We start from the raw sequence: 57671 nt of genomic DNA on the forward strand, positions 1-57671 counted from the left end.
TACTGTCCGATGCGAGCATTATTTTCCAGGAACCTCAGGAAAGCCTGAGGTGGGATCGCTAGAAAGATAACGTCAGCTATTAAAGGAGTTGGTAGTTCTTCCAGCGTTGAAATACCTGCATTTTTGATATCGTTTCGGCGAGTAGCGTCGGGCTCGACGACAGTTATCAGCATGTCTGCACTGGATCGCTTTAAACCAAATGGATCGCACTGCCCATATGCCCGCCACCGATGATCATGATATTCATTGCTGCTGACATAACTATCCCCTCCGGCGCTATTAAACTGCTGGGTTGGCTAAATATCAGCTTCGTATGGAGTCGGAGTTATATCAAATCATTGGCTTCCTAAAATGGTGTAGGGCGTTTCTGGTGGTTACTGGTTCAGCGAGCCGAGCCGACATCCCCTTTATTCCCGCAGCGTGCTCATGCACTCATCCATCGAACGCTGCTGCGTCTCGCCATACAACTGCAACTCATCGACTGTCCCGCGGCCCAGCGCCTGCTCGAATTCGGCCCGGTTCGAATTGGCTGCATAGTGACTCTGCGCCGCATCGCCAAGGTTCGACTGAAAAATCCCCGCCGCGCTCACCGGCAGGAAATCCTCGTACACCAGCGGTTCAACCTCCACATGCCCCGCGCTGATCAGTCCCTCCAGTGTGCGCGGTTGGTCGGACTTGCCGCGGGCCGCCAGGCCTTTTTCAGTGGGGAAATAGCGGAAGTACGCCAAGCCTTGTTCACGCATTTGCGCGTGGTCGTCCGGGAATGCCTGGAAGTGCTGCGCCATTAATTGCTCATAACGTGCGGCGTTGGATTCGTTGGGGAAGGCGCCGAGTTCATCGCGAGCGGCATTCAGCAGTTGGTCGTACAGGGCGCGCCCCTTGGGCGTGAGCGCAACGCCGCGTTGTTCGATTTCGCCGAAGCGTGCGCTGTGGCTGCCCTGGGCATCGGTAAAGCCAATGGGCTCGTCAAGGGCCTTGGAGCTGGTCTGGCGCAGCAGGATCGGGCACTTGCGTCGAGGTGGGCCTTCGATCACGGCTTTGGGGGTAATGCCGTGGCCGGGCATGGCCGCCTGCACCAGGTCGATGTCCAGGGTGCGCGGGGTGAGGTGATTGATGTGCGGGCCTCTGAAGGCCACCACGTCGGCGATCAGGCGATGCTGGTCGCTGAGTTGCCGATACTGCGCGGCCGTGACGGTGGCGGTGGGGTGCCAGCGAAACGTCTCCAGCGCCTGGCGAATGAATGCCTCGGCGTCGGTGGCATCAAGGCCGCCGTGTTTTTCCGCCTGTTCGATCAGCGCCAGGGCGCCGGGGGTGAAGATCGAGCGCTTGGCCAGGGCGGTTTCGGCAAAGCTGCGCAGCGCCGGGCTTTCGATCAGCTCCAGGCGCAGCAGCGAGGTGAATACGCGAAACGGGCTGGTTTGCAGCGACTGTTCGTGGACGGCGCGAAAGGCCGTGGAATGGACCGGCACGCCAGCCGGGGTCAGATCGTAATAGCCCACCGGTTGCATGCCCATGACCGCGAACAGACGGTTGATGGTCGCCAGTTCCGCAGCGGTGCCCAGGCGGATCGCACCGTGGCGCTCCATGTCCAGACGCTGGGTCTCGCCGGTACGGCGCAGGTGCTCGGCCAGGCCCGGGTTGCTCTCCAGCACCTGTGCGTTGGTCTGGGCCACCAGGGTCATCAGCGCGCCGTACAACGGCACTTCATCCCTGTACATATCGGACATCGCCCGGGAAAAGCCCTTACGGATCTCGTCGGGGCTGACATGTGCGGTACCTGGCATAGAAAAATTCCTGAAGGCTGAGGCGAGGTGTGTGGCTTTCCCTGGATTTTGTTGGGCCCAAGAGGCGCGTGCAAACGAAGTTTCCTCTGGACTTCATTCTGCAAATGAATGAGGTGACGCCCCTATGCAGTCTTCATGTGCATCCGGGCGGCATTGGGTTCTACACTGCTGCTCATCCGGCAGGCGATGGAGCACTCAATGACGGCCACACCCACACACCGAATGCTCAACACCCTCGAAGGTCAACGCCTGGCGACGGAGCATGCAGAAAGCTGGCGCGAATGGGGGCCGTACCTGAGTGAACGCCAATGGGGCACCGTACGCGAGGACTACAGCGCCGACGGCGACGCCTGGGCCTATTTTCCCCATGAACATGCCCGCAGCCGCGCCTACCGGTGGGGCGAGGATGGCTTGGCCGGTTTCAGCGACAAGGCGCAACGCTGGTGCCTGGGCCTGGCGCTGTGGAACGAACGTGACGCGATCCTCAAGGAGCGCCTGTTCGGCCTCGATAACGCCGAGGGCAACCACGGTGAAGACGTCAAGGAACTGTACTTTTTCGTCGATGGCGTGCCGAGCCATGCCTACATGCGCATGCTCTACAAATACCCCCATGCAGCGTTTCCCTACGCCGACCTGATCGCCGAAAACGCCCGCCGTGGGCTGGCTGACGCTGAGTATGAAATCCTCGATACCGGCGTGTTTGACGATAACCGCTACTGCGACGTCAGCGTTGAGTACGCCAAGCATCAACCCGACGATATTTTCATGCGCATCACTGTGCACAACCGTGCCGAGCAACCCACGCGTCTGCAGGTATTGCCCCAGCTGTGGGCGCGCAATGACTGGAGCTGGACCTTCGGCGCCCCCAAGCCCGGCTTGACCCTGGACGGTGACCGCGTGCGAGCGCGTCATCATGAGCTGGGCGACCGCCATCTCAGCGCCTGGGGCCAGGACGGCGTGGAATGGTTGTTTTGTGAAAACCAGACCAACCTCCCCAGGCTGGGTGGGCCGGCGGCGCCGGGGCCGTTCAAGGACGGTATCAACGATTACGTGGTCGGCGGTGTGCAAGGCGCGATTCGCCGATATACGGGCACCAAGGTGGCGGCGCGGTTCGTCCTGGAGCTGGCGGGCGATGAACGCAAAGTCCTGTACCTGCGCTTTGCGCCGGTGGACGCGCCCGAGGTCAACGCGCGCAAGCTGTTCGAACAGCGTCGCCAGGAGGCCGACGACTTCTACGCGGCGCTGCAACAGGGGATCGCCGACGACGATGCACGCAATGTGCAGCGTCAGGCCCTGGCCGGGTTGTTGTGGTCCAAGCAGTTGTACTATTTCGACGTGAACCAGTGGCTCGACGGCGACCCGGCCCAGCCCGCGCCGCCGCCCGAGCGCCTGCATTTGCGCAATACCCATTGGCGGCACCTGTCCAATTTCGACATTCTCTCCATGCCCGACACCTGGGAGTACCCTTGGTATGCCTCGTGGGACCAGGGCTTCCAGGCGGTGGCGATGGCGCTGATCGATCCCGGCTACGCCAAGCAACAACTGCTATTGCTGGTGAAGGACCGCTTCATGCACCCCAATGGCCAACTGCCGGCTTATGAGTGGCGCTTCGACGATGCCAACCCACCCGTGCATGCCTGGGCCAGCTGGCGCGTGTATCAGCAGGACAAGGCGTTGACCGGTGTAGGCGACCTGGACTTCCTGGAGCGGATTTTCCACAAACTGCTGCTGAATTTTTCCTGGTGGGTCAACCGCAAGGACGCCGAGGGCCGCAACCTGTTCCAGGGCGGCTTTCTCGGGCTGGACAATATCGCCCTGTTCGACCGCTCTGCCGCGCTGCCACCGGGCTATCAGCTGGACCAGGCGGACGGTACGGCGTGGGTGGCCGCCTATGCGCTGGACCTGATGCGCATCGCCCTGGAGCTGGCCAAGCGCAATGGCGTGTACGTGGATATCGCGGTGAAATTCTTCGAGCACTTCCTGTATATCGCCGGCGCCATCAACCGCGTCGACGACAGCGCCGATGGGCTGTGGGATGAGCAGGATCTGTTTTTCTACGACGTGCTGCATCGACCCGATGGCGAGAGCGAACCGGTGCGCCTGCGCTCTATTGTCGGGCTGATGCCGTTGTTCGCGGTGCTGGTGCTGGAGCAGCGCGAGCATGAAGGCCTGGCGGGCTTGCGCGAGCGGCTGTTGGGCTTCATGCACCACCGGCCGGACCTGGCCAGGCTGGTATCGCGCTGGAACGAACCGGGGCAGGGCAATCGGCTGCTACTGGCATTGCTGCGCGGCGAGCGCACCAAGGATTTGCTGCGGCGCATGCTGGATGACGATGAGTTCTTGTCGGCGTTTGGCGTGCGCTCCTTGTCCAAGGCCTTCGCCGAGCAGCCCCTGGCCCTGAAGATGAATGGCGACACTCTGTGCGCCAGTTACCAGCCCGGCGAATCCGATTCACGTTTGTACGGTGGCAACTCCAATTGGCGCGGGCCGTTGTGGATGCCGGTCAACTACATGCTGATTGAGTCGCTGCGCGAATTTCATCGCTATTACGCGGATAACTTTTCGGTGGAATACCCCAAGGGCAGCGGTTATCTGTCATCCCTGGAGGAAGTGGCCGACAGCCTCAGTCAGCGCCTGACCGGGTTGTTTCTAAGGGACGAAAATGGCCTGCGCCCGTCGATGGCGGCGTATGCGCAGTTGGAGGCGGACCCGCTCAGCCGTGACCTGGTGTTGTTCCATGAGTATTTTCATGGGGAGACCGGCAGGGGGTTGGGGGCGTCGCACCAGACGGGGTGGAGTGCGCTGGTGGCGTTGTTGCTGCAACCTAAAAACTAAATGTGGGAGGGGGCTTGCTCCCGATAGCGGTGTCTCAGCCAGCTTACCTGTTACTGATACACCGCTATCGGGAGCAAGCCCCCTCCCACATTGGATCTTCATCAAATTCAGGTTGTGCCTGAATCAGGAAGGAAACAGCTCGCTCAGCTTCATGGCCAGCATCATGTCGCCTTCGGTGCGCAGTTTGCCGCCCATGAAGGCCTGCATGCCGTCGGTAGAGCCGTCGACGATGCCTTCCAGGGTTTCGCTGTCCATTACCAGGGTCACCTGGGCGTCCGGGTTTTCACCTTCCTGCAGTTCGCAGGTCTTGTCTTTGACCACCAGCGAAAAGTTCTTGGTGTCGTCGATACGGAAACCGAATACCAGGTCCAGGCCTTCAGCAGCGGCTGGGTTGAATTTGGCTTTCATTGCTTCTACGGCTTTAGCTACGTCAGTCATGGTTTCGATCCTTTAGGGTAGAGTCCAGTGACCTTTGGGTCACGGTTGGCCGCACTTCATCGGAAAGTGATGAACTGCGGCGCCTTCAACAGGTGCAAGTGGGTATGACTGTTGAAGGAAGCCAGTGCCACCTCGCGACCACGGAATTTCAGTTGATTGAGCGAGGTGTTGACAATTTGCCAGTTCAGTTCGAATGCCTGGGCGGCCGGCATACGGGTAATCAGGTGGAGCAGGGCGGTGATGGTGCCGCCGGAGGTGAATACCGCGATCTTGTGCGAGTTGTCGGCCGCTTCAAGGATGCGCTGCAAGCCGCCCTGGACACGTTCGACAAACCCCAGCCAGCTTTCCAGCCCCGGTGGGTCGTAGGTGCCGGCCAGCCATCGCTCGATGATCAGGGCGAAGATGCGCTGGAACTCGCTGCGGTTCTGCGCACCATTGCGCAGGATGTGCACGGCGTCGGGTTCGGCGCCTAGCAGGTCGGGGAGCAGGCCGCGAATAATCGCCTCGCCGTCGAATTCGTTGAACGCGCTGTCGATTTCCAGCGGCGGAACGGGCAGGCCGAGGGCGCTGTATTGATCGAATGTGGCGGTGGCGGTGTGCTGCTGGCGGCGCAGGTCACCCGACAGGCAGCGATCGAACGTCAGCCCCAGGTCGGCCAGGTGGCGACCGAGTACCTGGGCTTGTTCCACGCCGACGGGCGACAAGACGTCATAGTCGTCTGCACCGAAGGAGGCCTGGCCATGTCGAATCAGATAGATGCTGCCCACGTCCGTTTTCCCGGTACGTTGAAAGTCTGGCGAGGTTATGAGGATGCCCGCGAGCTGTCAATGAAAAAACATACGCTTGTTTTAAAAGCCTGTTAGAGGTGCGCTGGTGGCGGTTTGGGCACTGGTCCGCGGGCATTGGCGCCGGTATGCTGGGCCATCCGCGCCTGGCGCAGTGCATTCTTAAGGAGACATATGGATTTTTTGGCCGAATATGCGAGCTTTCTGGCGAAGACCGTCACCCTGGTGGTCGCTATTCTGGTGGTGCTGATCAGCTTCGCGGCGCTGCGCAGCAAAGGGCGTCGCAAATCCGCTGGCCAGTTGCAGGTCAGCAAGCTGAACGATTTCTACAAGGGCTTGCGCGAGCGCCTGGAATCGAGCCTGCTCGACAAGGACCAGCTCAAGGCCCTGCGCAAATCCGAAAGCAAAGCCGAAAAAAAGCACGGCAAGAAGAAGCCCGAGCCTAAAGCGCGGGTATTCGTGCTGGATTTCGACGGTGACATCAAGGCCTCCGCCACTGAAAGCCTGCGCCACGAAATCACCGCACTGCTGAGCCTGGCCACGCCCAAGGACGAAGTGGTGCTGCGCCTGGAAAGCGGCGGCGGCATGGTGCACAGCTACGGCCTGGCCTCTTCCCAACTGGCGCGTATTCGTCAAGCGGGCGTGCCATTGACCGTGTGCATCGACAAGGTCGCGGCCAGCGGCGGCTATATGATGGCGTGCATCGGCGAGAAGATCATCAGCGCCCCGTTCGCGATCCTCGGTTCCATCGGCGTGGTCGCCCAGTTGCCCAACGTCAACCGCCTGCTGAAAAAGCATGATATCGACTTCGAAGTGCTCACCGCCGGCGAATACAAACGCACGCTGACGGTGTTTGGCGAAAACACCGAGAAAGGGCGCGAGAAATTTCAGGAAGACCTGGACATCACGCACCAATTGTTCAAGAACTTCGTCTCGCGTTATCGCCCGCAGTTGGCAATTGACGAGGTAGCCACCGGAGAAGTGTGGCTGGGTGTTGCTGCCCTCGACAAGCAACTGGTCGACGAGCTGCAGACCAGCGACGAATACCTGGCCACCAAGGCCAAGACCGCCGAGGTGTTCCATCTGCACTACGCCGAGCGTAAAAGCCTGCAGGAGCGGGTAGGGCTGGCGGCCAGTGGTTCGGTGGACCGGGTGTTGCTGACTTGGTGGAGCCGGCTGACCCAGCAGCGGTTCTGGTAACCCACTACCAACTCGATCGCTCCCACGCTCTGCGTGGGCGCGCATCCTGTGACGCTCTGCGTCACCCTCGCGCAGGCGGGACGCGGAGCGTCCAGGGCTGTATTCCCACGCGGAGCGTGGGAACGATCACCGGTCAGTTCAAGCGGAGCTGGATGGAATCCGCCAGCCGCGTGAGGATCAGGCAGCACGACACCGCCCCAGCATCCAGCGCCCCGAGCGAGCGTTCACCCAGGCGGCTGGCCCTGCCGATCTTCGCCACCAGGTCCCTGGTCGAATCACGCCCCTGGGAAGCAGCGCTTTTCATTGCTTCCAGCGCCGTGTTGAACGAGGCCCCATCGGCATGCGCTCGCTCAAAGGCTTGCACCGCCGGAATCAGGGTGTCCATCAAACACTTGTCACCCACACCCGCCTCGGTAATGTCCTGCAACGACGTCAGGCCGCCGCGCAGCAAACGGGCGAAGGTGGCGGCGTCGATGTCTTCACTGCCGCGCACTTCGTCGGCCATGCCGATAAACAGGCTGCCATACAACGGGCCCATCGAACCGCCGATGCCCTCCATCAGGCTCAGGGTCAGTTCGTCCAGGGCTTCGGCCAGGGTCAGTTGGCGACCTTCAAGCGCGCGCCCGCAGTGGGCAAAACCCTTGGCCATGTTGATGCCGTGGTCACCGTCGCCAATCGCACCGTCGATTTCGCTGAGGTAGTCACGGTTGGCCACGATCACGCTGACCAGGTCGGCGACGATGGCGCTGCCGTCGTGGCTGGAAAAATGCTCACTCATGGTTCACTCCGCCTGGGTCATGCCGATGGAACGGCAGGGTTGGTCGATCAGGGTTTTCAGCTCCGCGTCCAGGCCGAGCAGGGTCAGGGTCACGCCCATCATTTCCAGGGAGGTGAAGTAGTTGCCGACATAGCAGCGGTGAATCTTCAAACCCTTGGCCGTGAGCTGGCGTTCCACCTCGGCATAGAACACGTACAGCTCCATCACCGGCGTGGCGCCGAGACCGGAGACCAGCACCACCACGCTGTCGTCCTGGCTGAAGTCGCGGTCTGCGAGGATGGGGGTGAGCATGCGCTCGGCCATGGCGGCGGCGGACTCGATGGGGATCACTTCGATGCCCGGTTCGCCGTGATGGCCGATGCCCAGTTCCATCTGGCCGTCGGGGATCTGGAAGTTCGGCTTGCCCACTGCAGCGATGGTGCAAGGCGTGAGGCCGATGCCGATCGAGCGACAGTGGTTGACGGCTTTTTGCGCGACGCGAATCACACCGTCCAGGTCGTAATGCTGGGCGGCGGCGGCACCGCCGATCTTCCACATGAAGATTTCCCCGGCCACGCCGCGCCGCTTGGCGATATCCGCCTGGGGCGCGGAGGCGACGTCGTCGTTGGCGACCACGGTGCGAATACGCATGTCTTTACTGGCGGCCATTTTCATCGCCAGCTTCACATTCATGTTGTCACCCGCGTAGTTGCCGTACAGGCAGGCCACGCCCGCGCCATGGTCGGCGGCGCGGAAGGCGTCGAAAAAGCTCTTGGCGGTGGGCGAGGAGAAAATCTCACCGACCGCCACCGCATCCACCAGGCCCGGGCCGACGTAGCCGAGAAAGGCCGGTTCATGCCCGGAACCACCGCCGGTGACGATGCCGACACGGCCCTGGGCCGAGGGTTTGGCCTTGACGATGACCCGTGGGTTGGCTTCGTACTGGCGCAGTTCAGGGTGCGCGACCAGGACGCCGCGCAGCATGTCTTCGACCACTTGGTCCGGATCGTTGATGACTCGATTCATAACGCGGGTTCCTGTTTTTGTTCTGTTGGTTCGCAGTTGTTCAGTGTGGGAGGGGCGGTGCGACGATTCGACTTGCTCCCGATAGCGGTGTGTCAGCCAACTAATTTGTCACTGTTGCACAGCCATCGGGGGCAAGCCCCCTCCCACATTTGGATTTGTGGTGTGCTTAGGGTTGCAGTACCACCTTCAGCGATTTGTCACCACGCTCCATCACCGCAAACGCTTCCTTGAAATCCGCCAGCGCAAACTTGTGGGTTACCACATCGCGCATGTCGATCTTGCGGCTGCCGATAAAGTCGATGGCGCGCGGGTACATATACGGCCCCAGGTGCGAGCCGAGAATATCCAGCTCCTTGCGGTCGCCGATGATCGACCAATCCACCGTGGCTTCATCATTGAACACGCTGAATTCAACGAAACGTCCCAATTTGCGCAGCATCGCCAGGCCCTGGTTCACTGCCTTGTGGTGCCCGGTGGCTTCGATATAGATGTCGCAGCCGTAGCCATCGGTGATCGCGCGGATTTTCGCCAGCACGTCGACTTCGGCCGGGTTCCACACTTCGTCGGCGCCCATGCGCAGGGCCAGGGCGGCGCGTTCGGGTTTCATGTCCAGCACGATGAGTTTTTTCGGGTTGCGCAGACGCACCGCGCCGATGATGCCCAGGCCCAGGGTACCGGCGCCGGCGACCACTACAATGTCGTCGTGGTCGACATCGGCGCGTTCCGCCGCGTGCAGCGAGCAGGCCAGGGGTTCGATCAGGATCGCTTCATCCGGGGCGATGGATTCCGGCACCTTATGGATGATGCCTTCCTTGGTGAAAATCATGTACTGGGCCATGGCGCCCTGCACATTGTTCTGGAAGCCGTAGAGGTCATGCTTCTGGCACATCCAGTATTGGCCGTGGTTGCAGAACCGGCAGCCCCAGCACGGCACGATCTGCTCGGAAATCACCCGCTCACCGACTGCCACGCCGCGTTTTTCCGCGCCAGGGCCAAGGGCAACCACGCGGCACACGAACTCATGCCCGGGGATCATCGGCGGTTTCACGTAGCGCGGTTGCTCGGCATCGCCCCAGAACGACGGCGCGCCGCGATAGGTCTTGATGTCGCCCATGCAGATGCCGCACAGCTCGACCTTGGTGAGAATTTCATCAGGCCCCGGTGTGGGCACGTCGACGGTTTCCAGGCGATAGTCTTCCGGGCCATGGCACACCACGGCCTGCATGGTTTTCGGGATGACCGGGGCCAAGTGTTCAGCGCTGCGTTCGGTAATGGTGGACATGACAAAACCTCACATAAAGATGAATTACTGAATGCTGTAGCCGCCGTCGATCAGCATGTTCGCGCCAGTGATCATCTGCGCGGCATCGCTGAGCAGGTAGAGCGCCAGCGCGGCGATCTCCTCGGGCTGGGCGAAACGTCCCGCCGGGATCTGCGCCTTGGCCCGTTCGCCCACTGCGCCGGCCCAGGCTTGCTTGCCCAGGGCGGTCTCGACGATGGTGGGGGAGATGGCGTTGACGTTGATCTGCGGCGCCCATTCCATGGCCAATACCTTGGTCATGCCGACTATGGCGGCCTTGCTCGCGCAGTAGGCGACGTGGCGGTCCAGGCCGATTACGGCAGCCTGGGAGGCGAGATTGACGATGCGCCCGCTGCCCTGGGCCAGCATGTGGCGGGCGCAGGCCTGGGCCACGAAAAAGCTGGCCTTGAGGTTGATATCCAGGGTGGTGTCCCAGGCGCTTTCGCTGACCTCGACGGCCTTGTCCAGCAACACCACGCCGGCGCTGTTGACCAGGTAATCCAGGCGTTGGAACTGTTCGAAAACCTGATCGATGGTGGGTTGTATCTGGCCCATCTGGCTGAGGTCGACGGCAATGCCCAGATGCCCGGCACCGAGGCGGGCGGCCACCTCGACCACTGCCGGGTCGCGGTCCAGCAGCGCCACGCGTGCACCACGTTCGGCCAGCAGGGTGGCGCAGGCCAGGCCGATGCCGGCGGCGCCCCCGGTGATCACGGCGCAACGGCCGCTGAGGTCGAAGGCTTGATTCCAGAAACCTGACATGAATGACTCCTCTTTCAATAACGCTCGATCATTCCCACGCTCTGCGTGGGAATGCCGCCTGGGACGCTCTGCGTCCTGATGATGGATGACGCGGAGCGTCATGGGATGCATTCCCGCGCGGAGCGTGGGAACGATCTATAACTACTTACCGCCACTGACCTGCTTGTACAGCGCATCGGCATTGGCATTCGTCACGGGCACCCACGGCAGGATGTAGTTCTTGGCCGTGCCATCCCCCCATTTCACGTCGTTGCCGTAGCGCGCCCAGATCACCGATTGCGGCTTGTAGTCCTTGCCGGCCAATGCGCGCAACGCCACGTCCAGCGCACCCTGGGACTGGGCCTGGGCATCCTGGAGAAAGGTGGTGACTTCGTCTTTTTTCGCCGCCTGGATCGCATCCGGCATGCCGTCGATGGAGGTGACGGGCACGTCCTTGGAGGTCAGCCCATGGGACTTCAACGCCTGTACCGCACCGAGGGCCATGTCGTCGTTCTGGGCGATGACGCCATTGATGCCTTTGGGGTGAGCGTTCAGCCAGTCTTCGGTAAGGGTCAGCGCCTGGGCGCGGTCCCAGTTGGCGGTTTTTTTCTCGATGATCTTGATGTCCGGATGTTTGCCCAGCACTTCCAGTTCGCCCTTTTCCCGGTCGATCTGTGCCGACTGGCCAATCGGACCCTGGATGATCACCACGTTGCCCTTGCCATTGAGCTTGTCGACCATGGCCTGGGCCTGCAGGCGGCCGCCTTCGACATCGTCGTTACCCACATACGGCACGTTGGCATCGGCTACTTTCGTATTGGAGGCGATGACCACCACGTCGTTGCTCATAGCGGCTTTCACCGTGCCGACGCCGGCCTTGGTATCAATGGGTACGAACAGGATGGCGTCGTAGCGCTGGGTCACCATGTTTTCGATCTGGTTGTTCTGCGTCAGCGCGTCGTAGTTGCCGTCGAACACGGTCAATTGCACGGTGCCGTCCTTGACCGCAGGGTGTTCCTTGAGCTCGCGGACCCAGTTCTGCATGAACTGGCCCTTGAGGCCGTAGACGGCGGCGCCGATCTTGTAGGTCTTGCCATCGGCGGCCAGGGCGATACTGCTGGCCAGCAGGGTAAAGGTCGCCGCAGCGGCCAAGGTTGTACCCAGTTTCATAAGTAGAACTCCGGTTATTGTTGTGGGTCGTTCTCTAGCGTTTTTTCTTGCGCCACACGTCGATCAGTACTGCAAACACGATGATCAGGCCCTTGGCGACCTGCTGGTAATAGGAGGACACGCCGAGCAGGTTCAGCCCGTTGTTGATCACGCCGATCAACAGCGCGCCGAACAATGTGCCGACGATGCTGCCGGTGCCGCCCGACAGGCTGGTACCCCCGATCACCACGGCGGCAATCGCATCCAGCTCATAGGAAACCCCGGCCTGGGGCAGGGCGGAGGTGGTGCGCGCCGACAGCACCACGCCGGCCAGTCCCGCCAGCAGGCCCGACACCACGTACACCGAGAACATCACCTTGCGCACACCGATACCGGAGGTGCGCGCGCTTTTTTCATTGCCGCCCACCGCGTACACATAGCGCCCGTACGTGGTGTAGCGCAGCACCATCCAGAAGATCAGTGCGACCACTGCGAAGATGATGATCGGCACGCCAATCGGGCCGATCTTGCCGATGCCCAGCGCCAGGTAGGCGTCGGGCAGGTCGGTGATCGGGCTGCCGTCGTTGAGGATGAAGGTCATGCCGCGGGCAATGCTGAGCATGCCGAGGGTGGCCACGAACGGCGGGATCGACAGGTTGGCAACCATGAAGCCGTTGACCACGCCGAGCATCGCCCCAGCGAACATCCCCGCGCTGACCGCCGCCAGCAGGCCATAGCCCTGGGTCGCGACCATGGCGCTGCACAGCCCGGCAAACGCCAGGATCGAGCCCACCGAGAGGTCAATGCCTTTGGTCAGGATCACATAGGTCATGCCCACGGCAAGGATGCCGTTGATGGAGGTCTGGCGCAGGATGTCCATCCAATTGCGCCAGGTCATGAAGTACTCGCTGGAAAACGCCATCACCACGCACAGTAAGATAAACACCAGCGGCAGGCCGAAGCGGTCGAGGGACAGGCGCAGGCGGTTGCGCGGTGCGGCGGTAACGGGCGCAACAATCGTTTTGGCATTCATGAGGCAAGACTCAACAAGGCTTCCTGGGAAAGGGCGGTGTCGCTGCTGATGGTCACCAGCCGGCCGCCCTTGAATACAGCGATGCGATCGCTCAGGTGCAGCAGCTCGGGGGCTTCCGACGACACCACAATGGCCGCGCCCCCGGCGCGTACGAACTGGTCGAGCAAGTGGTAGATCTCTTGCTTGGCGCCTTCGTCGATGCCCCGGGTCGGTTCATCGCAGAGCAGGCAGATCGGTTCGGTGGACAAGCATTTGGCGAGCACCACTTTCTGCTGGTTGCCGCCGCTCATGGAGGCCACCGGCAAGTCCAGGGAGCTGGTCTTGATCTGCAGGCGCTTGACCATGTTTTCAGCCAATTGGGTTTCCTTGCGTGCGTTGATCAGCGACCAGCTCGACAAGCGCTTGTAGGCCGACAGCGCAATGTTGGAAAGAATGCTGCCGGTCAATACCAGGCCGCTGTCCTTGCGGTCTTCGGTGATCAGCGACATGCCGGCGTTGATGGTCGCCTTGGGCAGCCCGACAGGCATGGGCTTGCCTTGCAGGGTGACGCTGCCGGAGTCCGGTGTGGTCAGGCCGTAGATGCAATTGAGGAATTCGCTGCGCCCCGAACCCATCAGGCCGTAGATGCCGAGGATTTCGCCCTGGCGCAGTTGCAGGCTGATGTCGTGAAATTCGCCGTTGCGGCTCAGGTTGTCGACTTGCAGGCAGGTGGCGGCGGCGCACTCACGGCCGACCTTGTGGTCGATCCGCGTCAGCTCCTGGCCGACGATGCCGCGCACCAGGTGGTTGCGGTCGATATCGGCCATGCGCCCGCTTTCCACAAAGGCGCCATCGCGAAAGATGCTGTAGTCGTCGGCGATCTGCGCCAGCTCGCTCAGGCGATGCGACACGTACACAATGCCGGCGCCGCGTGCAGTGAGGCGGCGAATCGCCTTGAACAGGGTTTCTGCCTCGCGCTCGCCGATGGCCGAGGTGGGTTCGTCCATGATCATCACCTGGCAGTCATGGCTGAACGCCTTGGCGATTTCCACCAGTTGGATCTGCGCCACGCTCAAGCGGTGCATGGGGCTGGTGGGGTCGACGTCGAACTCCAGGCCTTCGAGCAGCTCGCGGGTGCGGCGGTTGAGGGCCTTGCTGTCGACAATGCAGCCGGCGCGGCGCGGTTCGCGGCCCAGCCAGATATTTTCGGCGACGCTCATGTAGGGAATGGGTTCCAGCTCCTGGGTGATCATCGCGATCCCCGCCGCCAAGGCTTCGCTCGGACGGTTGAACTGCACCGCAACACCCTTGAGCCGGATGCTGCCGGCGTCGCGCGGGGTGATGCCCATCAGGATGCTCAGAAAGGTCGACTTGCCGGCGCCGTTGCCGCCACACAGGGCATGCACGCTGCCGGCCCGCAGAGAGAGGCGCCCGTCACGCAGGGCAGGGACCCCGGCGTAAGCCTTGGCGACGTGTTCAGCCTGGAGCAGTAATGGCGTGGCCATCGGCGTGTCCTCGTGCTGTGAATTCTTATTAGGTCGCACAGTCATGTTTCGCTGTGAGCATATGTGTATCAAATGAAATTCTGATCAGTCAATCTCTTTCACTTGAAAGCGATCATTCTCATCTGTCGTGGCGGTATTGGCTTTTAATGCCGCATTAGCGGGAGCTCTGATGAAAACGAGCTTGACAGATCAGCCCATATGCCCGAGAAATGCCTGAGCGAAATTTCACTGAGTGATCACATGATCAGTCGTAAGTACGATGACGGCAGCGGAGCCAGACGCCATGAACACACCTTTCCCGGTGGCTATCGGATGCGATGAAGCGGGCTTTGAGCTCAAGGAATTGTTGAAGCGGCATATCGAAGCGCTGGGTTACCCGGTGACCGATTTCGGCACGCATTCCACCGCGCCGGTGCTGTACCCGGACATTGCCCTGGCCGTAGCCAATGCCATCACCGCCGGGCAGCAGCGTCTCGGCGTGCTGGTTTGTGGCACCGGGATCGGCATGGCCATTTCCGCCAACAAAGTGTTCGGCATTCGTGCGGCCCAGGCCCACGACACCTACTCGGCCGAGCGTGCGCGCAAGAGCAACGATGCGCAGATCCTATCCATCGGCGCGCGGGTCATCGGCATTGAACTGGCCAAGAGCGTCGTCACCGCGTTCCTGGCCTCGGAGTTCGAGGCTGCGCGCTCGGGGGCCAAGGTCGCGCGCATCAATGCGATCGAGCGCGATGGGCATCAATAGTGGACGGCGCGGGGCAAGAGTCGGGAGAATGCGCCTTTGACGCCGAAACGGAAGCCCGTCCCCATGAGTGACAGTAGCCAGCGCATGGCCAGCGATATCGATCAGATGACCGAAGTGGCGATGCTCTATTACCTCGAGAACGTCACTCAGGAGGCCATCGCCAAGCGCTTCGACCTGTCGCGGGCCAAGGTCAGCCGCTTGCTCAAGCGTGCGCGCGATGAAGGCATTGTCGAGGTGCGGGTGTTGCAGCACCCGGCGATGAACAACGAGCTGGAGCGGGCGCTGGTCGAGCGCTTCAAGCTGGATCGCGCGTTGATCGCGGTCGATCACAGCGACCCGGACACCCAGCGCTCGGCCGTCGCCAGCCTGGTGGCCAATTACCTGAATAAAACCTTGGGCGACGGCATGATCGTCGCGGTGGGCATGGGGCGTAACGTCGGCGCGGTGGCCGATAACGTCTTTCTGCCGGTGACGCGCAACTGCACGTTTGTCTGCGCCATCGGCGGTTCGCTCAAGGCCGGCGAGTACATGAACCCCGACCATATCTGCCGGCGCCTGGCCCTGCGCTTTGGTGGCGAAAGTGAAAGCCTGTACGCCCCGGCGCTGGTGGCCAACCCGGAACTGCGCGGTGTGTTGATCAACAACGACACGGTGCGCTCCACCCTGGACCGCGCGCGCCGCGCCGATATTGCCCTGATCGGCATCGGCGACATGAGTGAAAACAGCAACATGGTGCGCATGGGCTGGTTCTCGCCCCAGGAAATCGCCCAGGCACGCTTGTCCGGCACGGTGGGCGACATGATGGGTTACGACTTTATCGATATCCACGGCCAGCCGGCGGTCAACGCCATCCAGGGGCGGGTCATCGGCCTGACGGTGCAGGAACTGTTCCGCATCCCGGACGTGGTGGCGATTGCCAGTGAGAACACCAAGGCGGCGGCGACCTTGGGGGCGTTGCGGTCGGGGGTGATCAATACCCTGGCAACGACCGTCACCAATGCCCACACCATCCTCGCGCTGGACGACGCCACCCGAAAATCCTGACACACCACCGGTCAAAATGTGGGAGGGGGCTTGCCCCCGATTGATCGTTCCCACGCTCCGCGTGGTAACGCCGCTCGGGACGCTCCGCGTCCCGCCAACGTCCGGTGACGCAGAGCGTCACGGGCTGCATTCCCACGCGGGAGCGTGGGCACGATCTTGACAGATGACACCGCCATCGGGAGCAAGCCCCCTCCCACATGGGTTTTGTGTGGGTTCAGAAGACAGGTTTTGTAATAGTTTTGCGTTGTAGGCAAATCGTATTTGGGCTGTAGGATTCAAGTCCTTTCGTTACCTCAGGACTTGCATGAACACCCTCTCGGAGCCTCCCAGTCGTCTTTCCCCAAGACTCCCGCACAAGCACCCCATATTGCATCGACTAACCTTGTCCCGGTCCCATGACCGCGCTTTGCCGTGCCCGGCATTCTTGAATACAGAGACTCTATAAATGGAATGGTTAGCGGATCCAACGGCCTGGCTCGGCCTGGCGACCTTGATTGTGCTGGAACTGGTGCTGGGTATCGACAACCTGGTGTTTATCGCGATCCTGGCGGACAAGCTGCCGCCGGAGCAGCGCGACCGTGCGCGGCTGATCGGTTTGTCCCTGGCCTTGCTGATGCGCCTGGGCCTGCTGGCAAGTATTTCCTGGTTGGTCACGCTGACCCAGCCGCTGTTCGAGGTATTCGACAAAAGCTTCTCCGGCCGTGACCTGATCATGCTGTTCGGCGGTGTGTTCCTGTTGTTCAAGGCCACCATGGAATTGCATGAGCGTCTGGAAGGGCATGTGGCCCAGCATAAGGGCAATGTGGCTTACGCGATGTTCTGGCCGATCGTGGCGCAGATCGTGGTGCTCGACGCGGTGTTCTCCCTCGATGCGGTGATTACCGCCGTGGGCATGGTCGATGAGCTGGCGGTGATGATGATCGCGGTGATCGTGTCCATCGGCCTGATGATCGTGGCGAGCAAGCCGCTGACCCGCTTCGTCAACGCACACCCGACCGTGATCATGCTCTGCCTGGGCTTTTTGATGATGATCGGCTTCGCGCTGACTGCCGAAGGCCTGGGCTTTCATATTCCCAAAGGCTACCTGTACGCGGCGATCGGCTTCTCGATCCTGATTGAAGTGTTCAACCAGATCGCCCGTTCGCGGCGCAAGAAATCGGCGCAAGGCGTGTTGCCGGTGCGTGAGCGTACTGCCCACGCGGTGATGCGCTTGCTCGGCGGTCGCAGCCTGGCGGTGGAAGAGGTGGGTGAAGAGGTCGCCGACATGCTGGGCGAGGTGGATGCTGCGCAGGGGCCGTTGTTCGATCGCCGCGAGCGCGTGATGATCAGCGGTGTGCTGCAACTGGCCGAACGCCCGATCCGCACGATAATGACCCCGCGGGCCAAGGTCGACTGCATCGACCTGGCGGATGATCCCGAGAGTATTCGCCTGAAGCTGATGCATTCGTCCTATTCGCGTTTGCCGTTGATCCGCAACGGCGCGGTCGATGAGCCCTTGGGTTTCGTGCACAAAAAGGAGTTGCTCAAGGAGTATCTTTCCGGCAACGAGCCGAACCTTGAGCATCTGGCGCGTCGGGCGATCAACCTGCTAGACAGCTTTTCGATCCTCAATGCCCTGGAGCAGATGCGTCAGGAATCCACCCACATCGCCTTTGTGATCAACGAATTCGGCGACTTCATGGGGGTTTTGAGCATGACCGACATCCTCGAGTCCATCGCCGGTGAGTTGCCGGACGCCAGTGAAATCGAGGGGCCGGATATCGTCGCGGAGGGTGACGGATTTCGCGCCAGTGGCGCCTTGAACTTGAGCCAGGTCGGTCAGCGCACGGGCTTCAAGGCGGCGGCTACCGAGGATTATCAAACGCTGGCTGGCCTGTTGATGAGCCTGCTCGATCGTCTGCCTGTGGTGGGCGATAGCCTGGAATATGAGGGCTGGCGATTAACGGTGGCTGCGGTTGAAGAGCGGCGGGTGACCCAGGTGGTTTTGCAGCCTTGCTCCGGTCAAAGCGCATGAATAGCGCGTGCACGAACTGCTGTTGCTCCTCCACGGGGCCGAAACCCTTGTGCAGTTCCACCCTGTTGCCGCGCTCGTAGACCAGCAGCGTTGGCGTGCCGGTAACGTCAGGGTGCCTTGGGGTGTGCGCGCAATCGAGCACCATGCACACGATCCACGGATGTTGCCAGGCAACCTGTTCGAATAAGGGCACTGCGCTGACGCAGGCGTGGCATTGCTCTGAAACGAACAGGATGAAGACGGGGCGCGGTGTGTTCAGCACGCGCTGGAAGTCCTTGGCGCTGGAAATTGTTCGCGTGGCTGCGCCCATGGTGATCTCCTGCCGGTAGCGTGGGTGTGGACCAACGCTAAGCCGCTGGCTCACCCGCGTCTACTGTCAACCTTCACAGGTCCGGCCCACGCTCCAGCCGTTCCCGTGCCTTGCGCGCCTGGCTTGCGCACTTGCGGTATTCCTCATTGTCGCGGGCCGCTTTGGCGTCGCGGTAGTCATGGTGGTTCTGGCTGGTATAGTTGGTGTCGAAGGCTTCCTTGAGTTTTTGCAATTCTTCCTTGCAGTCGCGGCGGTCGTTGCTGGCCAGGGCGTTGCCGGCCACCAGAAAACACAGGATTAACAGGCCAAGGCTCAATTTCATCGCGGGTCCTTTCATCTAGGAGCTTGCTCGCTCTACAGGTTAGTCCAAGGGCGCACAGTTGGTGCGCAGTAACATCGTTGTGGGGCATTGAGTAGCAGCGTGACTCAGGTGATGGTGCAACGCCGTAAAACGCTTCGATGACTATCTTGCTGATCCATAAAGGGTTTACCTCCAGCATATTTTTCTTCCTGCGCCTATGGCACACTTTCTGCTGTCTATTCCGTTGTTACATACCAAGTTCCGGTATAGCGGAATACACAACTCCTGGAGTGCTTGTCATGCATCACCGACCTTCCGTGTTCAAAGCGTGTGTTTTTCTCTTCGCCGCATCGGCTACCGTTGCCAGCCTCGCGCAGGCAGCGGACAGCAAGCTCGATGATGTGCTCAAGCGTGGGCACCTCATCGTGGGTACAGGCAGTACCAATGCGCCGTGGCACTTCCAGGGAGCGGATGGCAAGTTGCAGGGGTTTGATATCGACATCGGCCGCATCGTGGCCAAGGGCTTGTTCAACGACCCGAGCAAGGTCGAGTACGTGGTGCAGTCTTCCGACGCACGTATTCCCAACCTGCTGACCGACAAGGTCGACATGAGCTGCCAGTTCATCACCGTCACCGCCAGCCGTGCGCAGCAAGTGGCCTTCACCCTGCCGTATTACCGCGAAGGCGTGGGCGTGCTGCTGCCGAACAACAGCAAGTACAAGGAAATCGAAGACCTGCAGGCGGCGGGCGATGGTGTCACCGTGGCCGTGCTGCAGAACGTGTATGCCGAAGAATTGGTCCACCAGGCGCTGCCCAAGGCCAAGGTCGATCAGTACGACAGCGTCGACCTGATGTACCAGGCCGTGAACTCCGGTCGCGCCGATGCCGCCGCCACCGATCAGTCTTCGGTCAAATACCTGATGGTGCAGAACCCCGGCCGCTACCGCAGCCCGGCCTACGCCTGGAGCCCGCAGACCTACGCATGCGCGGTCAAGCGTGGCGACCAGGACTGGCTGAACTTCGTCAATACCGCGCTGCATGAAGCCATGACCGGCGTTGAATTTCCCGCCTACAAGGCGTCGTTCAAGCAATGGTTCGGCGTGGACCTGCCAGAGCCGGCGATTGGTTTTCCTGTGGAATTCAAGTGATCCAGAACAATCGGGGCGTGCTTGACGGCGCCCCACTCAGGTACTGCCGACCATGAACTATCAGTTGAACTTTGCCGCCGTATGGCGTGATTTCGACACCTTGCTGGCGGGGCTCGGCCTGGGCCTGCAGTTGGCCTTGCTGTCGATCGCCATCGGCTGCGTGATCGGCCTGCTGATGGCGTTTGCCATGCTGTCCAGGCACCGGGCGTTGCGTGTGTTCGCTTCGGTGTATGTGACGGTGGTGCGCAATACGCCGATCCTGGTGCTGATCCTGTTGATCTATTTTGCCTTGCCGTCGCTGGGGATCCGCCTGGATAAAATTCCCTCGTTCATCATCACCTTGTCGCTGTACGCCGGGGCTTATCTGACCGAAGTGTTCCGCGCCGGGCTGTTGAACATTCCCAAGGGCTTGCGCGAAGCCGGGTTGGCGATCGGCCTGGGGGAGTGGCGTATTCGCGCGTATATCACCGTGCCGGTGATGCTGCGCAACGTGCTGCCGGCGCTGTCGAACAACTTTATCTCGCTGTTCAAGGACACCTCGCTGGCCGCTGCGATTGCAGTGCCGGAGCTGACCTATTACGCCCGCAAGATCAACGTCGAAAGCTACCGGGTGATCGAAACCTGGCTGGTGACGACGGCGCTCTACGTGGCCGCCTGTTACCTCATTGCCATGCTGCTCCGTTATCTGGAACAGCGTCTGGCGATCCGTCGTTAAGGAGGGTTTTCCATGTACGAATCCCCTAGCTGGCTGCATGAACTGTGGATCGCCCGGGAGACGCTGTGGGCCGGGTTCCAGACCAGTCTCTATTGCTCGGCGCTGGCGATTATCTTCGGCACCCTGATCGGTATCTTCGCCGGGCTGGTGCTGACCTACGGCAAGTTCTGGATGCGTGCGCCGTTTCGCCTGTATGTCGACCTGATTCGTGGCACGCCGGTATTCGTGCTGGTGCTGGCGTGTTTCTACATGCTGCCGGCGCTCGGTTGGCAAATCAGTGCGTTCCAGGCCGGCGCGGTCGGGCTCACGCTGTTCTGTGGCTCCCATGTCGCGGAAATCGTGCGCGGTGCGCTGCAGGCCATCCCCCGTGGGCAACTGGAAGCGGGCAAGGCAATTGGCCTGACGTTCTACCAGTCCCTGGGCTACGTGCTGTTGCCCCAGGCGCTGCGGCAGATCCTGCCGACCTGGGTTAACTCCTCCACGGAAATCGTCAAGGCCTCGACCTTGCTCTCGGTGATCGGCGTGGCCGAGCTGCTGCTGAGCACCCAGCAAGTCATTGCGCGCACCTTCATGACCCTGGAGTTCTACCTGTTCGCAGGCTTCATGTTCTTTGTCATCAACTACGCCATCGAGTTATTCGGGCGCTACATTGAAAAGCGGGTGGCCTTGCCATGAATCAACCTCAAACAATCGAACCGTTGCTGAACATTCGTGGCCTGCGCAAGCAATACGGGGACGTTGAAGTGCTCAAGGGCGTCGACCTGAGCCTGCAGCGTGGCAACGTGGTGACCTTGATCGGTTCCAGTGGCTCGGGCAAGACCACCCTGTTGCGTTGCGTCAACCTGCTGGAAGAATTCCAGGGCGGGCAGATTACCCTGGATGGCGCGTCCATCGGCTACAGCGACGTGGCCGGCAAGCGCGTGCGTCACCCCGAGCGGGTGATCGCCCAGCACCGCGCCATGACCGGCATGGCGTTTCAGCAGTTCAACCTGTTCCCGCATCTGACCGCCTTGCAGAACGTGACCCTGGGTTTGTTGAAAGTTAAGAAAATGCCTAAGGACGAGGCCGTGTCGCTCGCGGAAAAATGGCTCGACCGTGTGGGACTTCTGGAACGTCGCAATCACTTCCCCGGCCAGTTGTCCGGCGGCCAGCAACAGCGCGTGGCGATTGCCCGGGCCATTGCCATGAACCCCAGCCTGATGCTGTTCGACGAAGTCACCTCGGCCCTCGACCCGGAGCTGGTGGGCGAAGTGCTCAGCGTAATCAAGGGATTGGCGGAGGAGGGCATGACCATGTTGCTGGTCACCCACGAAATGCGCTTTGCCTATGAGGTCTCGGACAAAATCGTCTTCATGAACCAGGGCCGCATCGAAGAGCAGGGCTCGTCGAAGGACATCTTCGAGCGGCCGCAGTCACCGCGTCTGGCGGAATTTCTCAAGAGCATTCGTTTTTAATCAGGAGCTATTTTATGAGCATTACTCGTTACGGTACCGGCAGCACCGCCGGCGGCGGCCAGCCGCGTCCTTTCGCCCGTGCGGTGGAAGCCGATGGTTGGTTGTATGTGTCGGGCCAGGTGCCGGCGGTGGACGGTGAAATCATCAATGGCGGCATCATCGAACAAACCCGCCAGACGATGCGCAACGTAGTGGCGATTCTGGAAGAGGCCGGCTACGAATTGAAAGACGTGGTGCGCGTCGGCGTATGGCTGGAAGACCCACGGGATTTCTGGAGTTTCAACAAAGTCTTCGGCGAATACTTCACCCCGGAACACGCCCCGGCGCGCGCCTGTGTGCAGGCCAACATGATGGTGGACTGCAAGGTGGAGATCGATTGCGTGGCCTACAAGAAAAAAGGCTAAATTGCCCCACTCTTGAAGCCACAATGGATCAAATGTGGGAGGGGGCTTGCCCCCGATAGCGGTGTATCAGCAACAAATGTACCTACTGGCACACCGCCATCGGGGGCAAGCCCCCTCCCACAGGGGATCACTGTGCAGCACACACCTTGTCAGGACTTAACACTGCCATGACCGAAGACACCATCAAACGCCGCGCCAAAGGCCTGGACCGTGCGTTCGATATCCTCGATTTTCTCAAGGAAATCGGCCAGCCACTGCGCCCGAATGATATCGCCAGCGGCATCGGCAGCCCCAAGTCCACGGTCTACGAACTGGTCGCCTCGCTGCTCGAGCGGCGCATCCTGGAAACCGTGGGCAAGGACGGTCACGTCTACCTCGGACGCCAGTTGTACTTCCTAGGCCAGGCGCACCTGCGCCACTTCGACCTGACCCGCGAGGCCGACCACGCCTTGCAGGAGATCGTCAGCCAGACCCACGAAACCGCGCAGATGTGCCTGCTCAACGGGCGCAAGTACACGGTGGCGCTGATGCGCGAAGGCCAGCGGCATTTTCGTATTTCCTCGGATATCGGCGAAAACGCGCCGATCCCCTGGACCGCCTCCGGGCGCCTGCTGCTCGGGCACTTGAGCGACCGGCAAATCATCGACCTGATCGACCCCGACGATTTCATCCTGCCGGATGGCCTGCGCCTGCCCGTGGAGACCTTTCTGGCGCAGATCCGCCAGGCCACCCTCGACGGGTTCTTTTCCTTCGACAGCGTGGCCGACACCTTCACCCACTGCTTTGCCGCCCCGGTGCGCGACGCGCAGGGCGTCAGCATTGCGACGCTGTGCATCGTCGCCCCGCGGGCCGATGCGAGCAAAAACTATCACGACTACCGCCGGGTGCTGATCGACAGCGCCAATAACCTGGCCCGGCGCATCAACGAGTAGGAATTTCCCATGTCTGCCTTCAATGCCGTTGAAAAAGGCGCCGCCGCCGTTGGCGCTCACCTGGTCCGCGATGTCAGCCTGCCGGCCCTGGTGCTGCACCGCGAGGCCCTGGAACACAACATTCGCTGGATGCAGCAATTCGTCAGTGACAGCGGCGCGCAGTTGGCGCCACATGGCAAGACCAGCATGATGCCGGCGCTGTTTCAGCGTCAGCTCGCGCAGGGCGCCTGGGGCATTACCCTGGCCACTGCGGTGCAGACCCGCGCCGCCTACGCCGGCGGGGTGCGCCGTGTGCTGATGGCCAACCAACTGGTTGGCGCGCCGAACATGGCGCTGATCGCCGACCTGCTGGCCGACCCGGATTTCGATTTTCACTGCATGGTCGACCATCCGGACAACGTTGCCGACCTCGGCCTGTTCTTCGCGGCCCGTGGCCTGCGCCTGAACGTGATGATCGAGTACGGCGTGGTCGGTGGCCGTTGCGGTTGCCGCAGCGAGCAGCAAGTGCGCGAGCTGGCAGAGGCGATCAAGGCCCAGCCGGCCCTGGCCCTTACCGGTATTGAAGGCTATGAAGGCGTGATCCATGGCGATCAGGCGATCAGCGGCATTCGCGCGTTCGCGGCCAGCCTGGTGCGCCAGGCGGTAGACCTGCAAGACAACGGCTATTTCGACCTGCCCACCCCAATCGTAACGGCGTCGGGTTCGGCCTGGTATGACCTGATTGCCGAATCGTTCGAGGCGCAGAATGCCGCCGGCCGCTTCCTCAGCGTCCTGCGCCCCGGCAGCTACGTGGCCCACGACCATGGCATCTACAAAGACGCGCAATGCTGTGTGCTTGACCGTCGCAGCGACCTCAACGAAGGCCTGCGCCCGGCGCTGGAAGTCTGGGCCCATGTGCAATCGTTGCCGGAACCGGGCTTTGCGATAATCGCCCTGGGCAAGCGCGACGTAGCCTACGATGCCGGTCTGCCGGTGCCGCTCAAGCGCTACAAGGCCGGAATTTTACCGGCCGAGGGCGATGATGTGAGCGCGTGCCAGGTGACCGCCGTGATGGACCAACACGCGTTCATGACCGTGGCGCCTGGGGTTGAACTGCGCATTGGCGACATCATTTCGTTTGGTACTTCCCATCCATGCCTGACCTTCGATAAGTGGCAGGTGGGTTGCCTGGTGGATGAGCAACTGCGGGTGATCGAGTCCCTGCGCACCTGCTTCTAGACCGAGTCGCGCCTATCGGGGGCAAGCCCCCTCCCACAGGGGAATGCATTCCAAATGTGGGAGGGGGCTTGCCCCCGATGAGTCCATCAGCCCCACCGAGACAGCAGCCATGACCACTAAACCGCGCATCGCCCTGATCGGCGAATGCATGATCGAACTGCAACACCGCGCCGACGGCAGCCTGCACCAGAGCTTCGGCGGCGACACCCTGAACGCGGCGGTGTACCTGCGCCGCGAGCTGGGCGATCTTGGCACTGTCGATTACGTCACCGCCCTGGGCGATGACAGTTTCAGCGATGCCATGTGCCAACAGTGGGCTGATGAAGGCCTCGGACTGGGCATGGTCCAGCGCCTGGCCGGGCGTTTGCCGGGTTTGTATTGCATCCAGACCGACGCCAACGGCGAGCGCAAATTCCTCTACTGGCGCAACGAAGCGGCTGTGCGCGACTGTTTTACCACGCCGGCCGCCGAGCCGATCCTGGCAGCCCTGCCGGGCTATGACTGGGTGTATTTCAGCGGCATCACCCTGGCGGTGCTGGGGGAAATCGGGCGTGAGCGTTTACTCGAAAGTCTGATCGAAACCCGGCGTCGCGGCGGTAAGGTCGTATTCGACAACAACTACCGGCCGCGTCTGTGGGCGAACATCGAGGCGGCCCGCGCGGCGTATCACCGCGTGTTGGGCGAGGTGGATATCGCCTTGCTCACCGAGGACGACGAGCGCGCGTTGTTCGGTTATGCCGACAGCGAGCAGGTGTTTGCGGCCTACCCGATGATTGAGGAGGTGGTGCTCAAGCGCGGCGCGGATGACTGTTTGATCCGCTGCGCCGGCGAGCGCTTTGCTGTGCCGGCGTTGAAGGTGGAGAAGGTAGTGGACACCACGGCAGCGGGGGATTCGTTCAGCGCAGCGTATTTGGCTGGTCGGCTCAAGGGCGGTTCGCCGGAGCAGGCTGCTTTGGCCGGGCATCGGTTGGCGAGTCGTGTGATTCAGGTGCCGGGTGCTTTGATACCCAGGTGAATGCCGCCTGCGGCGGATCGGGGGCAAGCCCCCTCCCACAGTTAACCGCGTTTTAACTGAAAGAATGCAGTCGAATGTGGGAGGGGGCTTGCCCCCGATAACGGTGTAAAGCCAACCCCTCAGTCCCGGTAAAACACCTGCACCAAGTGATAGCCAAACTTGCTCTTGACCGGCCCATGCACCACCCGCAGCGGTTTCTTGAAGATCACTGCATCAATGGCCCCAACCATCTGCCCTGGCCGCACTTCACCCAGATCACCGCCGCGCTTGCCCGACGGGCAAGTGGAGTACTTCTTGGCCAGCACATCAAAGGCTTCGCCCTTGGCAATGCGCTGCTTGAGCTGTTCGGCTTCTTCGCTGGTTTTCACCAGGATATGACGGGCTTGGGCTTTCATCGATTTCTACCAGGTGTGCGACGGCGCGCGATTATGCCTGAACTCAGGCATCGACGCCGATCATGCTGCGGATTTTGGTCGCCAGCAGGTCAATGGAAAACGGTTTGGCCACCATGTCCATGCCGTGCTCCAGAAAGCCCTGGCGCTCGGCGGCTTTTTCGGCGTAGCCGGTCATGAACAGCACGCGCAGCCCCGGCCGGTGCTGGCGGGCGATTTCCGCCAGTTGCCGGCCGTTCATGCCCGGCAGGCCGACGTCGGTCACCAGCAGGTCGACGCGTAAATCCGATTCCAGCAACGGCAGCGCCGTGCGCGCGTCCGCGGCCTGGTGCGCGGTGTAACCCAGTTCATCGAGCAGATTGACCACCAGCATGCGCACCGCCGGGTCGTCCTCGACCACCACCACCGCTTCGCCGGCCAGGGCCAGCGGCGCTTCGGCCAGGCTGGCGGGCAGGCTGCTTTCCAGCGCAGTGCCGTGCAGGCGCGGCAGGTACAGGCGCACGCAGGTGCCCTGGCCCGGTTCGCTCTGGATAGTCACGTGGCCCCCCGATTGCTGGGCAAAGCCGTAGATCATCGACAAGCCCAGGCCGGTGCCCTGGCCGATGGGTTTGGTGGTGAAAAACGGGTCGAAGGCTTTGGCAAGAATTTTCGGCGCCATGCCGCTGCCGTTGTCGCGCACGCCGAGCATCACGTAGTCGCCGGCCTTGACCGGCTCCAGGGTGGTGATATCGGTGCCGTCCAGATAGCTGTTGGCGGTTTCGATCAGCAGTTCACCGCCGTCGGGCATGGCGTCACGGGCATTGATTACCAGGTTGAGCAGCGCATTTTCCAGTTGGCTGGCGTCGGTGTTCACCGGCCAGATGTCTTTGCCAAGCTGCACGGTGAGCGTGATATGCGCGCCCTTGGTGCGGCGGAACAGATCTTCCAGGGACGCCACCAACTGGTTGGGATCGGTGGGGCGCTTGTCCAGCGACTGGCGCCGCGAGAACGCCAGCAGCCGGTGGGTTAGGGCGGCGGCGCGGTGGGCGGAGGCCACGGCGGCATCGGCAAAGCGGCCGATGTCTTCGCTGCGGCCGGCGGCAATGTAGCGTTGCATCAGGTCGAGGCTGCCGATGATGCCGGTGAGCATATTGTTGAAGTCGTGGGCGATACCGCCGGTGAGCTGGCCCACGGCTTCCATTTTCTGCGCGTGGCGCAGCGCGTCTTCAGCCCGCTCGCGCTCGAACATTTCGTTGTGCAGGCGCTGGTTGGCCTCGGCCAGCGCCTGGGTGCGCTGGGCCACGCGCTCTTCGAGGTTTTCGTTGAGATGGCGCAGGGCTTCTTCAGTGAGTTTGCGTTCGGTCTCGTCGATCACAAAGATATAGAAACCGTTCACCGAGCCGTCAGTGCTGAAGCGCGGCAGGTACTTCATCAACGCGTGGCGCGGCCGCCCATCGCGATGCGGCGTGACGGTCATGAAGCTGCACGCCTTGCCGTTGAGCGCGGCGGCGATCTTGTCTTCGCGCCCGGCGTACACCTCGTCGCCCAGCACTTCGCGAATGGTCTTGCCGTACAGCTCCTGGGGCGTCTTGCCGTACCAGTCGAGGTAGGCGCTATTGTTCAAGCGAAAGCGTTGCTCGTGGTCGACATAGCCGATCAGCACCGGCATGGCGTTGATGATCAGTTGCAGTTCGGTCTGGCTTTGACGCAGCGCCTGCTCGGTGTGCTTGCGCTCGGTGAGGTCCAGCGCGGCACCCAGGAAGCGGGCGGGGCGGCCTTGCGGGTCCTTGTAGCAACGGCCACGGGCAAACACCCAGCGTACCTGGCCGTCGGCTTGCAGCAGGCGGTATTCCTCGGCGTATTCGGTGCCGAAGGTGATGCAATGCTTGATGCTGCGCGTGACCGTGCCACGGTCTTCGGGATGCACGCCGAGCAGGTAGGCGCTGATGGGCAGCAGGCCGGCGTCATTGGGGTCGACGCCGTGCAGGTAAGCGAAATGTGCGTCGGCGATAAACTGGTCTTCGCCGATGTCCCAGTCCCAGGTGCCTACCGCGTCGGTCGCCGCCAGGGCCAGTTGCAGTCGTTGCTCGGTGTTGTGCTGGGCCTTGAGGCTGTCTTCGGAGCGCTGCTGCAGTTCGAGGGCCTTGCTGCGCCGCTCGTTGGTTTCGATGGCCGTGACCAGGATGCCGGCTACGCGGCCGCTTTCATCGCGCACCGGGCTGTAGGTCAGGTCAAGCCAGATCTCGGTGTCGCGCTGGTCGCGCTGCAGCACGAAACGCTGCTCGCTGAAGGTGCGCACCTGGCCGCTGAGCACCGCGTCGTAGACCGGCGCGGCGAAGCTTTGCAGCTCCGGCCAGGTCGCATGCACCGGCTGGCCCAGGGCGCCGGGGTGCTTGTTGCCAGCCAGGCGGGCGAAACCATCGTTATACAGCTGGGTGAGCTGCTCGCCCCAGAGCAGCAGCATCGGCATGGGCGAATGCACCACGATATCCACGGCGGTGCGCAGACTTTGCGGCCAATCATTGGCCTCACCGAGGGGGCTTTGCGCCCAGTCCAGCCGCTCGATCATTGCCGCGGCGTCGCTACCGGTGGATGTTCCATTCATGAAAAAGCCTTGCGTATCACGCTTTGAAAAATGACAACACCCATTATTCCAAGAGACAACGACGGGTGGCTACCTCAAAAAATAGCACGCATTGCCGGTTTTTCTGCAAAACGCCGTATCGGGGCTGAAACCTTTCATCTGTCACGCCAGCTCAGGGCGGTCGCGAAAGTGTTCGAGTGCCTCGGGATTGGCCAGCGCATCGGTGTTTTTCACCGGTTCCCCATGGACCACATTGCGCACTGCCAATTCGACGATCTTGCCGCTGATGGTGCGCGGGATATCGGCGACCGCGAGGATTTTCGCCGGCACGTGGCGCGGCGTGGTGTTGGCGCGGATCACCTGGCGGATCTGCTGCTCCAGCGCCTCATCCAACTGGACACCGTCAGCCAGGCGCACAAACAGCACCACGCGCACGTCGTCCTGCCAGCGCTGGCCGATGGCGAGGCTTTCCAGTACCTGCGGGACTTTTTCCACCTGGCGATAGATCTCGGCAGTGCCGATGCGCACGCCGCCAGGGTTGAGCACCGCATCGGAGCGGCCATGAATCAGCAGGCTGCCGTTGGGACGTTGCTCGGCGTAGTCGCCCTGGGCCCACACGCCGGGGAACTGGCTGAAATACGAGGCGCGCAACTTTTGCTGCTGCGGGTCGTTCCACAGCCCGATGGGCATGGCGGGAAAATGCCGGGTACACACCAATTCGCCTTTCTCGCCGACCAGTGGGCGGCCCTGCTCGTCCCACACTTCGATAGCCATCGCCAGGCTCTTGCACTGCATTTCGCCACGGCGCACCGGCAACACCGGGTTGCCGATCACGAAGCAGGAGACAATATCGGTGCCGCCGGACATCGACGACAGGCACAGCTCGGCCTTGATCTCGCGGTACACGTAGTCGTAGCTCTGGGGCGACAGCGGCGACCCAGTGGAGATCAACCCTTTGAGGCTGCGCAAATCGTGGCTGAGGCGCGGTTGCAGCCCGGCCTTTTCCAGGGTGGCGAGAAACTTGGGGCTGGTGCCGAACACGCTGATGCGTTCGGCGTCGATCAGGTCGATCAAGCGTTGCGGGCCCGGATGAAACGGAGAACCGTCATACAGCACCGCCGTGGCGCCCAGGGCCAGCACCGACACCAGCCAGTTCCACATCATCCAGCCGCAGGTGGTGTAGTAGAACAGGCAGTCTTCACGGGACAGGTCGGCATGCAGGCCATGTTCCTTGAGATGGGTGAGCAGTACGCCGCCGGTGCCGTGAATGATGCACTTGGGCACGCCGGTGGTGCCGCTGGAATAGAGGATATACAGCGGGTGATCGAACGGCACCGCGACGAACTCGGGCGTGCCGCCGGGTTGGTAGAAGTCGCTCCACAGCGCGACGCGTGCGGGCGTGCGGTAATCCGTGACCTGCGCCTGAGGGCGGGCGTAGGGGACGATGATCAAGTGTTCCAGGGACGGCAGCCGTGCGAGGATTTCATTGAGCTTGGCGCTCTGGTCGAGGGTCTTGCCGGCGTAACGATAACCGGCGCAAGTGATCAGTACCTTGGGTTCGATCTGGCCAAAACGGTCGATCACGCCTTGGGTGCCGAAGTCCGGTGACGAGCACGACCAGATTGCCCCGAGGCTGGTGGTGGCGAGCATGCCGACCAGGGTTTGCCAGGTATTGGGCATGCACGCCGCCACACGGTCACCCACACCGACACCGGCCGAGCGCAGGCTGTTTTGCAGGCCGGCGACATGTTCGGCCAATTGCGCGTAGCTCAATTGTTCACGCTGGCCGTCTTCACTGATGGCAACCACCGCCGGGTGATCGTCGCGACGGCGCAGCAAGTGCTCGGCGAAGTTCAGGGTAGCGCCGGGAAACCACTGGGCGCTGGGCATGTCGGCGCTCTCGATCAACGTGGCGCTGGGCGGGCTGCGAAATTGCACCTCGAAGAACGCCACGATCGCCTTCCAGAAATCCGGGCGCTGGTCGATGCTCCACTGGTGCAGGGCGGGGTAGTCGCCCAGCTGCAGGTGGTGGTGCGCATTGATGTAGCGGCGGAACTGGTCCATGCGCGTGTTGGCGATGCGTTCCGGGGAGGGTTGCCAGAGGATGTCGGACATTGCGGGGTCTCTCGTTCTTCCAAACAACAGAGTTCCAATGTGGGAGGGGGCTTGCCCCCGATGGCGGTGTTTCAGTTTGCACATTCATTGACTGACCCACCGCTATCGGGAGCAAGCCCCCTCCCACATTTTTGATCTCCAGTGTTTGGGGGTTATTGGGCCAACCAACCACCATCAATATTCCACGCCGCGCCACGCACCTGGCTACCGGCCTCACTGCACAAAAACAGCACCAGCTCACCCAGCTGCGGCGGTGTCACGAACTCCAGCGACGGTTGTTTCTCCGCCAGCAGATCATGCTGCGCCTGCTGCGGGCTCACCCCGTTGGCCGCGCGATCGTCGATCTGCTTCTGCACCAGCGGCGTCAGCACCCAGCCCGGGCAAATCGCGTTGCACGTCACGTTGCTGGTCGCGGTTTCCAGGCCCACAACCTTGGTCAGGCCGATCACCCCATGCTTGGCCGCCACATAGGCCGCCTTGCCCACCGAACCCACCTGGCCGTGCACCGAGGCGATATTGACGATGCGCCCCCAGCCTTTGGCCTTCATGCCCGGCAGGCTCAAGCGCGTGCTGTGGAACACCGATGACAGGTTGATGGCGATGATCGAGTCCCAGCGCTCCACCGGAAAATCTTCCACCGCCGCCACATGCTGGATGCCGGCGTTATTGACCAGTATGTCGACGCCGCCGAATTCGCGCTCGGCATAGGCCAGCATCTCGGCGATCTGCGCCGGGTCGCTGACGTCTGCCGGGTGATGCCCGACCTTGCCGCCAAACGCCTGCACCTGGGCGATCACGCCGCTGGCATCGCCGAAGCCGTTGAGGATCAGGTTGGCGCCGGCCTTGGCCAGGCTCAGGGCAATGCCCAGGCCGATGCCGCTGGTGGAGCCGGTGACCAGGGCGGTCTTGCCGTTCAATGTCGTCATGAAAACCTCACACTATGCCGGTGGCGTAGAACGTACCGATCACCACGAACACCGCGAGGGTCTTGATGATCGTGATGCCGAAAATATCCTTGTAGGCTTCGCGGTGGGTCAGCCCGGTCACCGCCAGCAGCGTGATCACCGCGCCGTTGTGGGGAAGGGTGTCCATGCCGCCGCTGGCCATCGCCGCGACCCGGTGCAGCACTTCAAGGGGAATATTGGCCGCATGGGCCGCTGAAATAAAGCTTTCGGACATGGCCGCCAGGGCGATGCTCATGCCGCCGGATGCGGAGCCGGTGATCCCTGCCAGCAAGGTCACGGTAATCGCTTCGTTGACCAGCGGGTTGGGGATGCCCTTGAGCCAGTCCGCCAATACCAGGAACCCAGGCAATGAGGCGATCACTGCACCGAACCCGTATTCGGAAGCGGTGTTCATCGCTGCCAGCAGCGCGCCGCTGACCGCACTTTTACTGCCCTCGGCCAGCTTGCTTTTGATCGCTGAAAAACCGCACACCAGCACCACGATGATCCCCACCAGCAACGCCGCCTGCACCGCCCAGATCGCGGTGAGCTTGGCGATTTCGGTGGTCACCGGGGCGCTCATGCCCGGCAGGCTGAGGCTGTGGGTCTTGCCGTACCACTGCGGGATCCAGTGGGTGAACAGCAGGTTCATCACCCCCACCAGAAGCAACGGCGACAGCGCGATCCAGGGGTTGGGCAGGGCCAGGTTCTCGGCGGTTTCCGGCTCGTTGCGCAGCTCGGTGCCGTAGCCTTCACCCGCGCGCTGGGCCTTGTTGCGCTGGCGCGACAGGTAGAGCATGCCGGCGCAGAACACGAAGATCGTACCGATCAGCCCCAACCACGGCGCCGCCCAGGCGGTGGTGTTGAAGAAGGTGCTGGGGATAATGTTCTGGATCTGCGGCGTGCCGGGCAGGGCGTCCATGGTGAACGAGAACGCACCGAGGGCGATGGTGGCCGGGATCAGGCGCTTGGGGATATTGCTCTGGCGGAACATCTCCGCGGCAAACGGGTACACCGCAAACACCACCACGAACAGTGACACGCCGCCGTAAGTGAGCAGGGCACAGACCAACACAATCACCAGCATCGCCTGGCGCGTGCCGAGCAAACGAATGGCGGCGGCGACGATGGAACGCGAGAACCCCGACAACTCGATCAGCTTGCCGAACACCGCACCGAGCAGGAACACCGGGAAATACAGCTTGATGAAACCGACCATTTTCTCCATGAACACCCCGGTGAAGGCCGGTGCGACAGCGGAAGGGTCAGTCAGCAGAACAGCGCCGAGGGCGGCGATCGGGGCAAACAGGATAACGCTATAGCCACGGTAGGCAGCCAACATCAGCAGCGCCAGGGCTGCCAAGGCAATGATCACACTCATGGTGTGTCTCCAATTGTTATTTTTGTGGGTGAAACGCTGGAGAACGGCTATAGCGAGATGTGTGCCATGTTTCTAACTTATTGAAATATAAAAATATTTAGCTGTTTCTTGGCGAGAGTTCCAGTCATTGTCTCAATTCAGAGACCGCCACCGATCAAATGTGGGAGGGGGCTTGCCCCGGTACAAACCGGGGACATCGTTTACATTTCTAACCGGGGACATGGTTTACAGGTTAATACGCATGATCAGGAGGTAACTGATCATGCCCTGGAACCAAGAGTCTCCGATGAATCAACGAATCAGACTGGTCGCTGACTGGCTTTCTGGTAATTACACCAAAAGCCAGCTGGCGCGCCGCTTTAACGTAAGTCGGCCTACCGTCGACAAATGGATCGGCCGGCACAATGGCGATTTAAAGTCGTTAGCCGAACTGTCCCGACGCCCTCACAACAGCCCCAATAAAACCGACGATGAAATCCTGGCCCGTGTGGTGGCGATGAAGGAGGCGCACGATAAATGGGGTCCGAAGAAGCTTCTCGAGCTATTGCGACTTGAAGATCCCTCCATCGCCTGGCCTTCCCCAAGTACAGCAGGCCAATGGCTTGATCGACTTGGGCTCGTCCAAAAGCGGCGCTTCAAGCGCAGACACGGTACTTCCCCTGTAGTAATGCGCGAGGCCAACGAACCTAACCAGACGTGGTGCGCCGACTACAAAGGGCAATTCAAAATGCATAACGCGCAGATGTGCTTCCCTTTGACCATCACAGACCACGCTTCCCGGATGATTTTGGCGTGCAGGGCTCATTCAAAGATCAAGACTGAACCTGTTGAACAAGCCTTTGAGAGACTGTTTCAGGAGTACGGCATGCCCGAAGTTATTCGGTCGGACAACGGTGTTCCGTTTGCCTCTCCTGGCCTGGCAAGAATATCCACGCTGGCAGTTTGGTGGATACGTCTGGGCATCTATCCGGAGCGCACCATGCCAGGAAGACCGGCCCAAAATGGTCGCCATGAGCGGATGCACCGTAGCTTGAAACTGGAGCTGCCCTTAGGAGAAAACCTAATCGAGCAGCAGCTTTTGCTAGAGCACTTCAGGCATGAGTTCAATTACGTGCGCCCTCATGAAGCGCTCAGTATGAAGCGTCCAGGGGACGTGTATGTGCCGTCTACCCGGATTTACCCAGGATGCTTGCCGGATGTGGAGTATCCGTCCGAAATGAAGGTTCGAAGCGTCAGACAGGACGGGTCGATCAAGTGGAACGGCAAGTTGGTATTTATCAGCGAGGCGCTGTCAGGGGAGCAGATAGGGCTTAAAGAGGCTGAGGATGATGTTTGGGATTTGTACTTGTGTGATTATCCCCTGGGAAGGCTTGGGCGAGGTATGACCCGCGTCCAAGCCTCAAATGTGTAAACGATGTCCCCGGTTTCAGATGTAAACGATGTCTACGGTTCTACACCCCGATGGCGGTGGGTCAGCCAGCACAAACATTGACTGAACTATAGTTATCGGGGGCAAGCCCCCTCCCACATTAGACTGTCTTGAAAATGAGAACACTGTCTCTTTAGTGAGACTGAGTAAGGCCCAGAGCTAGCATTTTCTTGTACAGCGTCGACCGCCCCAGCCCCAATCGCTTGGCGGCCGCCACCACATTCCCTGCGCATGTTTGCAAGGCATCACCGATCAACTGCCGATCAAACCGCTCCCGCGCCGCCGCATAGGTCTCACCCTCGGCCGTGGCTACCGCACCACGCGCCACCGGCCTGAACGTGCCAATCGCAGCCCGAATCTCCCCGGCGTTCAACACCAGGTCATCGCTCAACAACGCCGCCCGCTCCAGCACGTTGCGCAGCTCACGGATATTTCCCGGCCACGCATGCTGCGCCAACAGGGCCAGTGCTTCGCGGTCCAGTTCATGCTGGCTGCGCAGTTCCTCGAGGATGGCTTCGCTCAGCGCCGGAATATCTTCCAACCGTTCACGCAGCGGCGGCACCTGGATCGGCAACACGTTCAGGCGGTAGTACAAGTCCGCACGGAACTCGCCACGCTTGATCGCCGCTTCCAGGTCCATGGATGTCGCCGCGATCACCCGCACATCGCTGTGAAGCATTTCGTTGGACCCCACCGGTTCGAATTCCTTTTCCTGCAACACCCGCAATAACTTGCTTTGCAGCGGCAGCGGCATGTCGCCGATTTCATCGAGGAACAGCGTGCCACCCTGGGCGATCTGGAATTTGCCGGGACGGCCCTTGCGGTCGGCGCCGGTGAAGGCACCTGGGGCGGTGCCGAAAAATTCAGCTTCGAGCAGGTCGTGGGGGATCGCCGCGCTGTTGATGCTGACGAACGCCTTGTGGGCTCGGGGCGAAGCACCATGGATGGCCTGGGCGAGCAATTCCTTGCCGGTGCCGGTTTCGCCGAGCAGTAGCACCGGCGATTCGGCGCTGGCACTGCGCCGCGCACGGCGCTTGACTTCAAGGCTGGCGGCGCTGGTGCCGATAAAGTGCGCGAAGTTGTATTTGCTTTGCCGCGAGCGCAACAGCGAACGCGTGGACGCCAGTTCCTGCTGCATGCTCAGGTAGCGCTCGATCAGCGGCGACAGGTTGCGCAGCTCATCGAACAGCGCAAAGCCAATCGCACCGATCACCGCGCCCGCATCGTCGTGGATCGGCAGGCGCATCACCACCAGCGGGCCCTTGGGCGTGTCCTGGATATCCAGCAGAATCGGCCGGTCGTTGCGCACCACCTGGCGCAACAGGCTGTTGGAAATCACCTGCTCGCAGGGTTGGCCGATGGCCTGCTCGGCGCTCTTGAGGCCGAAACGCTTGGCGTAGCGCTCGTTCATCCAGACGATATTCGCATCACGGTCCACGATCACCGTGCCTTCGCTGGACTGCTCGATAATCTCGAACAGCGACTGAATGGCCAGGCCGCGAACGTGTTGGTAGTCCTTGAGGTTTTCGGTGGTGTTCATAGTCATAGCGCCGATTGATGGTCCAGCAGGTGAAGCGTGGCGAGGGAGCCCGCTCGCCACTATAAACGCGCTTCTACAAGGGGATGTGTGCGGCAGCCAACAGTTCCTTGGTGTAGGGATGCTGCGGCGCTTCGAACACGGCATGGCTGGGGCCGCGCTCTACCACTTTGCCGTCCTTGACCACGATCATATCGTGGGCCATTGCCCGCACCACCGCCAGGTCATGGCTGATGAACAGGTAGGTCAGGCCGTATTTCTCCTGCAGTTCGCGCAACAGGGCCACCACTTGTTTTTGCACCGTACGGTCCAGCGCCGAGGTCGGCTCATCCAGCAGCATCAACGCCGGCTTGAGCACCAGTGCCCGGGCGATAGCGATGCGCTGGCGCTGGCCGCCGGAAAATTCATGGGGGTAACGGTGCCGGCTGGCGGGGTCCAGGCCGACGTCCTTGAGTACCTGGATCACCTGCGCTTCGCGCGCGTCGAGGCTGCACGGGGCGTGCACTTCCAGGCCCTCGCTGATGATCTGTTGCACCGACATGCGCGGGCTGAGGCTGCCATACGGGTCCTGGAACACCACCTGCATCTGCTTGCGCCATGGGCGCATCTGCCGGTGGTTGAGCGGGTCGAGGGCCTCGCCCTGGAAGCGGATGCTGCCGGTGGAATCGAGCAGGCGCAGGATCGCCTGGCCCAGGGTCGACTTGCCCGAGCCGGACTCGCCGACAATCCCCAGGGTCTTGCCGCGTTGCACACTGAGGCTGATACCGTCCACCGCCTGCAGGTAGCGCTTGGGTCGCAGCAGCCCGCCGCCGAGAGCAAACCGCACGCTCAGGTCGTTCACCTGCAATACGGTCTCGCGCTCTTCGCCGCACAACACTTCAGCCGAGGGCTCGGCGTCCAGCAGCAAGCGGCTGTAGGGGTGCTGTGGCGCGGCAAACAAGGCCTGGCAGTCGGCCTGCTCGACGATCTCGCCGGCGCGCATCACGCACACCCGCTGGGCAATGCTGCGCACCAGGTTAAGGTCATGGCTGATCAGCAGCAGTGACATGCCCAGGCGTTGCTGCAACGACTTGAGCAGCAGCAGGATCTTGCGCTGCACGGTCACGTCCAGTGCGGTGGTGGGTTCGTCGGCAATCAGCAGCTCCGGCTCGCAGGCCAGGGCCATGGCGATCATCACCCGCTGGCGCTGGCCTCCGGAGAGTTGATGGGGGTAGGCCTTGAGCCGCTCCTGGGGTTTCTGGATGCCGACCAGGTCGAGCAGCTCGAGGATACGCGCCTGCGCCGCCTTGCCGCCCAGGCCCTTGTGCAGCAGCAGGGTCTCGCCGATCTGCTTTTCGATCGTGTGCAGCGGGTTCAGCGAGGTCATCGGCTCCTGGAAGATCATGGCAATACGGTTGCCGCGCAGCTTTTGCAGGGCCTTAGGCGACGCGCCCATCAGCTCCTGGCCGCGATACTTCACCGAGCCTTTGCTGAGCGTGCCGGCTTCGGGCAGCAGTTGCAGGATCGAATGAGCGGTCACCGACTTGCCCGAGCCCGACTCACCCACCAGCGCCAGGCACTCGCCGGGGCGCACGTCCAGGTTCACATTGCGCACCACGGTGTGGCCGCTGAACGCCACGCTGAGGTCACGGATTTCGATCAGGTTCATATGCAGTCACTCATGAGCGAGGGTCGAAGGCATCACGCAACGCCTCGCCGATAAACACCAGCAGCGACAGGATCAGCGCCAGGGTGAAAAACGCCGTCAGGCCCAGCCATGGGGCTTGCAGGTTCTGCTTGCCCTGGGCGATCAACTCGCCCAGCGACGCACTGCCGGCCGGCATGCCGAAGCCGAGGAAATCCAGGGCGCTCAAGGTCGAAATCGCCCCGGTGAGGATGAACGGTAAATAGCTCAAGGTGGCGGTCATGGCATTGGGCAGGATATGCCGGCCAATGATCTTGCCGTCGCCCAGGCCCAGGGCGCGCGCGGCCTTGACATACTCCAGGTTGCGCCCGCGCAGGAACTCGGCGCGCACCACATCCACCAGCGCCAGCCAGGAAAAAAGCGCCATGATGCCCAGCAACCACCAGAAATTCGGCTCGACAAAGCCTGACAGGATAATCAGCAGGTACAGCACCGGCAGGCCCGACCACACCTCCAGGATGCGTTGCCCCAGCAAGTCTACCCAGCCGCCGTAGTAACCCTGCAATGCCCCGGCGGCAATGCCGATGGCGGCGCTGATCGCGGTCAGCGCCAGGGCAAACAGGATCGACACCCGTGCGCCGAAGATCACCCGCGCCAGCACATCCCGCGATTGGTCATCGGTGCCCAGCCAATTCACCGTCGATGGCGGGCTGGGGGCAGGGCGGGCCAGCTCGTAGTTGGGCGTATCGTCGCTGAACGGGATCGGCGGGAACCACATCCAGCCGCCGTCCTGCTTTATCAGCTTCTGCACGTAGTCACTGCGGTAGTCGGCCTGGAACGGCAACTGCCCGCCGAACTGCTGTTCGGTGTAGCGCTTGAATACCGGGAAATACAGCTCGTGCTTGAAACTGAGCACCAGCGGCTTATCGTTGGCGATCAACTCGCCACCGAGGGTCAGGATAAACAAGCCGATAAATAGCCACAGCGACCACCAGCCGCGACGGTTTTTCTTGAAGCGCTCGAAACGCCGACGAGCCACGGGCGACAGATTGAGCATCAGGCGTTCCTCGCAGCGAAGTCGATACGCGGGTCCACCAGGGTGTAACAGAGGTCGCCGATGAGTTTTATCAAGAGGCCGAACAGGGTGAAGATAAACAACGAACCAAACACCACTGGGTAGTCCCGTGAGACGGCCGCTTCATAGCTCATGCGGCCCAGGCCGTCGAGGGAGAAGATCACTTCGATCAGCAGGGAACCGGCGAAGAATACGCTGATGAACGCTTGGGGAATCCCGGAAATCACCAGCAGCATCGCGTTGCGAAACACATGGCCGTACAGCACGCGGCGTTCGCTCAAGCCCTTGGCGCGCGCGGTGACCACGTACTGCCGGGTAATTTCGTTGAGGAACGAGTTTTTGGTGAGGATGGTCAAGGTGGCGAACCCGCCGATCACCAGTGCCGTGACCGGCAATACCAGGTGCCAGAAATAGTCGGCGATCTTGCCCACGGTGCTCAGTGTTTCGAAATTTTCCGACACCAACCCGCGCACCGGGAACCAGTTCAGCGACGTGCCGCCGGCAAACACCACGATCAGAAACATCGCAAACAGGAACGCCGGCATCGCATAGCCGATGACTATGGCGGTGCTGCTCCACACATCGAAGCTGCTGCCATGGCGCACCGCCTTGCGGATGCCCAAGGGAATCGACACCAGGTAAGTGATCAAGGTGGCCCACAGGCCGAGGGAAATGGTGACCGGCATCTTTTCCAGGATCAGGTCGATCACCGTCGAGCCGCGAAAGAAGCTGTTGCCGAAGTCCAGTTGGGCGTAGCTCTTGAGCATCAGCCACAGGCGTTCCGGTGCAGGCTTGTCGAAGCCGTATTGCTTTTCGATGTCCTTGATCAGCTTCGGGTCCAGGCCACGACTGGCCCGCGAGCCGCTGATACCTTCGCCTGCGCCGCCGCCCACACCACCGCCGCCGATGCCTTGCAAGTGGGCGATGGCTTGTTCCACCGGCCCTCCGGGCGCGGCCTGCACGATCACGAAATTCACCAGCAGGATGATCACCAGGGTCGGGATGATCAGCAGCAGGCGCCGCACGATATAGGCAAACATCAGCGCGCATCCCCACGTTTTTTCAGCTCGGCTTGCATCTGCTCGTTGGTCAGTGGCGTCGGGCTGACTTCCCACCAGGTTTCCAGGGCTTCATCGTTTTTCGCCTCGATGGCTGGGCGGCCGAAGCGGTTCCACCACGCGGCGGAGGTGCCGGGCGGGTAATAGTTGGGAATCCACAGGTAGTTCCACTGCAGCACCCGGTCCAGGGCGTGGGCGTAAGTGAGCATCTGCGCCTGGGTGTCGGCCTTGACCAGGCCCTTGATCAGGCGGTCGACGGCCGGGTCCTGGAGCGCCATGTAATTGTTGGCGCCCGGATCGAACGCAGCGGCGGAACCGAAGAAATTGTACAGCTCCATGCCCGGCGAGGTGGTAACCGGAAAACCGGTGACGATCATGTCGTAGTCCCGCGCCATCAAGCGGTTGACGTACTGGGAGGAGTCGATCCGACGGATATTCAAGGTGATGCCGATCTGCGCCAGGTTGCGTTTGTACGGCAGCAGTAGACGTTCCAGGCCCGCCTGGGCGTTGAGGAAGGTGAACTCTAACGGCTCGCCCTCGGCGTTGACCAGTTTGTCGCCTTCAGGCTTCCAGCCCGCCTCTTCCAGCAGGGCCAGGGCCTGCAACTGTTTGTCACGGATCATGCCGCTGCCATCGGTAACGGGCGCCTTGAATACCTGGGTGAACACCTCATCGGGAATCTGCCCGCGCAAGGGTTCCAGGATCGCCAGTTCTTCCTCGGTCGGCAACTGGGTGGCGGCAAGCGGGCTGTTGGAAAAATAGCTTTGCTGGCGGATATACAGGTTGCGCATCATCTGCCGGTTGGCCCATTCGAAATCCCACAGCATGGCCAGGGCCTGGCGCACGCGGCGGTCCTTGAACATCGGGTTTTGCACATTGAAGACATAGCCCTGGGCCGGTTGCGGCATCTCCTTGGCCAGATGCGCGCGTTGCAGGCGGCCATCGTCAAGGGCCGGGCCGTTATAACCGATGGAGTAGCCAGTGGCGGAGAATTCCCGATTGAAGTCGTAGGCACCGCCGCGCAGCACCTGGCGCGCGACTTCGGTGTCGCCAAAATACTCAAGGCTCAAGTGATCGAAGTTGTACAGGCCACGGCTGATCGGCAAGTCCTTGCCCCACCAATCGGGGTCGCGAGTAAAAGTGATGGTGTTGCCGGAGTCGATCTTGCTGACCTTGTACGGGCCACTGCCCAGTGGGGCTTCATAGCCGCCGCCGTTGGCGAAGTCGCGGCTCTTCCACCAATGTTCGGGGAACACCGGCAGGGTGGCGAGATCCAGGGGCAGGGTGCGGTTTTCATTGCTGGAGAAGTCGAAACGCACCTGGCGCTCGTTTTCGACTTCGACATGCTTGACGTCGGCGAACAGCGTGCGAAAACGCAGGCTGCCTTGGGTCATCAACAAGTCGAAGCTGTAGCGCACGTCTTCGGCGGTGATCGGTTTGCCATCGGCAAATCGCGCCTTGGGATTGAGGTAGAACCGCAGCGACAGGCCGTCGTCGGCGCGTTCCATCTTCTGCGCGACCAGGCCGTAGACCGTGTAGGGCTCGTCCAGGGAGCGCTGGGCCAGAGGCGAGTAGAGCCAGCCATCGACCTGGGAGACACCGATGCCTTTATCGACATACGGCAATACATGGTCAAAGCGCCCGATTTCCAGGGCGGAGCGGCGCAGGCTGCCGCCTTTGGGGGCATTGGGGTTGGCATAGTCGAAATGGCTGAAACCGTCGGGGTACTTGGCCGGCTCGCCATACACCGTGAGGGACGCTTGTGGCGCCGCGGTCACGGCGTTGCTGGTCAGGAACACGACCAGGGTGATGCTGAACAGTCTGGGAAAAGCCAATCGCATTATCAGCCTTGAGCGCGGATGAACAAAAATAGAGAGCTGTACGTTAACGGCTTAAGCGTCGTCAGTCATCACATGCACAACGGCCCGCCAAATGGCGGGCCGTTGTCTACAACATCAGCACAGACTGAATCAGTCCTGGCGGCTGGTGACTTCCAGCAGGTGATAACCGAACTGGGTTTTCACCGGGCCTTGTACGGTATTGACTGGGGCGCTGAACACCACGCTGTCGAATTCCTTGACCATCTGGCCGGGACCGAACGAACCCAGGTCGCCGCCTTGACGGCTGGACGGGCAGCTGGAGTTGGCTTTGGCGACTTCTGCGAAATCAGCGCCGCCTTCGATCTGGGACTTGAGTTCGTTGCACTTGTCTTCAGTGGAAACGAGGATGTGGCGGGCGGTGGCTTTGGCCATGGGAAATAACTCCTTGAGTAAAAAAACGGTGAGCCTACCGGATTCAGGCGGTTATTTCCTGGCAAAGTTCCGTCTACTTGCCTGAGCGGGCCGGAAGCGGCCTGGCCCGCGGGGTTCAGGCCAAAACGATGTAGTCGTTTTGTTGGATGATGGCGGCGTGCGGGCCTTGTACAAGATGCACATAACGGCCGTCCACCAGGTCGATGGGCAGGCAATCGTCGATATCCATTACCGCGTCGGTGTGGGCCTGGGACCAGTGGCGCAACACGTGCTGCTTGCCCTTGCTCATCGCTTCGCGCTTGTCGCGCGCCACCAGCAACAGGTAGTGATGCGCCTCGCCGAAGCGGTTGGCCTCATAGCCGCCGAGGTTGAGGAAATACAAGCGAGGCGCATCGCCATGCGGCGCCAATTGACTGAATTCGACCTTCCAGCCGTCGACGCCATCGACCGCCATCCACGAATCGATATGCACGCCCTTGGGGCTGCCAAACCAGGCGTCGCGCAACTGCGGGTAGGTGGCCTGTAGCGTATCCGCCACGGCAAACGCGACATCGTGTACTTCGATCCGGGCCCTGGGGTGCTTGCCCCCGAGCATCACGACAAACAGCATTGCGGGTGATTCCTGGCGATTGATCAGAGGCCAACCATACTGCGATTGAACCCTTTTGTCCGGTCAATGCCACACTGTTAATCCGCGAACTCATCAGGAGGTTGTCATGCGTACTATCGATCTGGCCGGTGTTCCCGTCCCTGTCATCGGCCAGGGAACCTGGCGCATGGGCGAAGACCCAAACCAGCGCCGTGCCGAAGTGGCCGCCTTGCAGCTGGGTATCGACGAAGGCCTGACCCTGATCGATACCGCTGAAATGTACGGCGAAGGCGGTGCGGAGGAGGTGGTCGGCGAGGCCATCAAGGGCCGCCGCGACCGGGTATTTTTGGTAAGCAAGGTCTATCCGCACAACGCCAGCAGCCAAGGCGTGCCCCGCGCCTGCGAAGCCAGTCTTCAGCGCCTGGGCACCGACTACATCGATCTGTACCTGCTGCATTGGCGCGGCCAGTACCCCCTTGCAGAAACTGTCGAAGCGTTCGAGCGTCTGCGCGAAGCTGGCAAAATCGGCCGTTGGGGTGTTTCCAACTTTGATGTGGCAGACCTGCAGGAACTGGCGTCCCCCGCGTGTGCGACCAACCAGGTGCTCTACAACATTGAAGAACGTGGTATTGAATTCGACCTGCTGCCATGGTGGCAACAGCACCATCTGCCCTTGATGGCTTACTGCCCGATTGCCCAGGGCGGCAAGCTGTTGGCGAGCCCGACGCTCAAGCAGATTGCCCATCGTCATGAGGCCACCCCCGCGCAAGTCTCTCTAGCCTGGGTTTTGCGTCAAGAAGGTGTGATCGCCATCCCCAAGGCAGTAACGCCCGAGCACATACGGCAAAATGCCGCTGCTGCGAAGCTGGTGTTGGACGAACATGACCTGGACGCGATCGACCGCGTTTTTGGCGCCCCCAAGCGCAAGCACCCGCTGGCGATGGTGTAGCGCGAGCAGGAACGGCACCTTCCCTGGGCCGTTCCCGCCACCGCCACCGCCGCGGTTAGCCGGCTACTGGACTGCGCCAGTCGTCCGAGCCTGAAGTGCCGGCTACTTCATGGGTCCAGACGATCTTGCGATAGGTGAAATACACGTCCTCCAGATGGGTGAAGTGGGCGTTGTCCGGGTCCTGGCAGTTGGGCATGCGCGACTGGATGTCCACGATCGTCGCGCCTTCCAGTTCAATGGTGAAGTAATGCTCCTGGGTGCCTGCCGAAGAGGTGCGAAACCATTCCAACCGGCATGACACTTCTTCCCCCGAGGTCAGTGCGCTGAATAGCAGGGGCGAGGATTTGTCGAAGACCTTGCTGATCATCAGCGGTTTATGCACGCGCTGGCCGGTAGGCTGGCCCGATTGCGGGTCGCGGGGAATGATCACCTGATGGGCAAATGCCTGCACCAGAATCTGATCCTCGTGGCCTTCCTGATAAATGTTGCCTACCGAGTCCTGGGTAAATGTACCTGCGGTGATCAAACCTTGTTTGACACCGGTGACTGAGAGGTACGCGGGTGTTGGCATGACGGGTTTCCTTGTCTGATTGAGTAGGTGCTCCCGAGCGATGAAGTTGTCGGTCGGGTGAAATGCCTTTAACAAAAAGCGTGCCTGAAAGTGCGTGGGTCAATGAAATCAAGGTGTAGAAAGTTAGAGCGTTTCATAGGGGGCTGATTTTGCGGGTTTTTAGTATTTTAAGTTGCACATAAGTGCGCAGTTAGTTGCTCATGGTGAGAAGTGAGTAATCATGCGCAGTTGGCGGTGATCGCGGGCTATTTAACTTGATTAAGTGCGCAAAATACTGCGCAGGCCTTGATTTTAGAGGGCTTGTAGGAAATTCCTTAAGTGTGAGGCTGTGGCTTGCTGACTGTTTTTTTGATGGCTAAGGTTCGTTCACTTCGTTGTGTGTTGAACGAGGGTTAAGCGCAGCTCTGCTACGCATTTCCCAGCATCAAGTTTGCCTATTCAGCCTTCATAGTTGTGTGCAGCCCAAAAATGGTTCATTCAGAAAAGTTGTGCGCTTATTACCAGGAACTTGCACGGAAACCTTGTTCGCCAGGGGATTTCGCCGGCAATGACGTGCGCTTTTCGAGTGAGTTTGAAACCGTGGAAGCCGAGGTTGCCAAGGCGCAGTCCATACATGGCGCGAGCCTGCCGGACTGGCAGCAGGTCTGCGAGTCCAGTGAGCGCCTGTTGCGTGAGCAGTCCAAGGACCTGCGCCTCGCTGTGTGGCTCACCTGGGGACTGCATCAGCGTGATTCATTCCCGGGGTTGCTGGCCGGCCTCGGTTTGCTGGTTTATCTCTGTGAGCATCACTGGGCGGCGGTCTATCCCACCAAGCTGCGCACCCGCGTTGCCGCATTGGGTTGGCTGGTGACGCGCCTGGCCCCGCTCTTCTCGCAGAACCTGTCGCTTGTCGACCGATTGCCCTTGTTCCAGGCGCTGCAGGCACACCTCGTGCGCCTTGATGAGCTATTGAACGAACGCCTTGGCAGTGACGCCCCGTTGTTGTTGCCGATCCGGCGACAACTGGCGGAACGTCTGGCGCGTGCCGCGCAAGACGGCGCGCAGCCAGCGGGCGCTGCGGGCGTGATCACCCAGGTCAAGCAGGCGCTCACGCAGTCGCTCAAGCCTGAGCTGCTGATCAACAATGAAAAAGATGCCCAAAAAGTGCTGCGCGCCTTACAGGAACAGGCCCGTACATTGTGTGCCTGGTGGTTGCGCCAGAATGCCACCGACCTGCGGGCCTTGCGTTTGGGACGCACCTTGGCGTGGCTGAGCCTGGTCAATTATCCCGATGCCAACAGTGAGGGGGTGACGGCGTTGCGCCCGCTGGCTCCCGACAAGCTTAAACGTTACCAGGATCATCTCAGCCAAGGCCATCACGCCGAGCTGTTGCTTGAGCTCGAGGTCAGCCTGGCGGGCGCATTGTTCTGGTTCGATGGGCTACGCATGCTCTGGGAATGCCTTGAAGCCTTGCACGCGAACTTGGCCATGACCGAGCTGGAAACGAGCTTCGCGCTGTTATTGCAACGTTTGCCGAACCTGCCCGAATTGCGCTTCGACGACGGCACGCCGTTTGCGGGCGCGGCGACCTGTGAGTGGATCACGCTTCATGTTGTTCGCCACCTGCACAAAGCCGAGCCTTTCAATGCCGTTGCCGATGGAGGCAGCGAACCCTGGGAAGCCGCCTTGCAGACGGTCATGCCCAGCTTGCGCAAGGATGGGCTCAAGGCTGCCGTCGGCGTGCTCAAGCAGGGTTTGCACAGCGCTGGCAGTGAGCGCGCGCGCTTTCATTGGCGGCTGGCACTGGCCAGGTTGTGCATGCGCGCGGGCAAGCCTGACCTGGGCAGAATCCAGCTGGAACAGCTGGACCTCGAACTACAACGCGCGGGCCTGGACCGCTGGGAGCCGGAACTGGCCCTGCACGTCGGCCGGCTCCTGTACCGCTGCTATGACCTGTTGCCGCAAAACCACGCCGTGCGCGAAAGCAAAGACGCCACGCATCGCCGGTTGTGCCAGTTCGATCTGGAAGCAGTACTCGAATAAAAATCATCAAAAGGAGAAGCACCATGGCCAAAGACGGTTCGGTAGCACCCAAGGAACGTATCAATATCACCTTCAAACCCGCGCTTGGTGGTGCACAGGAGGACGTCGAGCTGCCGTTGAAACTGTTGGTGCTGGGAGATTTTTCCCAGCGCGACGACCCGCGCAAGCTTGAGGATCGCAAGCCTATCGGGATCGACAAGAACAGCCTCGACGAGGTGTTGGCCAAACAGGCCCTGAACTTGACATTGAGCGTGCCCAATCGGCTTCAGGATGACGCTGAGGTTGAAGAACTGGCGATCCAGGTGCGAATCAACTCGATGAAGGACTTCAACCCCGCCAGCCTGGTCGAGCAAATACCGCAGTTGCAAAAGCTGATGGTGCTGCGTGAGGCATTGGTGGCACTCAAGGGCCCGCTGGGCAACACCCCGAGCTTTCGTAAAGCCATTGAGCAGGCCCTGGCCGATGACGACTCCCGTGCTCGGGTGCTGGCCGAACTGGGGCTGAGCAGCCCTGATGCCAAACCTATTCAGTAAAAGGACACTGATACCATGACGACTACCCAGTACAACTCGCTGCCTCTGCCCAAATCCGCCGACGAGTGCAGCATTCTCGACAACATCATTGCCCAGACGTTGCTGAGCGCCGATGACGAGGCATACAGCATCGCCAAGCGGGGTGTGTCGGCGTTTATCGAAGAATTGGTCAAGCCTCACAACCGCGAAGAACCGGTCAAGAAGCGTCTGGTCGACCGGATGATTGCCGAGATCGATGCCAAGCTCAGCCAGCAAGTGGACGAGATTCTGCACCACTCGGACTTCCAGGCACTGGAGGCAGCCTGGCGAGGGCTGCAACTGCTGGTAGAGCGCACCAATTTTCGCGAGAACATCAAGATAGAGCTGCTGAATGTCTCTCGGCAGGACCTGCTGGACGACTTCGAGGATTCCCCGGAAGTGACCCAGTCGGGGCTTTACAAGCATATCTACAGTGCTGAATACGGCCAGTTTGGCGGCCAGCCGGTAGGGGCGATCATCGCTAACTACTTCCTGTCCCCCAGCGCGCCTGATGTGAAACTCATGCAGTACGTTTCCAGTGTCGCCGGTATGGCTCACGCGCCGTTCATCGCGGCCGCCGGGCCAGGCTTCTTTGGTCTGGAAAGCTTTACCGGCCTACCTGACCTCAAGGATCTCAAGGATCATTTCGAAGGCCCGCAGTTTGCCAAGTGGCAGAGCTTTCGCCAGAGCGAAGATGCCCGCTACATCGGCCTTACCGTACCGCGTTTTTTATTGCGCACGCCGTACGATCCCCTTGAGTGCCCGGTCAAAACCTTTGCCTACCAGGAAAATGTGGTCAACAGCCACGAGCACTACCTGTGGGGTAATACGGCCTACGCCTTCGCCACTCGCCTGACCGACAGTTTCGCGCGCTTTCGCTGGTGCCCGAACATCATCGGCCCCCAGAGTGGCGGGGCGGTCGAGGACTTGCCGCTGCATCATTTCCAGAGCATGGGTGAGATTGAAACCAAGATCCCTACCGAGGTACTGGTTTCAGACCGGCGCGAATACGAGCTGGCGCAAGAAGGGTTCATCGCCCTGACCATGCGCAAGGGCAGTGACAACGCTGCCTTCTTTTCCGCCAGTTCCGTGCAGAAACCCAAGACGTTCGGCATCAGCGAAGAGGGCAAGGCAGCGGAGCTGAACTACCGGCTCGGTACCCAGTTGCCTTACATGATGGTGATCAATCGCCTTGCCCACTACCTCAAGGTCCTGCAGCGCGAACAACTGGGCTCGTGGAAGGAACGGACCGACCTGGAGTTGGAACTCAACAAGTGGATTCGCCAATACGTGGCGGATCAGGAAAACCCCAGTGCCGAGGTGCGCGGGCGCCGTCCGCTGCGCGCAGCGCGCATCGTCGTCAGCGATGTCGAGGGTGAGCCGGGCTGGTACCGCGTCAGTTTGAGCGTACGGCCGCATTTCAAGTACATGGGGGCGGACTTCACCTTGTCCCTCGTCGGCAAGCTCGACAAAGAATGAGCCGAGGCCAGGGGATGCGCCACCAAAACAGCCTTTTCGAGCGCCTCGAGCCCGATGCGTGCGCCAGCGTGTGCCGCATGACGTCCGTCGCCGCGCATTTGACGAAAATGCTCAGCACCCGCGCCGGCAGCGTCCAGACGCTGCCGGATTACGGCTTGCCTGATCTCAATGATATGCGGCTCAGCCTGCATGAATCCCTGACCCAGTCACGCCTGCTGATCGAGCGCTTCATCCAGGCTTACGAACCACGGCTGGTGAATGTTCGCGTCAGGGTGCTCCCGCGCGTCCATGAAACGTTGGCACTGGCATTTGCCATCGAGGCCGGGCTGCTCATCGACGGTGGCACACAATCTGTCGTGTTCCATGCGCGCCTGGCGGATGCCGGGCAGGTAGAGGTCTGCGCAGATGGCCTTTAACCGCTATTTTCAAAGCGAACTCAGTGCCCTGCGACAACTCGGGCGGCGCTTTTCCGAGCGCAATCCGGCCCTGGCACCGTTTCTCGCCGAGACCGGTCAAGACCCGGATGTGGAGCGTTTGCTGGAGGGTTTTGCATTCCTGACCGCACGCCTGCGCCAGAAGCTCGATGACGAGCTGCCTGAGTTGACGCATTCCCTGATGCAGCTGTTATGGCCCAATTACATGCGCCCAATGCCTGCTTTCAGCATCCTGCAATTTGACCCGTTGAACTGCGCCGGCCCCAGCGTTCGCGTGGCACGGGACACCGCAGTGGAAAGCGTGCCCATCCAGGGCGAGCGTTGCCGTTTCAGAACCTGCTATGCCACCGATGTGATGCCGCTGCAACTTCGTAGCCTGGATTACGCCTGCCAGGGCGAAGCAACCTGGTTGGACCTGCGCCTGACCCTGAGTGCAGAGGGGAATTTCAGTGCGCTGACATTCGAATCGTTACGACTGCACCTGGCCGGAGACCATTATGTGAGCCAAGGCCTGTACCTCAGCTTGTTGCGACATCTGGATGGCATCCATCTGCAGCTATTGGATCAAAACGATTTGCCGGTCAACGGGATCGATGGTCAACCTGCGACGCTATGGCTCAGCGCCAGCCAGGTTCAGCCGGTGGGTTTTGCAGAGGAACACGCATTAATTCCTTACCCGCAAAACACCTTCCGTGGTTATCGCCACTTGCAGGAATATTTCACGTTTCCCGAGAAATACTTGTTTGTCGATGTTCAAGGGTTGGGTGCGCTGCATCGATTCCCCCAAGAGGTGCTCAAGCAGGCACATGGCATGGTGTTGCGCTTCGAGCTGTGCACCCAGGGGCATGCGTTCCAGCGCCCCACCCTGGACAACGTCAAGCTGTACTGCACGCCTATCGTCAACCTGTTCAGTCACGACGCGATACCCATTCGGCTGGATGGAAAACAGGATGAATACCTGCTGTTGCCGGGGGAATATTCTCCGGAAAACGCCGGGGTGTTTTCGGTTGACCGTGTTACCGGATGGCGTCCTGGCGGCTTGGGCTATCAAACCTACGTGCCCTTTGAGTCGTTCGAGCATGACCATGATGGCGAAACTTCGCGGGCGCTGCCCAGCTTCAGCATCCGTCAACGGCCGTCGGTCCAGCATGACGGGCTGGCTACCTGGATAGGCTTTGGCGATCGCTGCGAGCAGGGCCCGGAAACACTGTCGATCGAGCTGACCTGTACCAATGCCGGTCTGCCGCGACAGCTAAGGGCAGGTGAGATCAACCAGCCCGGCGAGCACACCCCTGAGTCATTGACGTTCCGTAACATCACTGCGCCAACCGCGAGTTTTGCGCCGCCACTGGACCAGGATTATCTCTGGAAGCTCATCAGCAACATGTCGCTCAACTATGTGTCGCTGACCGATATCAACGCATTGAAAGTGATTCTCGCGACCTACGACCTGCCGCGCTATCACGATCGACAGGCGCTGAAAATCAGCCAGAAAAAGTTAGGCGCGCTGCGCTCTATCCAGCACGAAGCGGTTGACCGGTTGCACCGGGGCCTGCCGATTCGCGGATTGCGGGTGGACCTGACGGTGGATCCCCTGGGGTTTGCAGGCCAGGGCGATCTGTTTGTGTTCGCTTCGGTCCTCAATCAGTTCTTTGCGCTTTACGCCAGCCTCAATTCGTATCACGAGTTGCGAGTGATCAGCACACAAGGAGACGTGTATCTATGGCCGTTCCGGATGGGGCAGCAACCCCTGCTTTGACTCAGCTTTGCCATGCCATCCGCGAATACACGCTATTCCAGGCGGTGGTGCAGGTGGTCGCACGTTTACGTGAAGCTCATCCCCTGCTGGATGAGGATGCGCTGTATGACCAGCTGGAATTCCAGGCCAATCCAGGCCTGGGGTTTGCAGGACACGATATCGACCGTGTGGAGTTTTTCCTGGACCACGGGCACTTGCGGGCGCGTCTGCGCATCAACGTGCTGGGGTTGTTTGGCGCGGGCTCACCATTGCCCGCGTTTTATGCCGAGCAGGCGTTTGCGGAGCGCGCAGGTGGTAACCCCACGCGGGACTTCCTCGATATGTTCCACCACCGACTGCACCGTCTGATGTTACCGATCTGGCGCAAATACCGTTACCGGGCCTGCTTTCAACAGGGCGCCAGTGATGGGTTTTCCCAGCAAATGTTTGCGCTGATTGGCCTCGGCAGTCACGCGATACGGAGCGCCTCGCGTCTTGATTGCAAGCGCTTGCTGCCTTACCTCGGGCTTCTGAGTCTGCGCGCGCACTCGGCTGCGTTGATGGAGACCGTCCTGCGGTATTACTTCAAGCATGCCCAGGTGTTCATCGAGCAATGGGTCGAACGCACGGTGGACGTCGCGCATTCGCAGCGCAATGACTTGGGCCACGCCAACTGCACGCTTGGCGACGACCTGGTATTGGGGCGTCGCATCGCTGATCGCAGCGGCAAGTTCAGAGTGCACATCAAGGCCCTGGGTTGGCAGCGTTTTCACGACTTTCTGCCCACGGGAACGGCCTATGCCCCCGCATGCTCGCTGGTGCGTTTAACCGCGCGAGACGCGTTGCAATTTGACCTGCGCCTGGTACTGGCACCCGGCGAAATCAGGGCGTTGCATATCGGCGAAAACAATGTGTGCCGCCTGGGTTGGACCAGTTGGCTGGAACATGAGCGAGCGGACGGTGCGATCACGCTCGCCGGCCATTTTCATTAAGGATTGATGAGCATGATTAATGTGGACCTGCAACAACTGATCCTTGCATTGACGGCCCAGACCCGCCGGGACCTGACGCGCGCGGCCGAGCGCTGCATGGCGCGTGGTGGTCATGAAGTGTTGGTGGAGGATCTGCTTCTGGCCTTGCTCGAGCATCCCGCAGGGCTGATGGCCAAGGCGCTGGCAGATGCCGACGTTTCCCTGGGCGAACTGCAAGCAGCCTTGCAGCCCAGGAGTGAGCAGAGCGCTACACGCAACCCGGTGTTCGCCCAGGCCTTGGTGCTGTGGTTACAACAAGCCGTGATGGTTGCACACGTAGAGTTAGGCCAACGTTGCGTCGATCACGGTGCCCTGTTGCTGGCACTTTTACAGCACCCGCTGGAGCATGCGGGCAGCCGGTATCACGCTGTGCTCAGCCGTCTAAATACCGGCAGGGTGCGTGATTTTCTGCAGGGCCAGCCCTGCGAAAGTCAGCCGATTGTCACGGAGTCGCTGTTGCAGCGCTTTACCCAGGACCTCACCCAGCATGCCCGTGAGGGTCGGATAGACCCAGTGCTGTGCCGCGAGCGCGAAATACGGCAATTGATCGACATCCTGGTGCGGCGGCGCAAGAACAACCCGATTCTCGTGGGGGAGGCCGGGGTGGGGAAAACGGCGATCGTCGAAGGGCTTGCGTTGCAGATCGCTGCTTTGCAGGTGCCCGAGGCCCTTAAAAGCGTTCGCGTGCTGACCCTCGATATGGGCTTGCTGCAAGCGGGTGCTGGCCTCAAAGGCGAGTTCGAGCGACGTCTCAAAGGTGTGATTGATGAAGTGAACGCATCGCCTGAGCCGGTCATCCTGTTTATCGACGAAGCCCATACCTTGGTGGGCGCTGGCGCCCAGCCGGGAGGCCTGGACGCGGCCAACCTGCTCAAGCCGGCCCTGGCGCGCGGCGCGCTGCGTACGATCGCCGCTACCACCTGGTCGGAATACAAGCAGTACATCGAAAAGGACCCGGCATTGGCGCGGCGGTTCCAGCCGGTACTGGTCGAGGAGCCGAGTGTCGAGCAGGCAGTGTCGATTCTGCGGGGACTGGTGCCTGTCTATGAAGCGAGCCATGGCGTGTATGTCCGTGATGATGCGGTGGTAGCAGCGGCCCACATGAGCGCACGCTATCTGGTGGGCCGACAGTTGCCGGACAAGGCGGTGGACGTGCTGGACACCGCCTGTGCCAGCGTCCGCACGCGTCAGGCAATGCCGCCTGAGGCACTGCAGGCGCTACGCGCCGAACTGATCGAGGGCCAGCGGCAGGCGCGGGCGCTGAGTCGAGACGCTGATAGCGGATTGCCTGTGGATGCGCAGGCCCTTCAGGCGCTGAAGTTGCGCCTGGAAACCCTTGAGCACCAGCGCCAGGTACTGGAGCAACAGTGGCTTGAGCGCGAGGGACCGTTGGTGAAACCTGAGGTCTGCCCGCTCGGCGTAGCGCATGTCATCAGCGCGTGGACCGGTATTCCCGTCGAGCAGCTGGCCCTTGAACCGAATACAAAAGTGCTTGGGTTTGCCGCGGCCTTGCGCTCGCGCGTGCTTGGGCAGGACCACGCGGTGCAGGCCCTTGATCGTGCCTTGCGCGCCGTCGCCGCCGGGCTCAACAAGGTCGATGCCCCTGTCGGGGTGTTTCTGCTGGTGGGGCCAAGCGGTGTAGGCAAGACAGAAACAGCCCTGGCCCTGGCGGATCTTCTGTACGGCGGTGAACGGTTTGTCACCACCATCAATATGTCGGAGTACCAAGAGAAGCACGCGCTTTCCCGATTGATCGGTGCGCCACCGGGTTATGTCGGTTATGGCGAGGGCGGGGTTTTGACCGAAGCCGTACGCCAGCGTCCCTATTCAGTCGTGCTGCTCGACGAGGTGGAGAAGGCCGACCCGGAGGTATTGAATCTGTTTTACCAGGTCTTTGACAAAGGGCGCGCGAATGATGGCGAAGGGCGGGAAATCGACTTTCGCAACACCGTGCTGCTGATGACGTCCAACCTCGCCAGCGACGCTATCAACGCGCTTTGCGCAGGCGGTCAACGACCTGAACCGCAGGTGCTGCAAGACGCCATTTACCCGGTGCTGCGTGCCCACTTCAAGCCCGCATTGCTCGCCCGTATGCGCGTCATACCGTATTACCCGATTGACGAGCAGGTGCTGCACGACGTGGCAGAGCTCAAGCTTGCGGGCCTTGGCCAACGGCTGCACTCGCGCAAACTGGCATTCACCTACACGCCAGAATTGGTCGCGCACATGACCGAGCGTTGCGCGGACGGTGACAGCGGTGCGCGGTACATCGACCATTGGATCGAGCGCCATTTGTTGCCGCAGATGGTGGACGGTCTGCTCGGCGCCATGGCCATGGAGACCCCGGTTTCCTCGGTGCATGCGCGATTGGATGGCAACGGCCTGCCGCTCTGCGAGTTCAGCCAATGACCGACCTTGATCAATTGCCTGACCCGCTTGCCCACGCCAACGCCTTGATCGGCTGCTTCAAACGTATAGGCCTGGACAGTGACGGCGCTTCATTGCCCGGCGCGTGCGTCTCAGCGGTGGCGCAACTGAGTCACTGTGAGCTCACCCAGTTGTACCGGCTTGACGAAGCGACCGGCCGGCTTGAGCTGGCCGCCCAACATCTGAGCGCGACGCCCTCGGTGGCGGTGGCGACTTCAAGTATCGATCCGCGACAGGTGCCTTTACTGCGCGACACACTGGATCAAGGCGCCGCGGTCAGTGTGGATGATGTGCAAAACAGCCCTTACGACCTGGGTTTCTTGCCGGTGCTCGCATCACCTTGGCGCGCCTTGTTGAGTGTGCCGCTGTTCAACCGCCTCAATACGCTCACAGGCGTGCTGCTGTGCGTGACCCAACGCCCGGCAGCGTTGCAAGGCTACGCGTCCTCGCTGGGCCAGTTCGCCAGCTTCGCCTTGCACCAACTGGCCCTGCTGCGCAGCCTGCGGTGGGTGCCGGCTGTTGCGCCGCAAGGGCGCCCAGTGTCGCTGACAGGCAAGTATGGCCTGATTGGCCATAGCACAGCGATGGCGCAAACCTGCCAATTAATCAGTAAGGTGCTGCATACCCCTTATACCGTCCTGCTACGGGGAGAAACCGGCACCGGCAAAGAGGTGGTGGCTCGGGCCATCCACTTGGCAGGGCCGCGAGCAGCCAAGGCTTTCGTGGTGCAGAACTGCGCTGCGTTCCCGGAAGGCTTGTTGGAGAGCGAGCTGTTCGGCTACCGCAAAGGCGCATTTACCGGTGCCGAGCGCAACTATGCAGGGCTGTTCGACGCCGCCCATGGCGGCACGTTGCTGCTGGATGAAATCGGCGATATGCCACTGACCCTGCAAGCCAAGTTGTTGCGGGTATTGCAGGAAGGTGAGGTTCGCCCATTGGGCGCCAGTGCTGCGCACAAGGTTGATGTGCGCATCATCGCGGCGACCCACCGTGACCTCGCAGCCATGGTCGCCGAAGGCAGTTTTCGCGAGGATCTTTATTACCGGCTTGCCCAGTTCCCCATCCAGTTACCGGCCTTGCGTGAGCGAGACGGGGATGTGCTGCAGCTGGCACGGCATTTCGCCGACAAGGCGTGCGCAAGCCTGGGAAGGACACCTGTGGAATGGTCGAATATCGCCCTTGATCAACTCTCGAGTCATGCCTTTCCTGGCAACGTGCGTGAACTCAAGTGCCTGGTGGAGCGAGCCGTTCTGCTGTGTGACGACAACGTGATCCTGCCGGCGCACCTGTCGCTTCCCCAGGCGTCGGCCGCGACCGCCGTTGATGATGTCACGCTGCGCCAGCGTCTGGAGCGGGTAGAGCGCGTGTTCCTGCTCGATTGCCTGCACAAGAATCGTGGCAACCGGACCCGTACGGCGCGTGAGCTCGGCGTCGCACGGCGCACGCTGCTTTACCGGCTTGCACGCTTGAACATTCCTTGCGGCGAAGCCAGCGGGGAGCGTTGAACGGTGCATCCGAGGATTGCCGAGATCATTGCCGCCATCATCGATATGAAGTCGGCGGGCCTTTTCACCGAGGAGAAACCTGATGCCTGATCGTCCGTGGCACGTCGTCGTGCTTGTGTTGTGTCTGCTTGGCGGTTGTAACGCCAATTACGTATTCGATGATGCCCAATACCGTCCTTTGGGTGAGCCCCAGGCGGTGACCCGTGGCCGATAAGAAAGAGGGAGCTTGACCATGCGGCTTGTGTTTGAGGTAAGTGAGGCCGCAGGCGCAGACCCTGTGTCCACGGTGCGCAAAGTGTTTGACGGCGTGGGCGGTGTGATTGGGCGTGGCTCTGGCTGTGACTGGGTCATCCATGATCCCAGCCGGCTGCTCTCCAGTCACCACGGTTTGGTGGGTTACCGCGAAGGTCGTTACTTTCTGACGGATATCAGCAGCAACGGTATCGGCATGGCAGGCAGTTGCGAACGGTTGCACAAAGGGCAGGCGCGATTGATCGAAGATGGCGACGTGTTCGAACTGGGTGCGCTGTCGATACGTGCGCGGTTGATGGAGCCGACTCCACTTTTGCGTGAGCAGCCCATCACCACGGGAGTGCCGATTCCCGACGATGCTTTCCTGGCCCTGGACCCGTTGCGGGCACTGGACCTTGAGCATCAGCGACATAGCACCTCGGATGAACTGGCAGCTTTGAATGCGGGCGTTGGCGAGCCCGGAGAGTGGGCGGACCGGCACGCCGCCGACCGTGAGCATGTGGCAATGCCGTGCCGGGTGGAGCCCGTCAAGCAGCTTCCCGTAGCGGACTCTGTCGCGACGGCACCGCCGCCGGATGACGTCTTCTGGACGGAGTTTGCTGCGGCGCTGGGGCTTGACCTGGGCCGCCTTGACCACGTTGCCCGAAAGGCGCTGGCGATCAAGGTGGCGCGCCTTTGTCGGCTGGAGGTTGAACGGCTGCAACACAGCCGGGCCTTTGAAGAACAGGTTCGCCTGATCTCAACCCTGCACAGCGATTATCCAGGATGATGTCCATGTATCGAGTCACCCTCACGCCCCTGTTGCTCACGCTCGGCCTGTTGGCTGGCTGCAGCGCCGTATCGCCTTTTTCGACATTGACCAAACTGGACCTGGTACTGACCGCCAGTGAGCAGGTCAACCCGGACCTTCATGGCCGACCCTCGCCGGTCGTGCTGCAACTGATTGAACTGCGCCATGGCGTAGCTTTCGAGAATGCCGACTTCTTCAGCCTGTATGACCACGCCGAGCAGGTATTGCCAAAGGACTGGGTGAGCAGCGAGGAAATAGAGCTGCGCCCAGGGGACCGACTGGCGCTCAAGCTGAGTGTCGGGCCAAAAAGTCATTTTGTGGGCGTGCTGGCGGCGTACCGAGACTTGCCGCACGTTCAATGGCGGCTGCTCGTTCCGCTCACCGCGCAGCAATTGAACCGTGCCGAGCTGGTACTGGACCACGACGGAATCCGGCTTGCCGACCCGCGCTCCGGCAAGGAGGTGCAGTGATATGCACGCGCATAAAGTCATTTGGCAGGAAGGCATGCTGTTGCGGCCGCAGCACTTGCAGCACAACGACCGCCATTACCAGCAACAGCTCAACCAGACGCGTTTGCTGGGTCCTGACGCCTGGGGCTTCCTCACGCTGGAACTCGATGTGCAGTACCTCAACCTGGGCAAACTGGTGGTCACTCAAGCCAGCGGTGTGTTGCCGGACGGTAGCCTGTTCGACCACGGCACCGCGATGGAGCCTCTGGTATTACAGGTACCCGCCAACCCAGGGGAACAGGCTGTTTACCTGGCGCTGCTGCTGGCAACCGGCAATCAGATTGAAGCCCGCCAACCGGAGCAGGGCGATGTCCTGGCGCGCTACCTCGCTTGTGAGGTGGAGGTAGGTGATTCGAACGCTGGTGCCGACGCTCGCTGTCGAATTCACTGCGCGCGACCTGATTTGCGTCTCCTGCTGGGTGAGCAGCACAGGGAACAAGGCTTCGTCAGACTCAAGGTCGCCCAGGTGCTGGAGTCTACCGACGCGGGGGGCGTGCGCCTGGATGCGGAGTTCGTCCCGACGTTCATTTTTATGCAGGATCGCGGGTATGTATCGTCTTGTCTCAAGGAGGTGATCGGCCTGCTGGCGTCGCGGGGGGACGCCATCGCGGCGCGGATCCGG

52 protein-coding genes and 1 pseudogene (2 of these 53 running past the window's edge) are annotated in these 57671 nt (G+C 61.2%); 27 read left to right on the forward strand and 26 right to left on the reverse strand.

Features of this window, described 5'->3' with window-relative positions; all coding sequences use genetic code 11:
- Positions 1-173, reverse strand: partial view of a pyrroline-5-carboxylate reductase gene (locus C4J90_RS11955; protein ID WP_124419864.1) — the 5' portion only. 544 nt of this gene lie to the left of the window's left edge; only the first 173 of its 717 coding nucleotides appear in the window; its start codon is at positions 171-173; its stop codon lies off the left edge, out of view.
- Between the two features lie 234 nt (positions 174-407).
- Positions 408-1784: a VOC family protein gene (locus tag C4J90_RS11960; protein WP_124419865.1), complete on the reverse strand. Its 1377-nt coding sequence runs from the start codon at positions 1782-1784 to the stop codon at positions 408-410.
- Between the two features lie 198 nt (positions 1785-1982).
- Between C4J90_RS11960 and C4J90_RS11965 the strand changes: the two genes are divergently transcribed.
- A complete protein-coding gene (locus C4J90_RS11965; protein ID WP_124419866.1) occupies positions 1983-4619 on the forward strand; it encodes a glucosidase in 2637 nt (878 codons plus the stop codon).
- A 123-nt stretch (positions 4620-4742) separates the two neighbouring features.
- Here C4J90_RS11965 and C4J90_RS11970 read toward each other — a convergent pair whose 3' ends face one another.
- Positions 4743-5057, reverse strand: a complete 315-nt coding sequence (locus tag C4J90_RS11970; protein ID WP_124362592.1) for an SCP2 sterol-binding domain-containing protein — start codon at positions 5055-5057, stop codon at positions 4743-4745.
- 56 nt (positions 5058-5113) lie between these two features.
- The gene (locus tag C4J90_RS11975) at positions 5114-5824 is read right to left on the reverse strand and encodes a histidine phosphatase family protein (RefSeq protein ID WP_124362593.1); all 711 of its coding nucleotides are present in this window, start codon (positions 5822-5824) and stop codon (positions 5114-5116) included.
- A gap of 192 nt (positions 5825-6016) precedes the next feature.
- On the opposite strand from C4J90_RS11975, the gene sohB reads away from it, so the two are divergent.
- Positions 6017-7042 (forward strand): protease SohB, encoded by a 1026-nt coding sequence (gene sohB, locus C4J90_RS11980; protein ID WP_124362594.1) that lies wholly within the window; start codon positions 6017-6019, stop codon positions 7040-7042.
- Positions 7043-7175: 133 nt separating this feature from the next.
- On the opposite strand, the gene dhaL is transcribed toward sohB, so the two are convergent.
- The 7 genes from dhaL to C4J90_RS12020 form a co-directional block, all read right to left on the reverse strand.
- Positions 7176-7820, reverse strand: coding sequence for a dihydroxyacetone kinase subunit DhaL (gene dhaL, locus C4J90_RS11990; protein ID WP_124419868.1), 645 nt, complete (start codon positions 7818-7820; stop codon positions 7176-7178).
- Positions 7821-7823: 3 nt separating this feature from the next.
- Positions 7824-8825: a dihydroxyacetone kinase subunit DhaK gene (locus C4J90_RS11995; protein WP_124419869.1), complete on the reverse strand. Its 1002-nt coding sequence runs from the start codon at positions 8823-8825 to the stop codon at positions 7824-7826.
- 166 nt (positions 8826-8991) lie between these two features.
- The gene (locus tag C4J90_RS12000; RefSeq protein ID WP_124419870.1) at positions 8992-10107 is read right to left on the reverse strand and encodes a zinc-binding dehydrogenase; all 1116 of its coding nucleotides are present in this window, start codon (positions 10105-10107) and stop codon (positions 8992-8994) included.
- Between the two features lie 24 nt (positions 10108-10131).
- Positions 10132-10887: an SDR family oxidoreductase gene (locus tag C4J90_RS12005; RefSeq protein WP_124419871.1), complete on the reverse strand. Its 756-nt coding sequence runs from the start codon at positions 10885-10887 to the stop codon at positions 10132-10134.
- A gap of 141 nt (positions 10888-11028) precedes the next feature.
- Positions 11029-12036 carry a substrate-binding domain-containing protein gene (locus tag C4J90_RS12010; protein WP_124366823.1) on the reverse strand — a complete coding sequence of 336 codons (1008 nt, stop codon included), beginning with the start codon at positions 12034-12036 and terminating at the stop codon, positions 11029-11031.
- Between the two features lie 34 nt (positions 12037-12070).
- Complete coding sequence (locus C4J90_RS12015) at positions 12071-13048, reverse strand: ABC transporter permease (protein WP_124362600.1); 978 nt, start codon at positions 13046-13048, stop codon at positions 12071-12073.
- Positions 13045-14532 (reverse strand): sugar ABC transporter ATP-binding protein, encoded by a 1488-nt coding sequence (locus C4J90_RS12020; protein WP_124419872.1) that lies wholly within the window; start codon positions 14530-14532, stop codon positions 13045-13047. Before C4J90_RS12020 ends, C4J90_RS12015 begins: the two co-directional genes overlap by 4 nt.
- Before the next feature lie 283 nt (positions 14533-14815).
- On the opposite strand from C4J90_RS12020, the gene rpiB reads away from it, so the two are divergent.
- The 3 genes from rpiB to C4J90_RS12040 all read left to right on the forward strand — a co-directional run bounded on the left by rpiB (position 14816) and on the right by C4J90_RS12040 (position 18335).
- On the forward strand, positions 14816-15277 hold the full coding sequence (rpiB, locus tag C4J90_RS12025; protein WP_124362602.1) for a ribose 5-phosphate isomerase B: 462 nt from the start codon (positions 14816-14818) through the stop codon (positions 15275-15277).
- A gap of 63 nt (positions 15278-15340) precedes the next feature.
- Entirely contained in the window at positions 15341-16321 is a 981-nt protein-coding gene (locus tag C4J90_RS12030; protein ID WP_124362603.1) for a sugar-binding transcriptional regulator, read from the forward strand.
- Between the two features lie 445 nt (positions 16322-16766).
- The gene (locus C4J90_RS12040; RefSeq protein ID WP_124419874.1) at positions 16767-18335 is read left to right on the forward strand and encodes a TerC family protein; all 1569 of its coding nucleotides are present in this window, start codon (positions 16767-16769) and stop codon (positions 18333-18335) included.
- Positions 18336-18363: 28 nt separating this feature from the next.
- Here the strand turns inward: C4J90_RS12040 and C4J90_RS12045 are convergent.
- Positions 18364-18645, reverse strand: a pseudogene (locus C4J90_RS12045) (thioredoxin family protein); the annotation flags it as partial.
- 73 nt (positions 18646-18718) lie between these two features.
- Entirely contained in the window at positions 18719-18967 is a 249-nt protein-coding gene (locus C4J90_RS12050) for a hypothetical protein (RefSeq protein WP_124404000.1), read from the reverse strand.
- A 278-nt stretch (positions 18968-19245) separates the two neighbouring features.
- On the opposite strand from C4J90_RS12050, the gene C4J90_RS12055 reads away from it, so the two are divergent.
- The 8 genes from C4J90_RS12055 (at position 19246) to C4J90_RS12090 (ending at position 25832) form a co-directional block, all read left to right on the forward strand.
- A complete protein-coding gene (locus C4J90_RS12055; RefSeq protein ID WP_124419875.1) occupies positions 19246-20094 on the forward strand; it encodes a transporter substrate-binding domain-containing protein in 849 nt (282 codons plus the stop codon).
- 52 nt (positions 20095-20146) lie between these two features.
- Positions 20147-20809: an amino acid ABC transporter permease gene (locus C4J90_RS12060; protein ID WP_124362609.1), complete on the forward strand. Its 663-nt coding sequence runs from the start codon at positions 20147-20149 to the stop codon at positions 20807-20809.
- Positions 20810-20821: 12 nt separating this feature from the next.
- On the forward strand, positions 20822-21484 hold the full coding sequence (locus C4J90_RS12065; protein ID WP_124414549.1) for an amino acid ABC transporter permease: 663 nt from the start codon (positions 20822-20824) through the stop codon (positions 21482-21484).
- Positions 21481-22263, forward strand: a complete 783-nt coding sequence (locus C4J90_RS12070; RefSeq protein ID WP_124362611.1) for an amino acid ABC transporter ATP-binding protein — start codon at positions 21481-21483, stop codon at positions 22261-22263. The genes C4J90_RS12065 and C4J90_RS12070 overlap by 4 nt, the downstream gene beginning before the upstream one ends.
- A gap of 14 nt (positions 22264-22277) precedes the next feature.
- Entirely contained in the window at positions 22278-22667 is a 390-nt protein-coding gene (locus tag C4J90_RS12075) for a RidA family protein (RefSeq protein WP_032896881.1), read from the forward strand.
- 167 nt (positions 22668-22834) lie between these two features.
- A complete protein-coding gene (locus C4J90_RS12080; protein ID WP_124419876.1) occupies positions 22835-23599 on the forward strand; it encodes an IclR family transcriptional regulator in 765 nt (254 codons plus the stop codon).
- Between the two features lie 9 nt (positions 23600-23608).
- On the forward strand, positions 23609-24817 hold the full coding sequence (locus tag C4J90_RS12085) for an amino acid deaminase (protein WP_124419877.1): 1209 nt from the start codon (positions 23609-23611) through the stop codon (positions 24815-24817).
- A 109-nt stretch (positions 24818-24926) separates the two neighbouring features.
- Positions 24927-25832 carry a sugar kinase gene (locus C4J90_RS12090; protein WP_124414552.1) on the forward strand — a complete coding sequence of 302 codons (906 nt, stop codon included), beginning with the start codon at positions 24927-24929 and terminating at the stop codon, positions 25830-25832.
- Between the two features lie 119 nt (positions 25833-25951).
- Here C4J90_RS12090 and C4J90_RS12095 read toward each other — a convergent pair whose 3' ends face one another.
- The 5 genes from C4J90_RS12095 to C4J90_RS12115 all read right to left on the reverse strand — a co-directional run bounded on the left by C4J90_RS12095 (position 25952) and on the right by C4J90_RS12115 (position 33227).
- Positions 25952-26227 (reverse strand): peptidylprolyl isomerase, encoded by a 276-nt coding sequence (locus tag C4J90_RS12095; protein ID WP_124362615.1) that lies wholly within the window; start codon positions 26225-26227, stop codon positions 25952-25954.
- A gap of 43 nt (positions 26228-26270) precedes the next feature.
- Positions 26271-28808 carry a PAS domain-containing sensor histidine kinase gene (locus tag C4J90_RS12100; protein ID WP_124419878.1) on the reverse strand — a complete coding sequence of 846 codons (2538 nt, stop codon included), beginning with the start codon at positions 28806-28808 and terminating at the stop codon, positions 26271-26273.
- Between the two features lie 141 nt (positions 28809-28949).
- Positions 28950-30902: an acetoacetate--CoA ligase gene (locus tag C4J90_RS12105; protein WP_124419879.1), complete on the reverse strand. Its 1953-nt coding sequence runs from the start codon at positions 30900-30902 to the stop codon at positions 28950-28952.
- A gap of 152 nt (positions 30903-31054) precedes the next feature.
- Positions 31055-31828 carry a 3-hydroxybutyrate dehydrogenase gene (locus C4J90_RS12110; RefSeq protein WP_124366834.1) on the reverse strand — a complete coding sequence of 258 codons (774 nt, stop codon included), beginning with the start codon at positions 31826-31828 and terminating at the stop codon, positions 31055-31057.
- A gap of 7 nt (positions 31829-31835) precedes the next feature.
- Positions 31836-33227, reverse strand: a complete 1392-nt coding sequence (locus C4J90_RS12115) for a GntP family permease (protein ID WP_124414556.1) — start codon at positions 33225-33227, stop codon at positions 31836-31838.
- Between the two features lie 262 nt (positions 33228-33489).
- Between C4J90_RS12115 and C4J90_RS12120 the strand changes: the two genes are divergently transcribed.
- Entirely contained in the window at positions 33490-34638 is a 1149-nt protein-coding gene (locus C4J90_RS12120; protein ID WP_124419880.1) for a DDE-type integrase/transposase/recombinase, read from the forward strand.
- 151 nt (positions 34639-34789) lie between these two features.
- Here C4J90_RS12120 and C4J90_RS12125 read toward each other — a convergent pair whose 3' ends face one another.
- The 7 genes from C4J90_RS12125 to C4J90_RS12155 form a co-directional block, all read right to left on the reverse strand.
- Positions 34790-36196, reverse strand: coding sequence for a sigma-54-dependent Fis family transcriptional regulator (locus tag C4J90_RS12125; RefSeq protein ID WP_124419881.1), 1407 nt, complete (start codon positions 36194-36196; stop codon positions 34790-34792).
- 73 nt (positions 36197-36269) lie between these two features.
- Positions 36270-37841, reverse strand: a complete 1572-nt coding sequence (locus C4J90_RS12130) for an ABC transporter ATP-binding protein (RefSeq protein ID WP_124419882.1) — start codon at positions 37839-37841, stop codon at positions 36270-36272.
- A 10-nt stretch (positions 37842-37851) separates the two neighbouring features.
- Entirely contained in the window at positions 37852-38874 is a 1023-nt protein-coding gene (locus tag C4J90_RS12135) for an ABC transporter permease (RefSeq protein ID WP_164484536.1), read from the reverse strand.
- On the reverse strand, positions 38874-39932 hold the full coding sequence (locus C4J90_RS12140) for a microcin C ABC transporter permease YejB (RefSeq protein ID WP_124362623.1): 1059 nt from the start codon (positions 39930-39932) through the stop codon (positions 38874-38876). The genes C4J90_RS12135 and C4J90_RS12140 overlap by 1 nt, the downstream gene beginning before the upstream one ends.
- The gene (locus C4J90_RS12145) at positions 39932-41791 is read right to left on the reverse strand and encodes an extracellular solute-binding protein (protein ID WP_124419883.1); all 1860 of its coding nucleotides are present in this window, start codon (positions 41789-41791) and stop codon (positions 39932-39934) included. Before C4J90_RS12145 ends, C4J90_RS12140 begins: the two co-directional genes overlap by 1 nt.
- 129 nt (positions 41792-41920) lie before the next feature.
- Positions 41921-42202 (reverse strand): peptidylprolyl isomerase, encoded by a 282-nt coding sequence (locus C4J90_RS12150; protein WP_124362625.1) that lies wholly within the window; start codon positions 42200-42202, stop codon positions 41921-41923.
- Positions 42203-42317: 115 nt separating this feature from the next.
- Entirely contained in the window at positions 42318-42812 is a 495-nt protein-coding gene (locus C4J90_RS12155; protein ID WP_124419884.1) for a DUF1543 domain-containing protein, read from the reverse strand.
- Positions 42813-42918: 106 nt separating this feature from the next.
- Here C4J90_RS12155 and C4J90_RS12160 point away from each other — a divergent pair, with 106 nt between their 5' ends.
- Positions 42919-43740: an aldo/keto reductase gene (locus C4J90_RS12160; RefSeq protein ID WP_124419885.1), complete on the forward strand. Its 822-nt coding sequence runs from the start codon at positions 42919-42921 to the stop codon at positions 43738-43740.
- A gap of 55 nt (positions 43741-43795) precedes the next feature.
- Here C4J90_RS12160 and C4J90_RS12165 read toward each other — a convergent pair whose 3' ends face one another.
- Positions 43796-44311, reverse strand: a complete 516-nt coding sequence (locus C4J90_RS12165) for an Hcp family type VI secretion system effector (RefSeq protein WP_124362628.1) — start codon at positions 44309-44311, stop codon at positions 43796-43798.
- A gap of 468 nt (positions 44312-44779) precedes the next feature.
- On the opposite strand from C4J90_RS12165, the gene tssA reads away from it, so the two are divergent.
- The 12 genes from tssA to tssK all read left to right on the forward strand — a co-directional run.
- Positions 44780-46333, forward strand: coding sequence for a type VI secretion system protein TssA (gene tssA / locus C4J90_RS12170; protein ID WP_124419886.1), 1554 nt, complete (start codon positions 44780-44782; stop codon positions 46331-46333).
- 23 nt (positions 46334-46356) lie between these two features.
- The gene (gene tssB / locus C4J90_RS12175) at positions 46357-46866 is read left to right on the forward strand and encodes a type VI secretion system contractile sheath small subunit (protein WP_124419887.1); all 510 of its coding nucleotides are present in this window, start codon (positions 46357-46359) and stop codon (positions 46864-46866) included.
- Between the two features lie 15 nt (positions 46867-46881).
- Positions 46882-48363, forward strand: coding sequence for a type VI secretion system contractile sheath large subunit (tssC, locus tag C4J90_RS12180; RefSeq protein WP_124419888.1), 1482 nt, complete (start codon positions 46882-46884; stop codon positions 48361-48363).
- A gap of 14 nt (positions 48364-48377) precedes the next feature.
- Positions 48378-48779: a type VI secretion system baseplate subunit TssE gene (tssE, locus tag C4J90_RS12185; RefSeq protein ID WP_124419889.1), complete on the forward strand. Its 402-nt coding sequence runs from the start codon at positions 48378-48380 to the stop codon at positions 48777-48779.
- Positions 48769-50556: a type VI secretion system baseplate subunit TssF gene (tssF, locus tag C4J90_RS12190; protein ID WP_124419890.1), complete on the forward strand. Its 1788-nt coding sequence runs from the start codon at positions 48769-48771 to the stop codon at positions 50554-50556. The genes tssE and tssF overlap by 11 nt, the downstream gene beginning before the upstream one ends.
- Positions 50520-51527 (forward strand): type VI secretion system baseplate subunit TssG, encoded by a 1008-nt coding sequence (gene tssG / locus C4J90_RS12195; RefSeq protein WP_124419891.1) that lies wholly within the window; start codon positions 50520-50522, stop codon positions 51525-51527. Before tssF ends, tssG begins: the two co-directional genes overlap by 37 nt.
- A 12-nt stretch (positions 51528-51539) precedes the next feature.
- Complete coding sequence (locus tag C4J90_RS12200) at positions 51540-53975, forward strand: AAA family ATPase (RefSeq protein WP_124419892.1); 2436 nt, start codon at positions 51540-51542, stop codon at positions 53973-53975.
- Positions 53972-55498, forward strand: a complete 1527-nt coding sequence (locus tag C4J90_RS12205) for a sigma-54-dependent Fis family transcriptional regulator (protein WP_124419893.1) — start codon at positions 53972-53974, stop codon at positions 55496-55498. The genes C4J90_RS12200 and C4J90_RS12205 overlap by 4 nt, the downstream gene beginning before the upstream one ends.
- 82 nt (positions 55499-55580) lie before the next feature.
- Positions 55581-55712, forward strand: coding sequence for a type VI secretion protein (locus tag C4J90_RS12210; protein WP_124362636.1), 132 nt, complete (start codon positions 55581-55583; stop codon positions 55710-55712).
- A gap of 18 nt (positions 55713-55730) precedes the next feature.
- Complete coding sequence (gene tagH / locus C4J90_RS12215) at positions 55731-56519, forward strand: type VI secretion system-associated FHA domain protein TagH (protein WP_124414569.1); 789 nt, start codon at positions 55731-55733, stop codon at positions 56517-56519.
- A gap of 5 nt (positions 56520-56524) precedes the next feature.
- A complete protein-coding gene (gene tssJ, locus C4J90_RS12220; RefSeq protein WP_124370543.1) occupies positions 56525-57010 on the forward strand; it encodes a type VI secretion system lipoprotein TssJ in 486 nt (161 codons plus the stop codon).
- Position 57011: 1 nt separating this feature from the next.
- Positions 57012-57671 carry the 5' end (the start) of a type VI secretion system baseplate subunit TssK gene (gene tssK, locus C4J90_RS12225; RefSeq protein ID WP_124362639.1) on the forward strand. It continues 669 nt past the right edge of the window, so only the first 660 of its 1329 coding nucleotides appear in the window; the start codon lies at positions 57012-57014; the stop codon falls past the right edge of the window.

Origin of the sequence: Pseudomonas sp. R2-60-08W (genome assembly GCF_003852335.1) — a bacterium.
Classification (GTDB): domain Bacteria; phylum Pseudomonadota; class Gammaproteobacteria; order Pseudomonadales; family Pseudomonadaceae; genus Aquipseudomonas.

Bases quoted from the DNA above. Each gene is read 5' to 3' on its own strand.
- C4J90_RS12145 (WP_124419883.1), bottom strand. From the start codon at position 41,791: ATGCGATTGGCTTTTCCCAGACTGTTCAGCATCACCCTGGTCGTGTTC.
- tagH (WP_124414569.1), top strand. From the start codon at position 55,731: ATGCGGCTTGTGTTTGAGGTAAGTGAGGCCGCAGGCGCAGACCCTGTG.
- C4J90_RS11965 (WP_124419866.1), top strand. From the start codon at position 1,983: ATGACGGCCACACCCACACACCGAATGCTCAACACCCTCGAAGGTCAA.
- C4J90_RS12135 (WP_164484536.1), bottom strand. From the start codon at position 38,874: ATGCTCAATCTGTCGCCCGTGGCTCGTCGGCGTTTCGAGCGCTTCAAG.
- C4J90_RS12140 (WP_124362623.1), bottom strand. From the start codon at position 39,932: ATGTTTGCCTATATCGTGCGGCGCCTGCTGCTGATCATCCCGACCCTG.
- C4J90_RS12010 (WP_124366823.1), bottom strand. From the start codon at position 12,036: ATGAAACTGGGTACAACCTTGGCCGCTGCGGCGACCTTTACCCTGCTG.
- sohB (WP_124362594.1), top strand. From the start codon at position 6,017: ATGGATTTTTTGGCCGAATATGCGAGCTTTCTGGCGAAGACCGTCACC.
- C4J90_RS12020 (WP_124419872.1), bottom strand. From the start codon at position 14,532: ATGGCCACGCCATTACTGCTCCAGGCTGAACACGTCGCCAAGGCTTAC.
- C4J90_RS12070 (WP_124362611.1), top strand. From the start codon at position 21,481: ATGAATCAACCTCAAACAATCGAACCGTTGCTGAACATTCGTGGCCTG.
- C4J90_RS12115 (WP_124414556.1), bottom strand. From the start codon at position 33,227: ATGAGTGTGATCATTGCCTTGGCAGCCCTGGCGCTGCTGATGTTGGCT.
- C4J90_RS12100 (WP_124419878.1), bottom strand. From the start codon at position 28,808: ATGAATGGAACATCCACCGGTAGCGACGCCGCGGCAATGATCGAGCGG.
- C4J90_RS12165 (WP_124362628.1), bottom strand. From the start codon at position 44,311: ATGCCAACACCCGCGTACCTCTCAGTCACCGGTGTCAAACAAGGTTTG.
- tssB (WP_124419887.1), top strand. From the start codon at position 46,357: ATGGCCAAAGACGGTTCGGTAGCACCCAAGGAACGTATCAATATCACC.
- rpiB (WP_124362602.1), top strand. From the start codon at position 14,816: ATGAACACACCTTTCCCGGTGGCTATCGGATGCGATGAAGCGGGCTTT.
- C4J90_RS12155 (WP_124419884.1), bottom strand. From the start codon at position 42,812: ATGCTGTTTGTCGTGATGCTCGGGGGCAAGCACCCCAGGGCCCGGATC.
- C4J90_RS11970 (WP_124362592.1), bottom strand. From the start codon at position 5,057: ATGACTGACGTAGCTAAAGCCGTAGAAGCAATGAAAGCCAAATTCAAC.
- C4J90_RS12095 (WP_124362615.1), bottom strand. From the start codon at position 26,227: ATGAAAGCCCAAGCCCGTCATATCCTGGTGAAAACCAGCGAAGAAGCC.
- C4J90_RS12055 (WP_124419875.1), top strand. From the start codon at position 19,246: ATGCATCACCGACCTTCCGTGTTCAAAGCGTGTGTTTTTCTCTTCGCC.
- C4J90_RS12090 (WP_124414552.1), top strand. From the start codon at position 24,927: ATGACCACTAAACCGCGCATCGCCCTGATCGGCGAATGCATGATCGAA.
- C4J90_RS12200 (WP_124419892.1), top strand. From the start codon at position 51,540: ATGATTAATGTGGACCTGCAACAACTGATCCTTGCATTGACGGCCCAG.
- C4J90_RS12060 (WP_124362609.1), top strand. From the start codon at position 20,147: ATGAACTATCAGTTGAACTTTGCCGCCGTATGGCGTGATTTCGACACC.
- C4J90_RS12130 (WP_124419882.1), bottom strand. From the start codon at position 37,841: ATGAACCTGATCGAAATCCGTGACCTCAGCGTGGCGTTCAGCGGCCAC.
- C4J90_RS12065 (WP_124414549.1), top strand. From the start codon at position 20,822: ATGTACGAATCCCCTAGCTGGCTGCATGAACTGTGGATCGCCCGGGAG.
- C4J90_RS11995 (WP_124419869.1), bottom strand. From the start codon at position 8,825: ATGAATCGAGTCATCAACGATCCGGACCAAGTGGTCGAAGACATGCTG.
- C4J90_RS12205 (WP_124419893.1), top strand. From the start codon at position 53,972: ATGACCGACCTTGATCAATTGCCTGACCCGCTTGCCCACGCCAACGCC.
- tssA (WP_124419886.1), top strand. From the start codon at position 44,780: ATGGTTCATTCAGAAAAGTTGTGCGCTTATTACCAGGAACTTGCACGG.
- C4J90_RS12015 (WP_124362600.1), bottom strand. From the start codon at position 13,048: ATGAATGCCAAAACGATTGTTGCGCCCGTTACCGCCGCACCGCGCAAC.
- C4J90_RS12150 (WP_124362625.1), bottom strand. From the start codon at position 42,202: ATGGCCAAAGCCACCGCCCGCCACATCCTCGTTTCCACTGAAGACAAG.
- C4J90_RS12110 (WP_124366834.1), bottom strand. From the start codon at position 31,828: ATGACGACATTGAACGGCAAGACCGCCCTGGTCACCGGCTCCACCAGC.
- tssF (WP_124419890.1), top strand. From the start codon at position 48,769: ATGGCCTTTAACCGCTATTTTCAAAGCGAACTCAGTGCCCTGCGACAA.
- tssE (WP_124419889.1), top strand. From the start codon at position 48,378: ATGCGCCACCAAAACAGCCTTTTCGAGCGCCTCGAGCCCGATGCGTGC.
- tssG (WP_124419891.1), top strand. From the start codon at position 50,520: ATGGCCGTTCCGGATGGGGCAGCAACCCCTGCTTTGACTCAGCTTTGC.
- C4J90_RS12005 (WP_124419871.1), bottom strand. From the start codon at position 10,887: ATGTCAGGTTTCTGGAATCAAGCCTTCGACCTCAGCGGCCGTTGCGCC.
- tssC (WP_124419888.1), top strand. From the start codon at position 46,882: ATGACGACTACCCAGTACAACTCGCTGCCTCTGCCCAAATCCGCCGAC.
- C4J90_RS12105 (WP_124419879.1), bottom strand. From the start codon at position 30,902: ATGTCCGACATCCTCTGGCAACCCTCCCCGGAACGCATCGCCAACACG.
- C4J90_RS12120 (WP_124419880.1), top strand. From the start codon at position 33,490: ATGCCCTGGAACCAAGAGTCTCCGATGAATCAACGAATCAGACTGGTC.
- tssJ (WP_124370543.1), top strand. From the start codon at position 56,525: ATGTATCGAGTCACCCTCACGCCCCTGTTGCTCACGCTCGGCCTGTTG.
- C4J90_RS12030 (WP_124362603.1), top strand. From the start codon at position 15,341: ATGAGTGACAGTAGCCAGCGCATGGCCAGCGATATCGATCAGATGACC.
- dhaL (WP_124419868.1), bottom strand. From the start codon at position 7,820: ATGAGTGAGCATTTTTCCAGCCACGACGGCAGCGCCATCGTCGCCGAC.
- C4J90_RS12000 (WP_124419870.1), bottom strand. From the start codon at position 10,107: ATGTCCACCATTACCGAACGCAGCGCTGAACACTTGGCCCCGGTCATC.
- C4J90_RS12080 (WP_124419876.1), top strand. From the start codon at position 22,835: ATGACCGAAGACACCATCAAACGCCGCGCCAAAGGCCTGGACCGTGCG.
- C4J90_RS12210 (WP_124362636.1), top strand. From the start codon at position 55,581: ATGCCTGATCGTCCGTGGCACGTCGTCGTGCTTGTGTTGTGTCTGCTT.
- C4J90_RS12085 (WP_124419877.1), top strand. From the start codon at position 23,609: ATGTCTGCCTTCAATGCCGTTGAAAAAGGCGCCGCCGCCGTTGGCGCT.
- C4J90_RS12125 (WP_124419881.1), bottom strand. From the start codon at position 36,196: ATGAACACCACCGAAAACCTCAAGGACTACCAACACGTTCGCGGCCTG.
- C4J90_RS12075 (WP_032896881.1), top strand. From the start codon at position 22,278: ATGAGCATTACTCGTTACGGTACCGGCAGCACCGCCGGCGGCGGCCAG.
- C4J90_RS12160 (WP_124419885.1), top strand. From the start codon at position 42,919: ATGCGTACTATCGATCTGGCCGGTGTTCCCGTCCCTGTCATCGGCCAG.
- C4J90_RS12050 (WP_124404000.1), bottom strand. From the start codon at position 18,967: ATGAAATTGAGCCTTGGCCTGTTAATCCTGTGTTTTCTGGTGGCCGGC.
- C4J90_RS11960 (WP_124419865.1), bottom strand. From the start codon at position 1,784: ATGCCAGGTACCGCACATGTCAGCCCCGACGAGATCCGTAAGGGCTTT.
- C4J90_RS12040 (WP_124419874.1), top strand. From the start codon at position 16,767: ATGGAATGGTTAGCGGATCCAACGGCCTGGCTCGGCCTGGCGACCTTG.